Below are 45,894 nucleotides of genomic sequence, written 5' to 3' on the forward strand. Positions count from 1 at the left end.
AAAATAAATTTATTTGATTTGAGCTTGACAAATTCGCTTTTATTTAATGCAACGCTAGTGATTAATGAAAGAAAATGACATAATACTAGATTTTAATCAATATTAAATTTTTTTAGTTTATTTTACATAAAACTTCTATAAAACGAGATAAAATTTTATGTTGACATGGTAATTTTCTTGTCTTAGACTCAAGTTATGAAACATGTTTCACTATTTGGAAAATAAATAATAAAGCATGTTTTCATATAGAAAAATTTGAAGTCTGTTTCATCCTAGAGAAAATACATGCGAGCTTATGGATTCAAATGCATACTAAAAATTTTGAGTAAATTTTGTTATTTTATGTAAAACGCTTCCTTATGGTATGTATAAAACAGCTGATCATCGAAAGGGTGGGTGTTAATGGCTAATATGAGACAAATTGCAAAACAAGCTGGTGTGGGGATAGCAACTGTTTCCCGGTACATTAACAACACCGGATATGTAAGTGAAGAAGTAAAGGCAAAGATCGAAAAGGTTATAGAGGAAGTTCATTACAGACCAAATGAATTAGCCAGGGCCATTTTCAAGAGGAATTCCAAAATTATTGGACTCTTAGTCCCTAATATTTCAAATCCTTATTTTAACGAAATGGCATTGATCATCGAAGAGTATGCAAGTAATTTAGGATTTTCAATTTTCTTGTGTAACACAAACGATGATCCGAAAAAAGAAAGGGCTTACATAAACGTGTTACAGGGGCATCGGGTAGCGGGAATCATTACGGTACGCAGCCAATGTAAAGAAGAATATACCTCTCAGGATATTCCAGTTGTTTCTTTTGAAAGTCATATTTCTGAAAAAGTAATCACTGTGGCTACTGATAATTACACGGGGGGAAAGATCGCTTTTGAACATCTTTATGAAAGCGGATGCAGAAAGTTTGTTCATGTAAAGGGACCTGATTTTTCTGAAGCAATAAATGCTCGCTCTCTAGGTTTTATAGAAAGTGCTAGAGAAAAAAACCTAAGCATTGACATTATTAAATTTGAGACAGATTTTCAAAGAAAAATGCTCGAGGCCAATATCAAAATTCTCGAAGACATTGAAAAGTTTGATGGAATCTTCGTATTTAATGACATTGCAGCTGCTACAGTAATTCGGTATTTTCAACAAAAAAACATTCAAATCCCTGAACAAGTACAAGTAATTGGATTCGATAATAGCTATATTGGGGAATTCCTTTATCCTTCGTTAACCACAATTGAACAATCTGTTTCAGAAGTTGGAAAAACAATGGTTAAGGTCCTAATTAAAATGATTAAAGGGGAGGCCATTAAACAACGAAATATCATGATTCAACCAAAACTGATCAAAAGAGAGACCACTGTAGGCATAAACGTCTGACAAATTATAAACCCTTTTCCTTAGTAATGGAGGTGTGATCATGGAAATAAAAATGACTGAAATTTATAAAAGCTTTGGAAACGTTCAGGTATTGAAAAATGCTGGGATTCATGTAAAGGAAAAAGAAATACATGCACTTATGGGCGAAAATGGTGCGGGTAAATCCACATTGATGAAAATATTAACAGGCGTCTATATTAAAGATGCAGGTAATGTTGAAATTAATGGGGAAATCCAAGAGTTTAAAAATATTAAAGATAGCGAAAATATGAAAATAGCTTTTATTCACCAGGAACTTAATGTGCTTAACGAAATGAGCATTGTTGACAATATGTTTTTAGGAAAGGAAATAAAGAATAGATTGGGTCTTGTTGATAAAAAATCGATGGTTAAACTGGCTAAAGAAAAGCTTCTTCTACTTGGCTTGGATATTGATCCTAATACACTTATAAAAGATATTTCCATTGGTAAAAGACAGCTTGTTGAAATTGCCAAGGCGCTGTTAATGGATGCTGAACTCATCATAATGGATGAACCTACGGCTGCATTGACGGATAAAGAAATCGATTTGCTATTTAACATTATAAAAAGTCTGAAGGATAAAGGGGTTTCGTTTGTTTATATTTCACACAGGATGGAAGAAATTTTTGATTTATGCGATGAAATTACTGTAATGCGAGATGGGGCATTTGTTGCGCAGAAAAAAACGACCGATACATCCTTCGAGGAAATTGTTAGCTTGATGGTGGGCTACGACTTGGATGATCGTTTCCCTAGGGTAGAGGTGGAAGCTGGGGAAGTAATATTATCGGTCAAAGGGTTAACAAAAAAAGGAAAATTCGAAAATATAGATTTCGAGCTTAGAAAGGGAGAAATCCTTGGCTTTTCTGGATTAATGGGTTCCGGCAGAACGGACGTAATGCACGCAATCTTTGGAAGTACTCCTTTCGATTCTGGGTCAATTTATATTAATCAGAAAGAAGTGAAGATTAAATCCCCAATTGATGCTAAGAAACTAGGAATTGGCTTTATCACTGAGGACAGAAAGAATGAGGGACTAATTTTGAATTTTACGGTCGCTGAAAATGCAGTTTTACCGTCCTTGTCTTCTTTTACAGAAAACCGATTAGTTAAGGAAGGAAAGATTTCAGGAATAGTGGATGAATACATAAAAAAATTAAGGGTGAGAACGCCTGGCCAAACGATCGAAGTTGGTAAGTTAAGCGGCGGTAATCAGCAAAAAATTGTTCTAGCCAAATGGCTGATAACAAACCCGCAGATCTTAATCCTTGATGAGCCAACAAGGGGTGTTGACGTAGGTGCAAAGAAAGAAATTTACGATATTATTAACCAGTTGAAATTGGCTGGAGTTGCAATAATAGTAGTTTCTAGCGAACTCCCCGAAATAATAGGGGTTTGTGATCGTGTGGCAGTCATGCATGAAAAGAAGCTCAAAAAAATATTTGATATCAAAGAGGCAACCCAAGAAAAGATAATGGAATATTCCACAGGTGGAGGGATATGAGTTGGAGAAAATAGGATCGATTTATAAAAAATATGGAACATTTATTGTTTTACTTGCTTTAGTGTTCATTATATCCTTAACGAATGCTAAATTTTTAACAATGTATAACTTCTTAAATATATTCCGCCAGGTTTCTATCAATGGTCTTATTGCTTTTGGTATGACTTTTGTTATTCTGACAGGCGGTATTGATTTGTCGGTAGGCGCCATATTAGGACTCGCGGGTATGATAATGGGCATTATGATTTCAGGTGGAACTCCGGATGTAATTGCAATCCCAACTGTCCTCGCCATAGGCGCCCTACTTGGATTGTTTAATGGTGTTTTGATTTCCAAAGTAAACCTCCAAGCATTTATTGTGACTCTTGCAACAATGACGATGTATAGAGGTATTACGATGATCGTGTCAGATGGGATCCCTGCAATGGGCTTAACAGCAAACTCACCAGTCCTTGATTTCTTCAGCCAGGGAAGCGTGTTAGGCATTCCATTTCCAATGATTGTTTTCATCGTTATCTTTTTTATATTATTAGTCCTTCTTCAAAATACAGTTTTTGGCCGCGGAGTTTATGCCATTGGTGGCAACGAAGAGGTCGCACGATTATCTTCTTTGCCAACAACCCGAATAAAAACATGGGTTTATGTAATTAGTGGGGTCATGTCAGCTTTAGCTGGTGTAATTTTGACGTCGCGTTTAAGCTCATCGCAGCCTACTGCTGGGATGGGATTTGAATTAGATGCAATTGCTGCTGTCGTTATTGGTGGAACAAGCCTTGCTGGGGGGAGAGGAAGACTTTTTGGCACATTCATAGGGGTACTTATTATAGGTGTTTTAAATAATGGACTTAATATCATTGGTGTGTCGGCCTTCTATCAGCAATTCATAAAAGGGCTAGTTATACTTCTTGCGGTGCTTTTAGACCGGAAGAGTGCTAGATAAATTAAAATATCAGGAGGGGTACAAAATGAAAAGGCTTTCTTTAATTTTATTAGCGGTTCTTCTGCTGATTTTGGGTGGATGTAGCCAGGAATCAGGTGGAGACGGAAAAAATGACAAGGAAAAGAAGATTGCCCTACTTATGGCAGACTTAGGAAATCCATTTTTCCACGTACTTCGTGACGCTGTTGTTAACCAGGGTGAGGAATTAGGATATGAAGTGTTAGTATATGATGGTCAAAATGATGCATCCAAGCAGCCCTCACAAGTAGAAGATGCGCTTCAAAAAGGAGTTAATGCCATAATCATAAATCCTGGTGATGAGTCCTCAGCCGCAAATGCTTTAAAGGACGCAATTACACAAGATGTTCCAGTTGTTACAGTTGACAGATCTGTAGATGTAGATGGGGTTCTTTCTTATCTGGTAACAGATAACACAAAAGGTGGAAAACTTGTTGGTGAATGGCTTCAGAAGAAGATGCCTGAAGGCGGCAAAGTTATTCATATGGAAGGTGTTATTGGAACAGCGCCACAACGTGAACGTGGGGGCGGTTTCTTAAGTATGATTGATCCTTCGAAAAACAAGGATAGCAAATTTGAGATTATCGATACAACAGTAGGCGACTTTTCTATGGCGCCTGCTGAAGCGGCAATGTCCGATTTATTAGCAAAGCATGATGATATTGATGTTGTTTTTGCACAAAATGATACAATGGCAGTTGGTGTTGTACGCGCAATTGAAACAGCTGGAAGACAAGATGATGGAATTGTTGTTATTGGTTTTGATGGTGCTAAAGAGGCATATGATTTGATAGAAGAAGGTAAAATGTCTGTAACAGCTGTACAGGATTTCGAGTTCATTGGTTCAGAATCTGTAAAATATGTAGATGATTTCTTAAAAGATGGAAAAAAACCTGAGGAAAAAGTTCTTGTTGATGTCTATATGTCAGATGAAAAGAAATAAAACAATCTAACACGATATAAAAACGAATCGTTGTTCAAATGTCCCCCTTTATCTTCTATTAAATAAAGGGGAATTTTTCTTAAGTTCGCAGAATCGTAGGCTCTGTCAAAGTGCAGAGGGTACTTTATATATAGAGTAGTTGAGAATGTTACATAAGCGCTGTCTGCCTGCAGACAACTAAATATAAGGAGGGATACTTTTTGGCACGTATTGCTGTGATTGGCAGTATTAATATGGATTTGGTAGTTGAAACGGATAAGAGTCCCAAAAAGGGTGAAACTGTATTGGGCAATCAGTTTTTTACCTCCCATGGTGGAAAAGGGGCGAACCAAGCGGTGGCAGTTGCAAGGCTCGGCGGCTCTGTGACCATGTTTGGCTCATTAGGAAATGATCAGAATGGAAAAAGCCTAAAAGATAATTTAGTTTTAGAAAGCATTGAAACAACGTATATAAACATGTTGGATAATGTTTCATCTGGAGTCGCTGTTATAGAGATTTGTGAGAAAGATAATCGAATCATTGTAATACCAGGTGCAAATCAACATACAAACATTGAGTATTTGTCTACGGTAAAGGAAGTTCTCTTAAACTTTGATGTTATTATTATGCAGATGGAAATCCCGATAGAAGCTTTACAATTCATAATAAAATTTCTTTCAGAAAATAAGAAAGTCATTATCCTTAACCCGGCCCCCGCTCTACCTTTACCAGAAGATGTCTTGAGTCAAGTAACATATATAACGCCAAATGAACATGAGTATAAGATTGTGTTAAATACGTCTCACGATATAGAAGCAAGCTTGAGAAGGTATCCCAATAAATTGTTAATTACGTGCGGAGAAAAAGGGGTTAAGTACCACAATGGCAGCAATGTTGAGACCATCCCTTCCATCAAGGTTGATGTTGTTGATACTACAGGTGCAGGGGATACATTTACTGCAGCATTTGGAATTGCAATTTCTGAGGGAAGGCCGCTTCATGAAGCTATACGTTTTGCAAACATTGCTGCCGGGCTTTCAATTACGAAAATTGGTGCCCAGCAAGGGATGCCAACACGCAAGAGTGTCACCAAATTACTTGATTCATAATTTTTAAGATTGAAACGCTAACAACGCGAATGCTTAATCAGTTTGGAGTTGATAAAAGATGAAATATGTTATCGGCATTGACTTAGGAACTAGTGCGGTTAAAACTATCCTTGTTAATGATACTGGGGAAGTAATATGTGAAAATTCTAAGTCTTATCCTCTCATTCAAGAAAAATCGGGTTATAGTGAGCAGGATCCTGAGCAATGGATCGCACAGACCAAAAATTCAATAACTGAGTTAGTTGCACATTTTAAAGGAAATGTAAGGGACATAGAAGGGATCAGTTTTTCGGGTCAAATGCATGGATTAGTCCTCTTGGATCTGAATTATAAAGTTCTGCGTAATGCTATCCTTTGGAATGACACGAGAACTAGTCCTCAATGTAAATTGATAACCGAGCAGTTTGGAGAACAAATACTGAAGACAACAAGGAATAGGGTACTTGAGGGTTTCACATTGCCGAAGATTGTTTGGGTCAAGGAAAATGAACAAGAGATCTTTAACCAAACCTCCATCTTTCTTCTTCCAAAGGATTACATCAGATTTCGTTTGACAGGCGACTTAAGCAGTGAGTGTTCCGATGCAGCCGGGACTTTGCTACTGGATATAGCAAAGAAGGAATGGAATATAGAAATATGTAAGGCATTCGAAATCCCCATTGAAATATGTCCTCCACTTGTTGAATCACATTCATTTTCCGGGACTTTACTGGCAGATGTGGCTAGGGAGATCGGGCTATCAGATGAAACAAAAGTATTTGCCGGAGGAGCAGATAATGCCTGTGGTGCCCTGGGTGCCGGAATACTGTCATCAGACTTTACATTATGCAGCATCGGCACTTCGGGAGTTGTTCTTACCTACGAAGATGATAAAGACAGAGATTATGGGGGGCGACTCCACTTTTTTAACCATGTCAAGGATGATTCCTTTTATTCAATGGGTGTAACTCTATCTGCGGGCCAAAGCTTAACTTGGTTTAAGGAAAACTTTGCAAAAAATGATTCTTTTCAAAAATTACTTGAGGAAATTCAGCATGTTCCAATTGGTTGTGATGGACTTATGTTCACTCCATATTTATTCGGTGAAAGGACTCCTCATGCGGATGCTACTATACGTGGAACCTTTTTAGGGATAGATGGAAACCATAGAAGAGAACATTTTGTAAGAGCAATAATAGAAGGAATAACTTTTTCACTAAATGAGTCAATACAAATATTCCGTGATGAAGGCAAAGCTATTGAAAACATTATATCCATCGGCGGGGGAGCGAAAAGTGATATATGGCTACAAATACAAGCCGATATTTTTAATGCAAAAGTGCTTAAGATAAAAAGCGAACAGGGACCAGGTTTAGGTGCAGCCATGCTTGCTGCATATGGTTGTGGCTGGTTCAAATCGTTGGACGAATGTGCAAAAAGATTTATTAATATCTCTTCTGAATTTCATCCAAATCCCGACAATGTAAAGAAGTACAGCATACTGTTTAATATTTATAGAGAAATCTATTCTAATACGAAGGAATTAAATCAAAAATTGGTTGATTTCAGAATGAAGTAAGATTGAAGTACCATCTAGCTAAGCTAAGCAAAATGCTGGGGCAGGTGCCAATCCAGGTTACCTGTCTTTTGGTTTTTACAGTGTTTAAAGATCCACAATACTAAACAAATAAGGTGGATATAAGATATCATGTAATTTATAAAGAGATCACTACTCGAAGACAGGTGAATGACATGTATCATGGCCTTCTCAATGAACTATTGCATATAACCAATGAAGAGAAAGTCATCCTGGAGCGAAGGAAAAAAGTCAGCAAAGAACTGTATACAAGCAAGACCAATTTTATTATTGAGAGTGAGAAATTTCTTAGCAAAGATAAAATGATCATGGTCCGCAAGCATACAAGGTTTGTTGATTTCCCATTGCACAAACATGATTATATAGAGGCCAACTATGTCTTTAATGGGGAACTAAAGCAGACAGTAGGAGGAAAGCCAATTACCTTGAAAAAGGGCGAGCTCCTGTTATTGAAACAGCATATCGAACGCTGCGTATTCCCAATCGCTTTAATAATTTCGGACCAATGGTAAAGGAAACGAGACCTGAAAAAATCTCAAAGAATACCGTAGTTGAGGTATAACCTCCCAGCTCATTTGATAAGGTTAAAGCAATTGGAAGTGTGACAGATCGGGGGATTAAAGACGCCAGTAACTGTTGAGTTAAATGGAATATTTGCGCTAGCCCAATGACAGAGATGATCCCCGGCACCGTACCGCAAACAACTCCTGAACAGATTTTATTAAAGTTCTTTTTTAGGAACGACCACTGTTTGTATAGCGGAACAGCTAGAGAGACAACCGCAAGTTCCAAAAGCTTATTAAAAACGAGGCTTCCTTGCTGATAAGTGTCCTCATGGATTTGACAGGCAAGCAATAAAAAAACATATATTTTTCTATCTGCTCCAAATAGATTGTTGAATAGCGTCAAGGTGATTCGGGCGTATGGTAACAGCCCCTTTTCGTGCATTCATTTATGTTTATTTTGGAAAGAGGCCGGATATCGAGGGAGAGAATCAAACTGTTCTTTTTTTCAGTCATTTCGCTTTTGCTGAAGGCTTAGGATCAAGCTTTTTGGAAATAAATAGACAAAGCCATCCAGAACCTAACACGCAAGCAGCCAATGGAAGTGCATAGAACATAAAAATGGCCCAGACGAAAAAATATACGCCCCAAGCGATAGAGTTGCCTATCCGGTCATTAAAAGGAAACTAGAACAAAATTCACGCATCTTAGATCAGCCTTCTTTTTCATGTTTATAATCAATATCTTTTGTTGCTCGAATGCCACGCTTACAACTAATCATGATTCCAATGCTTATAATAAAGGAATCATAATTGTAAACAGGGTGCCCTCATTTAAATGACTTGACACTTTCCAATGTCCGCCCATCTCTCTGATGATTTGCAGCGTAACCATTAATCCAAGTCCGGTGCCTTTCTCTTTTGTAGAATAATAAGGCAATCCGAGGTTTTCGATCTGCTGTGCACTCATTCCTTCACCATCATCAGCTATCATGATTTCCACCTGTTGGTTGTACGTATGTATTTTCACATTTACATGTCCATTAGGACTTGCTGCTTCAATAGCATTCTTTATAAGATTCACGAACATCTGTTGCAGTTTGCCAGGGGAGCCGATCACAACAGCACGGTCACAAATATCCACAGATACATGAACACCGTGGAGAACCGAATAGGATGAGAGTGATTTAATCGACTGTATTGCTTCCGAGGAAACATCCACATGACAAAGCTTTTCAATATCCTGGATTTTTCCAAATGCAAGGTAGTCAGAGATGATTGCGTTTGCCCGGTCCAATTCGTTGAGGCAGACGTTTAGGTAGCCCCTCTCAGCAGTGCTCATGTTTTTGGATAATGATAGAAGTTGAATAAAACCCCGTACACTTGTCATAGGGTTCCTTATCTCATGAGCAACGCTTGCAGCCATTTGTCCTACTACATGTAGTTTTTCATTTTTTCTGATTTCTTTCAAAAGCTTCTTTTTCTCCCGATAAGATTCCATCAGGTGGATGGTGAGCCACACTGTTATGCCATTTGCAATGACAAAACAAACATAGCTGCTTAATCTAACGAAATTAATTGGCTGTTCAAGCAAGATCGTTCCAAGAAATGGAATTGACGCGGATGAAACAACAAGGAAAAGTACCGATAGCATGATTTTCTTTTTTCGTCCCCAATGATGAAAACGACTGCGGAATCTGCACATAACAAAACTTGATAAGAACATCACAATAAAGGCTGGTATCATTCCGGTTCCGCCTATAACAAAGCGGATGACAAAGAAAAATATAGTTACATGGATTCCTACGGCAGTGCCGCCGTAAATAAAAGATAGAAACCATGGAACCATCCTTAAATCAAGGAAAATTCCATCATCTAGTTTAACGGAGAATGCAATAGATAAACCCATTGTAATGGCACAAATGTATCCCCAGTACGAATGTTCATTTTTAATTGTTTGTCTATCATTTGTTAGTGCCAGATAAAGAATAATCGGGAACAGTACCATTAACATTTGGATAAGGATATTGTTATACTGGAAGCTCATCATGTCTACCCCTTTATGTTGCAACATTTGTTCACATTTCTGTCAAAAAATTTTCTCTACTCTTTTTTAATACATTATTTTTTCATTTAAGGCAATCATCTTTAAAAGTTTTGTTATAGCAATATCATATTTCTCTCTGCCAACAAGGGGAAGGATATGATTCTACTGTAGAATTTATCGTGAGAGAAAAATAGTGCAATGTGGCTTAGAAGTTGCTTAAAAAATACAAAGGTTGGACACGAAGCGATGAACAGCTTTTGGATTTAACTTCATTGATTCATAAAAAAACACTAAAGCAGTTTTTTTCTAAACCTGACTGCCTGCTATCATTGTCAATAATGCAAAATGAAAAAACAATGCGTTCACTAAATAAAGATAAAAAATGTAATTTATCAAGAAAGCTAAACCTTATGATGCTCTGCATTGGGGGTTTTTATTTTGTGTGCAAAGTGATTTTTCTCATTTAATGGAGGCAGGTTAGTTCAGCCACGCTACACATCCTTTTTTGATTAATAAATTATAAAAAGCATCATCAAGGTTACATTAAAAAAACAGGGAGGTGATGAATTATGGAACAAGGAAAAGATAAGGTTCAAAAAATCAGTGGGCGCAATCCCGATGCAGCTGCTCTTGGTAATCCGGAGGTCGCGGCACAGGTAGAGGTGACAACGAATGACGATGAAATACGAAAAGGTGACGGTCGGTACGTACCGGAAATAGGGGAAAGCACTAAACAATAATGATTGTATAAAGATCCTATTTCTATTCAAACCAACGGAGGCTTTGCTTGAATAAGTGAAAATAGTTCATTTCCCTAACTCCATTAAAATGCAGAAAATCCCTATTTGTCATGACATAAGGGATTTTCCTATGCCTAAAATCCAGCACTTTAACCGAGAACACATTTTTTTAAGCAATTAGTCAACATTTAACAGTCTCCATATCATGAAAAAAAGACGCTCTCTAAAAGAGCGTCTTTTATATTTCGAACAAATGTTCGTTTTGTGGGACATTCAAATTAAAAGTGCGTAACCTCAACTTCTATATTATTAGTATAAATTAAAAAAAATTATAAGTCTATATATAATTTTGCGAATATTTTATTATATGGATACCTGGCCGGGAAATTGTGGTAAGCGTTTCTTGAAGTATATGAACGTTTACGTTAGAAAAGAGGGGAATTTATTGAAGTTGCAATTATGGAATGCCAATTTAAAAATTCGATTAATTGGCGAGGGGCTGTTCAACCTATTATATTGGATGTACTTTCCTTTTATTGCGGTCTACTTTAGCGAAGCGTTAGGCAATCACATGGCAGGGATGTTGATGACGATTCCGCCACTAATAGGTATCCTTGGCAGCATGGTTGGAGGTGATCTAACAGACAGGTTGGGACGTCGCCCTGTCATGTTGCTAGGTTCTTCCCTGAAGATGGTTATGTTCGCATTGTTTGCCATGTCCAGTTCACATTGGGTTAATTATTTCGCATTTATCGGAGTTGGATTAGGAGGCGCCCTTTATGGACCTGCCAGCGATGCGATGGTAGCTGATCTAGTACCCGACAAGGATCGGAAGCAGGTTTTTGCCACTTTTATTACGGCTAATAATATTGGTGCTGTATTGGGGCCTGCATTGGGGGCATTTTTTTTCTTTCATTATCGAAGTGAACTATTGTGGACTTGTACAATCGTCATGCTGCTCTACTCTATTATTATATTTCTGAAAATTCATGAAACTATGCCAAATACCACAAAAAAGGTAGTTCAATTGAATGCCATTTCAACTTCTATTAAAGAACAATGGAAAGGCTATGGAATCATCTTTCGTGATAAAATATTTGTCCTTTATATTTTGGCAGGCGTCTTTTCGATTATCACAATTATGCAATTGGATCTGTATTTAGCAATATATGTAACCGATTATGTCCCGTCGCAACCACTGTTCACTTGGAATGATTGGTCGTTTATGCTTACTAGCACAGAAGTTTTGGGATGGATGTTGGGGTTGAATGGGCTATTGTTTGTTCTATTTGTCTTGCCTGTTACAAAATGGTTAAAACATTGGAGAGATCGAGACGTGTTCATTCTTTCATCGATCTTGGCTGGAGTGGGGATGTTTGCAGTTGGACTAACGACTAACATTTGGTTAATGTTTGTACTCACTATCGTTTTTACGTTTGGAGAAATCGTTCGTGCTCCGGTGATAAATAACTTTGTCAGTGATTACGCTCCTGAGCACGCCAGAGGGCAATACATGGGCGCCTCCAGATTACAATTCACTATTGGAAGATTTTTAGCTCCCTTGACAGTTTTTTTATCTGCATGGGTGGCTCCAATGGGCGTTTTCAGCGTCATACTCGTCTGTGCGTTAATTAGTTTAGCCCTCTATATTCAACTTTTTAAAATTTATGTGCAATGACATTTTTAATCACGCTCTTTAATAGAAATTTTTTTGAGAACAGGTTTCTGATCGAAGTAACGGGAGATATAATTGAAGAACAGTTGCCATTTCCAGGCGTTTTTTTATGTAAACAAAAGGGGCAGGTTAACAAGTAAATCCCATTTATCCCCAAAAACTGAAAGGAGTTTATTAGTCATTGGGGATAAAAATGCTACCGTGATGCTTTTCCGGATTCTACTTTCAAAAATTTTACCAGACATGAAATTGTAGATACAAAGCAAGCTACTGAATTATTGTTTTCCATTGATATATATCAAGATACTAAACACGGTATAATCTTATACAACGAGCAGAATAAACCAAGCTATTTGCTATTTGCTGCATTCATAGATGAAAGTCCAGCCGCTCATTGAAAAAACAAGGGGGATTTATTTTGGATTTAACTCAATTTACTTCAGGGAAGATCCATTTGAATCAATATGCTACTCATTTAAAACAAAATGGAGCATCTATTCACGTGCATTATTGGGGCGTTATGCCAAAGCATTATGATAACCTGCGGCATAAACATTCTTTTTTTGAAATATGTTATGTAGTTGAAGGTAAGGGAAAATATTTAGACGATGGCCAGACCCATTCACTGCAGGAAAACACAATGTTTCTTTCAAGGCCGGACGTTTTACACCAAATAAAAAGCGAACAAGGACTGTTTCTCCTCTATGTTGCATTTGAATTAATAGAATCAGAATCAAGCGAACAATGGATCAGGATCATGGAGGAAGCCAAGACTTGTTCCAGAGTGAGTATAGAGGTAAAAGATGATACGACCGCTGCATTGCTTTGGAAATCTATGCTTATTCAATCAACAAAGCTTGAGCATATTTTTTTTGAAGAAATTTTAAATAACTTGGCTTTCTCGCTGATTGCCTCGTTACTGCAAACTTTTGTACATTACTCACATAATGATCATCATCATAAGATATTGCCCGAAGCGTGTTCACCTCTGCTTAATCAAGCTACACTTTACATCAAAGATAATCTATCACAATCGTTAAAGCTTACTGATGCGGCTCGTCATTTCCATATTTCCGGTCGGCACTTGTCACGATTATTTGTATCGGAATTAGGTGTAAGTTACTCGGAGTATGTTCAAAATGAGAGGATTCAGAGAGCGGCTACATTACTGAAAACCACAGACTTGTCGATCAAAGATATTGCTGAAAAAACTGGTTTTACAACTGTTCATTATTTTACGCGCGTATTTACTTCTGCACTGAATTCGTCACCTGGACGTTTTCGTGCTCTCTATACAGACTTGAAAACAACCACATATAATGATGAAGCTAATTGAAATCTCCCACTTTTAGGTATGCATTTGAAGTGGGGGATTTCTTGTTAATGAAGGGATCACATAGAAGATGTCTTCATAGTGCAAATAGTTGTCTTTATAGTACAAAGACAGTGAATGCCTTATTGCCCTACAATCACTATTATAAATAATGAATTTTATTTTTTTGCATGAAAAGTAAGCGATTACATTAATGTTTATCTGGTGGGGGGAGGAATGATCATAGTGTTGTAAATGAAGTGCTTATTTTACATGATGTCTTAAAAATACAAAACGGTGTGGCATTTATAGTAAGTATGCCGTTCTGCCTTAGAACAGACTTGTAATAGTGGATGGGATGGAGAATCTCAAGGTTATACGGTTTAGCCAATATGATTGTTACAACATAACAAAGGGGGAATATATGTATGAAACTAAGTAAAAAAGCAGTGACAACTTTCTATCTGATTTTGGTATTTATTTTAGCTGCTTGCAGCGGTGGGGAACAAACGACTTCCAAAGTCGAAGGTAAATCAGGTGGGGCTGGTGATAAAAAGGTGATTGGGATCTCTCTGCAAAATTTCAGTGATGAATTCAGGACATACATGATCGATGCGATGAAGGAAGAAGAGAAAAATCATCCCGATTTCAAGTTTATGTACAGCGATGCGCAAAATGATAGTGCAAAGCAGATGAACCAGATTGAAAATTTTATTGCACAGAAGGTGGATGCTATCATATTTACTCCCGTAGATACAGTGGCAGCAGTAGATATACTGGCACGAGTCAATGAGGCTGGCATCCCAATTATTGTCTCAAACCAGACATTTGACGGTGTAGAAGATGCTACTGCTTACGTTGGTTCAGAATCTATTGAATCCGGTCTGCTGCAAATGGAAAAAGTGGCCAAATTGCTTGACGGTAAAGGTAATATCGCCATTATGCATGGACAAATGGGACATGAAGCGGAAATTATGAGAACAGATGGAAACAAGGAAATCATTGCAAAGAATCCGGGAATGAAAGTTGTTTTGGAAGATACTGCTGAGTGGAACCGTGAAAAAGGGTTAACGTTAATGGAAAACTGGTTGCATTCCGGTAAAAAAATAGATGCCGTTGTGGCTAACAACGATGAAATGGCGATCGGAGCGATCATGGCTCTTGAAGCAGATGGGAAACTTGATGAAGTGATAGTTGCGGGAGTCGATGCCACACCAGCTGCTTTAGAATTTATGCAATCCGGCAAACTCGAAGTGACCGTCTTCCAGGATGCGATTGGCCAAGGAGTGGGCAGTATACAAACAGCTGTAAAAGCAGCAAACGGTGAACCAGTCGAAGATGTGATCGTTCCTTATAAATTGGTAACGCCAGACAATGTAGAAGAGTACGCAGAGATTTATAAATAATCGTTGATTGCAAGAGTAATAATGGCTTCAATTTTACGGATACGCTGGAATCAAATCTTTAATGGTTTAGATAGATTGAATATTATTACTAGTTAATTAATACCGAACATCTTCAGGAAACTGTGCGGAATTTCAGATAAAAGCAAACCCATTGAACACATTTATAGATTTCAAAAAACGTAGAAAAGCGACATAGATGGAAGTGGATCATATGAGTACTCTGAATTCAAAAACAAACAGATTTGTATTTTTGCTAGTCTCATTTATTCTTTGGTTTTCGCATTTTATCTATGTTCCTATTTTGTCTCCTTATATTGAATCAATGGGAGGCAAATACACTTTTATTGGTATAGTTTTGAGCAGCTATGGGCTCATGCAATTTATATTTCGGCTTCCGATTGGGATTTGTTCTGATCTTATCAAATTAAGAAGGCCATTTATCATCTTTGGGATGTTAACAAGTGCATTTAGTTGTTTGCTATTTGCATTGACTGATAGCTTGGGGTTGGTACTTTTATCGCGCTCCCTCGCCGGAGTTGCCGCAGCAACCTGGGTTGCTTTCACTGTACTATACTCCAGTTATTTTGCTGATCGGGAAATTCATCGTGCTACGGGCAGCATTTCGTTTGTTATTGTGCTGGCGCAACTCCTGGGCATGAGTGTAAGTGGTTATATTGCAACTGAATGGGGATGGCACGTTCCATTCTGGGTAGGCGGGATCGTGAGTATCATCGGTGCCGCACTCTCCTTCTTCATTTATGAGCCAAAGGAAGGAATAGTGAGGGAGCCGGTTAAAATAAAAGATCTAATCTCCGTCATGAGAGAACCGCTGTTGCTTAAGATATCATTATTGTCGATTTTGGCGCACAGTATCATTTTTACTACCATGTTTGGTTTCATCCCTGCCTTTGCATTAAACATTGGTCTTCAGGCCAGTGATATTAGTCTAATCGTGTTTTCGTTTATGATTCCCCATGCAATCGCAACTCTTTTTATGGGGAAGGTAGTTGTACCGATTTTTGGTCAATGGAAATCCTTGAAGATCGCATTTTTGGCAACTTCATTTTTTACATTCGTCACACCATTTGTTGATTCAAAAATTTGGCTTTGCATGGTCCAAGCTTTTAATGGTTTCTCGCTCGGACTACTTTTCCCATTGCTGTTAGGAATGGCGATCGAATCTATCTCACATGAAAAAAGAGCAACAGCAATGGGGGCATACCAGGCATTGTATGCAATCGGCATGTTTACCGGTCCATTTCTTGCAGGTGTATTGAATTCAATGATGGGAATAGCGGCCGGGTTTTATTTTGCCGGCATATTGGGCCTGCTGGCCGCCTTATTGGTTGTGTTTTGGAATAACAGTGAAGAACATTACAAATCTATTAGCTTAAATAGCGGAAGTTAAAGTTATTGAATATGAGGGGGAGATTGTAGTGATGAAGGCCGGTCTCGTTACGGATATTTTGGGCTGTATGCCGTTGGAAGAAATGCTTGATACATGTGTTGATTTAGGGTTTGAAGCACTTGAGTTGGGGTGCGGAAACTGGTCCAAAGCGCCACATGTTGATTTGGAAGGGCTGATCGAGAGTGCAAATCAACGGGACAGATTTCTAAACGCTATAAAAAGCAGGGGTCTTGAAATAGTCGCTTTGAATTGTTCAGGCAATCAGCTTGACCCAACTGAAGCAGGAAGAGCACATAAGGAGGTAGTTGAAAAAACCTTTCAGCTTGCCGAGTTATTGGGAGTAAAAACAATTGTCATGATGTCCGGTTGCCCTGGCGGCGGCCCAAAAGACGCGACACCGAATTGGATCACGCATACTTTCCTGCCCAGGCATGATGAAATTTTAGAATGGCAATGGAATGAGGTTGCGTTCCCATACTGGGAAAAAGCTGCGAAGCTGGCAAAAGACCATGGCGTTCAAAAAATTGCGATTGAAAACTTGGGAAACAATTTAGTTTACAACCCGGAAACACTTTTTAAGTTAAGAAACCAGGTTGGCGAAATGGTTGGAATGAACTTTGACCCAAGTCATTTATTTTGGATGGGCAGCGATCCGATCCTCGCCGCAAGGGCATTGGGTAGTGCTATATACCATATCCACGCTAAAGATGTGCGAATAGAAAGAGGAATCAATGACGTCCATGGGCTTCTTGATGTTAAACCGATGGAGAGCTTTGCGACACGTTCATGGAATTACGTCGCACTGGGACATGGGCATGATGTGAGCTGGTGGAAGGAATTTTTCACCGTCGTGAAAATGACTGGCTATGATGGTCCGGTCGTTCTTGAAATGGAAGATTTAACGATGAATCCTCTTACCGGTGTAAAAAAATCAATGCATGTTCTCAAAGAAGCGTTACCAAGAGAATTTGAAATACGCATGGCACAGAAAACGTTCTAACCGGTTGTGGTCATGTGTTTATGATCAAATATATAAAGCTGAACATAGGAGGGAATTATGATGACATTGAGATTGGGAGTAATCGGAACAGGTGCAATCGGACAGGATCATATCCGGAGAATCACTGATTCGTTAACAGGAGCGGAGATTGTTGCCGTCACAGACATTAATGCAGCACAAGCTCGCGCAGTAGTTGAAAACGAAAAGATCAATGCGAAGGTTTATGAAAATGGGCATGATGTCATTAATGCTACTGACGTGGATGGAATTCTGGTCACTTCCTGGGGCCCTTCACATGAAGAATTTGTGCTCGCATCCATTACTGCAGGAAAACCTGTGTTTTGCGAAAAACCACTTGCCAGGACTGCTGAAGGCTGCAAAAGAATCGTTGATGCAGAGATAGCACATGGCAAACAGCTGGTTCAAGTAGGTTTTATGCGGCGGTACGATAAAGGTTACCGTGCATTGAAAAATGTCGTAGATAATGGAAAAGTCGGGGCGCCGCTGATGGTTCATTGTGCGCATCGTGCTCCATCTGTTTCAAACTTCAGTGGTGATATGGCAATTACCGATGCTTTTGTACATGAAATAGATGTTTTGCGATGGTTGCTCAATGACGATTATGTTTCTGCCCAGGTGATCCTGCCAAAAAACACTACCCTTGCAGATAAAGGACTTCAGGATCCGCATATTGTTTTATTGGAAACAAAGCAGGGAATCCGAATTGACACAGAAATCTTCGTCAATTGCCAATACGGATACGATATCCAATGCCAGGTCGTTGGTGAAACGGGCACGGCAAATTTACCTGAGCCATTGAGTGTTCTTTTGCGCAGTGAAGCAAAACTATCAACCGAAATTTTAGTAGATTGGAAGGATCGCTTTATCGATTCCTATGATACTGAGCTCCAGGAATGGATTAATTCAACTGTAAAAGGCGAAATGCATGGTCCATCAGCCTGGGATGGTTTTGTTGTCGCCGTGACGGCTGATGCTTGTGTAAAAGCAAAGCACACAGGTGAGATCGTGCCAATTACAATGCCGGAACGTCCTGTATTCTATGATAAATTTTTTGTTTTGCAATGATTGTAGCGTAGCATTGCGGTGCTTGGTGATGAAGAACCAAAGAAGCTGAATTGGAATCTTGAGCGTATTTTGAGTGATGTAAGTGCGTTGCTTCATTAAAATTAAATGACATGTATTTTCCTAGTGCCGAACATATCGAACCGGATTTGTTCGGCTTCGTTTGTTTTGATAGAGAATCAACCAGAAAAATTAACAAAATCATTAGAACTTGGATCATTTGTAGGAGATTCAGAAAGTTAAATAACAGGAATGTTAAGAGTATTGATAGAATGTTCGGAGTTAAATTTTCAAATTAAACATTATATAAATGAAATATATAGGAACATATCAGCTGTCTAACCTATCAGCTATGATAGTAAGGTTAGGCAGCTCAATTTATGTATGTTTTGTTGTATTACAATTAATACATCGTTTCGTCCAGAAAATATTTGGCTTGTATAATAATTCTTTTATTTATGTTGTTACCCGTGTAAATTTCGTAATGTAATGAGCTAACCAGAAAAACGGAAAAAGTTGCCAAATACACAGAATTATGCAGGAGGATATGAGAATAACTGTGCGTTTTCAGTCGAAAAATTGCTTTATAAAATTCATTAACCTAGAAGTGTATAAGCCCAATGTGAAATTTAATAACCTAATATGTTTGTTTAAAGACTGATTTAATTAATACTTTTTTCAAGCGCCCTAAATACCTCTGATAACCTCGTTGTATTGTCATCAATTTCATGTCTGTTATTACTTTCATATTCAAAGATCAGCGGATTTCCAATTATAATTTTTATTTTCTTATTAGTGAACAATTCTTTCAGATTGGTGGGTCCTGAATAGGCCGCTGGTACAATTGGCACTTTCCCCATTTTGGCAATCGTCACAGCTCCTCTTTTTAGTGGAGCTTCCTCCGATGTTCGGGTTCCAGAGGGAAATATCCCAACATTTTTCCCATTTTTTAATAATTGAATAGGAACTCTAATACTGCTTGTTCCCGGATTTTTTCGGTCTACCGGAAAGGCATTTATAGCTGTTAAGAACCGGGAAAACAATGCATTGCGAAATAATTCTTTTTTAGCCATGAAGTGAATTTGTTCAGGCAAGATGGCAGCACCAAGAGCGACAACATCGACCCATCCCCGATGTGTACAGGCAATTATATAACCTGGATTTTTCGGTAGATTTTCTTTGTTAACAATGATAAATGCTCCTCGCATTTTTAATATGACTTTTAGTATGTTCGTGATAATTCTATACATATTTTTCATCCACCTAACAATTCCAATTTAGTTAATGCTCCATTTTCAGTGAATCCTCTGCCAATACCATAAAGAACAATTTTGTCATGCTTGTTTATCTTCCCGGCTAAGTTAGACCCCCGGGCATAAAGCTTATACATATGAAACCGTAGTGATAATACTGCGTGAGATTGAACCATATCGTATACCTCCATTATTTATTTTATCACTAAGTATTAGTACTAGGTATTAAAAAAGAAAGTTTTTACGAATTGGAGCATTAATCCTCTTTTAATATAAAATAAAGAAAACATATACAATAGAAGGAGTTTGATGGATAGTGCAAAAATTTACTACCTTTTTAATGTTCGATGGCAAAGCTGAAGAAGCAATGAATTTTTACACGACTGTATTCAAAAATTCAGAAATTCTAGGTATTGCCCGCTATGGAGCAGCTGGCCCTGGTGCGGAAGGAACAGTGATGCATGCTACTTTCTCACTGAACGGACAGGAGTTTATGTGTATAGATAGCAATGTTAAGCATGACTTTACGTTTACTCCTGCTATCTCAATATACGTAGCATGTGATTCTGAGGATGAAATTGATGAAGTATATGAAAAGCTATCACTAGATGGCGGAGTGCTTATGCCGTTAGCTCAATATCCATTCAGTGAAAAATACGGTTGGGTCATTGATAAATTTGGTGTGACATGGCAGTTAAACCTGGGAAATAAATAAGGTTAACTTGGAGGTAGAATGACTGGATCCGAACAATCTCATTGAACATGCTGATCACTTAAATATCGAGGGCGCGGATGCGAGGGTTTAAATTTAAAAGCAGAGGTTCCAAACGCCGGGCATCTGTTATCAGGTAAATTTTAAGGATAGAAAGATTGGTTAAAAGCAACACAGGGATGGCGTAATGCTCGTCATCCCGTTGACTAATAAAGGGATAAATCAAAACCGGATAGGAGACTCGTATGATGAAAAAGTACAGAATCGCGGTAATCCCGGGAGATGGTATCGGGCCGGAGGTAGTGGCAGAAGGAATTAAGGTATTAAATAAAGTGGCAGAATTGGATGGCAGCTTTGAATTTGAATTTACTTATTTTCCTTGGGGATGTGAATATTATAGCCAATATGGAAAAATGATGGAGGATGATGGGCTGGAGCAGCTTAAGGACTATGATGCAATATACCTTGGTGCTGTTGGTTATCCGGGCGTTCCTGACCATATTTCCCTGTGGGAGCTTTTGCTGAAAATCCGCAAGGGTTTCGATCAGTATGTAAACCTTCGCCCGATCAAATTGCTGGAAGGAGCACCATGTCCTCTAAAGGATGTTTCCCGAGAGCAGATTGATATGCTGGTCATCAGAGAAAACAGTGAGGGTGAATATGCTGGTGCCGGGGATTGGCTTTTTAAAGATCAGCCTCATGAAGTGGTTTTGCAAACCGGTGTTTTTTCAAGAACTGGAGTGGAGAGAATCATTCGCTATGGATACGAAGAGGCCCGAAAGCAAGGAAAATCGCTGACCAGTATCAGCAAAGGCAATGCGTTGAATTATTCGATGGTATTCTGGGATCAGGTGTTTGAAGAGGTCGGTACAAAAGGAGAGCCAGCATGCGACTTGCTGATCGGCCGGGTTGTCCAGTATCATATCGAAAATAATTTATATGAACAGGGCAGAATCAACCAGAATATGCTTGCTGCTGTCAGCCGCCTGGCAGGCAACGACTATGCCATAATAGGAAAAGTTTTCTCGATCAAGAGGCCGAAGTAGCCTGATATAGCTAAACAAACGAGAAAACCGTACTGCCTCGGAAGTATACAAAGGAGTACATAGCGAATAATTTTTTGAGGGTGTTCCAAAAGCTTAGCTTTTGAAACATCCTCTTTTTCTAGTAAGTAAGAAAACATCCCTTCGTTCCATTATTATGCCACGACCCTACTAACCGCGCCCCGGGACACAATTGACAAACCACCTTCATGAGAAAGTGATAAGATCTTTTAATATCAACACAAGAGTAGCTCGGCATTCTATTTATAGTTGAGTAAAGTTTTATTAAAATATTGTGTTATCTACACAAACATCCAATCCTCTGACTTAGTACCCGATCGAAAAGTATTGCTCACACGAAATATAATTAGCACTATTTACATACGAAAGTTACAAGTTGTCGGAATATTAAGTAATCAACACTCATACACATTACTATCAACTGAAATCAACAACAATACACAAAACATCCAACAAAAATTTATAGATTCCCATGGCATGATGTGGTTTTTTAAAATAACCCAACATAAATGTAAAAAGGAGTTGTTCATATGTTTGATTCTGTAAAAGGAAAGACTGTTATCGTCACTGGCGGCAGTAAAGGGATTGGAAAAGGAATCGCACGGACTTTTGCGAATCATGGAGCGAATGTGGCGATTGTTGCAAGAAATCTTGCTGCTGCAGAAGCATGTGCAGTTGAACTTAATCGGGGGAATGGCAAAGTTTATGCACTTTGTGGGGATGTTACAGACCGTGGATCCATGGAGGCAGTGGCTAAACAGGTCAATGAAACATTTGGCAGCATCGATGTGTTATGTGCGAATGCCGGAATCTTTCCTTCAGTAACCCTTGAGCAAATGACAACCGAAGATTGGGATACTGTCATGAATACTAATGCGAAGGGAACTTTGCATGCTGTACAAGCGTGTATACCATACCTAAAACAAGCGACATATGGACGTATCGTGATTACCTCTTCGATTACTGGCCCTGTTACCGGTTACGCGGGTTGGTCGCACTATGCAGCGAGCAAGGCAGCACAACTGGGTTTTATGAGAACAGCGGCATTGGAGCTGGCTGGTGATAATATCACGGTAAATGCGGTGCTGCCAGGAAATGTACTTACGGAAGGATTAGAAGGTTTAGGGGATGATTATCTGCAAGAGATGGCATCAGCCATTCCAATGCAAAAATTAGGGAGTGTCGAAGATATCGGTTATGCTGCGCTATTTTTAGCATCAAAGGAAGCAGGCTTTATCACAGGGCAGACGATCATTGTTGATGGCGGTCAAATTTTACCTGAAAATTAAAAAAATAGTGATATTTTTAATAGCTGTTGAAATGTTTAGTGCTCCAATTCATTAACGTAATAGGTGGTACTAAAAATGTCATTATCCTTTAAGGAACGCAAAATAACGATATTGGAAGCTTTAGCAAGAGAAGAAAAGGTGCAGGTCCGGGAACTGGCCAATAAACTTCAGGTTTCCGATGAAACGATCCGGCGTGATTTGGATCGGCTTGAAAAAGAAGGCATACTGAAGAAGGTTTATGGAGGAGCTGTAAAAACGAAGATCAATAGTTGGGAATTACCCTTTGACCAAAAAACAACTATTAATATAAGAGAAAAACAAGCCATTTGCAGGACGGCGGCGCAATTGGTTGAAGATGGTGACATTATCATGATAGGTAATGGGACCACACCATTAGAAATTGTTCATCACTTAGCGGATAAAAATGATATTACACTGATTACCCATTCTATTCCTGTTATGTTGATAGCCATGGAAGTATTTAAAGGTCGTATGATTTTTACCGGCGGGGAATTTGAAGGAAATCAAAAATACACCAGCGGCCCCCTCTCTGAAAGGATGCTTGAGATGCTGAAGGCAAATAAAGCGTTCATATCTGCAGGGGGAATCTCAACCGTCAACGGAATTACAGACTATGATATCAGCGGATCAAGCATCTCCCGGAAAATGATTGAACGTGCTGACGATGTCTTTATACTGGCTGATCATTCCAAGTTCGGAAAAACGACCTTCGCCTATATGTGTTCCTTAACAGATGCGTCAATGATCATTACCGATAAGAGTTGCCCTGAGGAATGGAAAAAGATTTTAGCTGAAAAAGAAATTGAACTTTTGATAGCAGATGAAATGTAATTATAAAGGGATATTTATTGTAACCAACACACAAAACTGGTTTTAAAGAAGCGGGGAGAAGACCATGATCAAACAAAGAAATAAGGATTCTATTCTTGAACAATCTATTAATTGGTGGAATCCTGGGAAAACAAAGCAATGGCAGAACGATGGCATTGATTTGGTAATGGGAAAACGTGAAGGATATTATTTCTACGATATCGATGGAAAAAAGTTAATGGACGTCCATTTAAATGGCGGGACATATAATCTGGGCCATCGCAATCCAGAAATTATTGCCACTTTAAAAGAAGCCTTAAATGAATTCGATATTGGAAACCACCATTTCCCTGCTATAACCCGCGCCCAGCTTTCAGAAGATCTTTCTAAATGTACACCGGACGGCTTACAGTATTCGATTTTCTCAAGTGGTGGAAGTGAAGCGATAGATGTTGCCATAAAATGTGCCCGTTATGCGACAAAACGAAAAAAAATCGTGTCCATTCTATATGGTTACCATGGACATACTGGACTGGCAGTATCTTTGGGAAATGAACGGTATTCCCGTCCCTTCTTAAGCGAAGGGAATCCAGAGGATTTTATTCATGTGCCTTTTAATGATTTGGAGACAATGGAGATGGTCCTTTGTCATGAAGATGTTGCCTGTGTGGTAATCGAAACCATTCCGGCTACATACGGTTTTCCTCTTCCGGAAAATAGCTACCTCGCTTCCGTCAAAAGTATGTGTGAAAAATATGGCTCTTTTTATATCGCTGATGAAGTACAAACTGGCTTAATGCGTACTGGAAAACTATGGGGGATCGACCACTATGGGGTTGAGCCCGATATTTTAGTAACTTCGAAGGGATTAAGTGGCGGTATATATCCGATCGCAGCCACCGTGGTCAACAAAAAAGCAGGAAACTGGATGAATGAGGATGGCTTTGCCCATATCTCGACATTTGGAGGTTCGGAGCTGGGCTGTATTGTCGCAATGAAGGTTTTAGAGATATCACAACGCAAGGAAGTAAAACAAAACGTCGATTTTGTCGCGCGCTATTTACGAACAGGACTCGAAACAATCAAAGAGCAATATTCTGATTTTATGGTGGGAATTCGTCAATTAGGCGTTGTGATGGGACTGGAATTCAGTCATCCAAAAGGAGCAATTTATGTTATGCAGTGTCTATATAAAAATGGAGTGTGGGCGATTTATTCGATGCTTGATAATAAGGTTCTGCAATTTAAGCCTGGATTGCTTTGTGATAAAGATTATTGTGATGAACTGCTTTCACGCTGTGAACTAAGTATTAAACAGGCAGCACAAATGGCTTATAGCTATAACTAACGCATAGAAGGGAGAAGTAAAATGAGCGATTCATCCGTCGACCCTTTAAAAGAGTCGGTAGAAAAATTTAATCAAATTGCTAATAGCGCTATCCATTTATACCCCTTTTTGTCCCAAGCTAAGATTCAACTTCTCAATTACTCGGAAAATGCTACCTATCTAGTGGACAATTCCGTCACAGGTAAAAATTATGTATTGCGGGTGGGACGTCCCGGATACCATAGCAAATCTGAAGTTGAAAGTGAGCTCGCATGGTTGAGATCAATAGATGCACACTCTTCTATCACGGTTTCATTACCTATTGCCGGAAGTAACGGTGATGATGTTCAGGTAGTAGACCATGAACAAAACCCATACTACTGTACCTTGTTCACTTTTTTAGAAGGCAGTGCCCCGGATGAAGATAATGAAAATGAACTCATCAAACAATTTGAATTTCTGGGTGAAATTACAGCTCAATTACATGAACATAGTGTCAATAACAGGAAAAACCTCACACATCTTAGCCGACTGACTTGGGACTATGAAACAATTCTTGGGCCAAACCCGAAGTGGGGAAGATGGCAGGATGGTTTAGCAATTACACCTGAAAGAGCGAAATTGTTTTCCAAAGTATCAGAAAAAATTAAAGAAAGACTTGATCGCTTTGGAAAAGGGCCTGATCGATATGGATTAATTCATTCAGATTTACGGCTTGCGAATTTACTTGTTGAACGCGATCAAATAAAAGTGATTGATTTTGATGATTGCGGTTTTGGCTGGTATCTTTATGATTTGGCTACCTCGTTAAGTTTTATCGAACATAAATCATATGTGCATGCGCTAATTGATGCATGGTTAACAGGTTATCGAAAGCTTCGTTCTCTGACTGAAGAGGAGGAACTTGAAATCCCTACTTTTATTATGATGCGCAGATTACAGCTAATAGCCTGGATCGGCAGTCGGGATAATGAAACGACCAGGGAATTAGGGAGTGGTTTTACAGTTGACACTGACTCTTTGGCAGAAAAATATGTACAATATGCAGAAATATAATTTCTGCACTAAACGCTTTTCAACATCAATTTAAACAAAATGCAATCGGTATGCGCATTGGAGGCGAGAAAAATGAATACGGCCTTAGTAGAAAAGATTACGAGATTGGTACTTTTAGAGCTAAAGGAGAACTCTCATTCCTCTTTAGAATGTAGCTGGAACGATAGACATCCTTCCACGGATGTGCAGCCTAATTATCGTCCACTCACAGAAGAGGAGTTGAAGAAATGGAATGCTATTTCTTCTTCTATTGGTATAGCACAAACAACGAAATCTTCTATTGATGAAAACCCAAAACTGATTCCTCTAACAGAGGAAGAGTTGAAAGTTTGGGAGATTATTTCTTCTTCTATTGGAACAGGAAAAAATGCAAAACCTTCGGAACACGAACATGCTCCTTTTTCAGACGAGGACCCGCAACATTGCTCTCCTAAAAAGGAAACAAAAACCGGAATGTACATGGATGTAGACAAAGATTTGAGAAATGCTAAGGTGAAATTCTTTCGCCATCATTAACGATAGAGATTGTGAAAGGAGTGTTCCCCATTATTGAACTGGACTATGACTTGAAATCGATCCAGGAAATGAGAGAAGCGGTTCGCCGCGCGAACGAGGCAATATTGAAGTTTCAAGAGTTTTCACAGGAACAAGTCGATCGAATCGTTAAAAATATGGCGGAAGCTGCATATCAAGCATCCGAATCCTTAGCCCGGTTAGCAGTAGATGAAACGGGAATGGGTGTGGTCGAACATAAAAAGATCAAAAATGAATTAGGTTCCATGGGTGTCTATGAAGCGATTAAGGATCAGAAAACTGTTGGAGTGATTCGAACAGATCCAGTTAAGAAAATTACCGAAGTTGCTTATCCTTTCGGTGTGATAGCATGTATTATTCCAACTACGAACCCTACTTCAACAGCCATCTTCAAAACCCTTATTTCACTGAAAGCACAAAATGGGATTGTCGTAAGCCCTCATCCATCGGCCGTAAATTGTACAGTAGAAGCATTGAAAATTTGTAACGAAGCAGCTGTAGAAGCTGGTGCTCCAGAAGGACTAATCGGTTGGATCACAACACCAACCATGGCAGCGGCCACCCAACTAATGCAACATCACGATATCAATCTGATCCTGGCAACAGGAGGAGGTGGATTAGTTCGAGCTGCGTATAGTTCTGGAAAACCAGCCTACGGGGTGGGACCGGGGAATGTACCAGTATATATCGATAAAACAGCTAATGTAAATAAGGCAGTAAAGATGATTGTCGATAGTAAAACGTTTGATAATGGCACCATTTGTGCCACAGAACAATCAATTGTCGTTCACAGAAATATTAAAGAAATAACGATTAGAGAGTTAAAAAATAACGGCGCATACTTTCTTAATGAAGCTGAAAAAGCAAAGGTGGAAAATATTATTTCCCCCGTAAAAGGCAAGCTAAACCCGGCTATTGTGGGACGAACAGCTGAAACCATTGCTGAAATGGCCGGAATTGAGGTTCCGAACGGGACACGAATATTAATTTCTGAAGAAAACCGGATTGGGAAGGATATCCCTTTTTCGATTGAAAAACTGTCGCCAATTTTTGCTTTGTATACAGCAGATGATGTAGAAGAGGCGAAAACAATTTGTCTGGCATTATTGAATCTCGGAGGCAGAGGACATAGTTTGTCACTTCATTCAAACGATGAAACAGTAGTCAATATGTTTGGCATTGAAATGCCCGTTTCACGTATTTTGGTGAACACGCTTGCTTCCATCGGTGCCGCAGGAGCAACAACAGGATTAACAGCCTCAATGACATTGGGTTGCGGGTCATATGGCGGAAATATTACCTCCGACAATATCACAGCTCATCATTTGATCAATATAAAACGAATCGCCTATGGAATTAAAGATGTCTCGATACCAAAACCATCGAAATATACGAAAGAAGGGATTCAGCAAAACTTAACCACCGACAGCGTTGATCAAATTGTTAAACAAGTGATTAGAGAAGTGGATATGAAATCAACATCAGCTGATCCCGACTTAGTTTCGCAGTTGGTAAAGAGCGTTATCGAGAAGTATCAAAATCAATAATTAGGAGGAGTCCAGCATGGCTAAAGATATTAACGGTGCACTTGGAATGATCGAAACGAGAGGATTGGTTGCTTCATTGGAAGCGGCGGATGCGATGGTGAAGGCTGCCAATGTGAACATAGTAGGGAAGGTTCATGTAGGCGGAGGGATTGTTACTGTGCTTGTAACGGGTGATGTTGGGGCAGTTAAAGCGGCAACTGATGCAGGCAGCGCGGCTGCACAGCGTGTTGGGGAACTTATTTCCGTTCATGTCATTCCACGGCCTCATAATGAGCTGCAAATCATTCTGCCAAAAATAGAGTCTTGAAAACTAGCTAAGCAATAATAGAGTGAGGTTCATGAGATGATCAAACTTGACTCACAACAAATTGTAAAAGAAGTGTTACGAAAATTAGAGGAGAGAAGGCATGACACAATAGCTATTCCTGTTGCCGTTTCAGCGCGCCACTGTCATCTGAGTGGGATGGCTTTAGAAAAACTGTTTGGGAAAGGGTATCAGCTAACAAAGAAGTCGGATTTATCACAACCAGGCCAATTTGCTGCAAATGAAACGGTAACCATCGCAGGGCCCCGCGGGAGCATCGAGAAGGTTCGAGTCCTCGGACCGTTAAGAAGAGCGGCACAAGTTGAAATAAGTAGAACAGATTCGATCCGGCTCGGGGTGAATCCGCCGATCCGTGAGTCAGGAAACATTCAGGGCTCCTCCCCGGTAACAATTGTCGGACCAAAAGGAAGTATCTATTTGGACGAAGGATTGATCATCGCCCAGGCTCATATTCATATGCCACCAGCTGATGCGCATCACCTTGATTTGCACGACGGCGACTATGTAAAGGTAGAAATCTCTAATGAGGAGCGTCCGATCACGTTCGAACGGGTGCGTATTCGTGTATCGCCTAAATTCATATTAGAAATGCATATTGATACAGATGAAGCAAACGCTGGTGCGATAAAAAATGGCCAGAAAGGGAGATTAGTCAAAGCGGGGTTGACATATGACCAATCAATATGATGTTGAAGAAATTGTCATCGCAGTCCTCCGGAGAATGGAATCGGCTAAGCAGAAAAAGCAGCAGCTTCTTGTCATTGCTAAGGACCTGCAGCAACACAAGGAGCAGATAGAGGAGCTCAAATCGCATTGGGATGTCATCGAGAGGCAGCCTGATAGCAGTGATATTCCCTGTTCGACCTGCCAAGCGGTTTTTTTGGACGTGAATCAGGACTTACTTGTAAAGGGAGCATTAGGCATTATTGATACACCTGAGAGCTTGTTATTTTCCAAATTGATGTCTCAAGGATTCCATGTTGATTTTGTTCCGAACAACTCTTTATCGTGGATTCTAAAACCCCATGACAATCAAACGGTAAACAACAAATATATGACGCAGTTATTAGATTATCATCAACGATTACAAGATTTTGGGGTTCACTTTTATCCGTTGAAATCAATTATCCCAGAGGAAAAAGAGCAGTTGTCTCGTTCTTCCGACGGAAAGCAATTTATCAACTTTGATGAGAAATTACTAACGAAAGAGATAATTGATCGGTGGAAAGAGGACTGTATACATGTTCATCGTGATACGATCATCACTCCTTTGGCACGAGATACCGCAAAAGAGAAGGACATAAAAATTATCGATGGCAGAGGCTAAAAGGGGGAGTGACTCATGATCATTGGTACAGTGGTAGGCAACATCTGGGCAACACGAAAAGAGGAAGGATTAACAGGATTAAAGTTCTTGGTGATCCAGCCTGATCTGTTAGACCGTGATAATCCACGAGAGCCGGCATTGGTTGCAGTAGATCGGATCGGAGCCGGGTTAGGGGATAAAGTAATGGTTACGAAAGGTTCCCCTGCTTCGTACTCAGACGATAATAGGTTACCCATAGATGCATTAGTGATCGGAATTATTGATGCAATTGATACACGAAAGGGTGAGGACGGTGACTAAAGCGTTAGGAATGGTGGAAACCAGGGGATTGGCAGCTTCGATCGAAGTAGCGGATGCGATGTTAAAGAATGCAAATGTCAGCCTTGTCAAACAGTCAATGGTAGACGCGGCACTGGTAACTATATTGGTAGAAGGTGATGTAAGTGCTGTGCAGTCTGCTGTTGAATCGGGCAAAAAAGTGGCGGAAAGAACGAAAGCACTAGTCGCCTTTCATGTCATTCCTCATCCCGATATCGACACGAGTCAATTGATCGAAGACAAAAATGAAGTTAAACAGTTAAAAAACGAACGGGAACAGACTGACAAACAATCAGCTGATACGGAAAACGCTGAGCAATAGAAGAATCAAAATCAGCAATGATGGAACCAGTTATCATTTCAATAGGGTTCAATATTTTTGGGGAAAGGGGGGATCAAACGTGTCATTTAAACGGAAAAAGTTTGCAGTGATTGGATCGGGATATACAGGCACCACGATCGCGTTAATGATTGCACAAAAAGAGCTTGGCGATATTGTGCTTGTTGATATTCCCTCTTTGCAGAACCCTACAAAAGGAAAAGCGCTAGACCTGTTAGAAACAGGACCGATACAAAAGTTTGATTATGCTATTAAAGGAACCTGCAATTATGAAGATATTAGCGATGCAGATGTAGTTATTATCACTGCCGGGATTGCAAGAACACCGGGTATGACCAGGGACGATCTCGCTGCAACAAATGCACAAATAATGGCTGAAGTGTCAGCACAGATAGCTCACTATGCTCCTGAAAGCTATGTTTTAGTACTTAGCAACCCGGTAGATGCAATGACATATATTTGCTTTAAGTCGACCGGCTTTCCGAAAAACAGGGTGATCGGTCAATCCGGGGTGCTGGATACTGCCAGGTTTAATGCATTTGTCGCCGCAGAGTTAAATATTTCGGTTGAAGATGTTTCGGGTTTTGTTTTAGGAGGCCATGGAGATACAATGGTTCCTTTAATTCGTTATTCGTATGCAGGAGGAATCCCTTTAGAAAAAATTTTATCAGAAGAAAAAATTGCTGTGATTGTTGAACGAACCCGTAAAGGCGGAGAAGAAATTATTAAATTGCTTGGCCAGGGAAGTGCTTATTATGCCCCTGCCGCTTCAATTGTCCAAATGGCAGAAGCGATAGTGAAAGACAAAAAGCGAATTCTTCCTTCCGTAGCGTATTTGGAGGGAGAATACGGTTACGAAGATATATATCTTGGAGTTCCTGCGATTCTTGGCGGAAACGGCATAGAAAGTATTATTGAATTGCCGCTAACAGCTGAAGAAAAACTAGCCTTGGACATTTCAGCTGAATCGGTAAAAAACGTTTTGAACCTGCTTAGATGAAGAAGAATATTTTTTTTGAGATTAATTTTCAAAATATTTAAAAAATTATTTCTCTTATTTTAGCAAGGAGGTGATTGTAGCGAAACAATACTTGAGTGTCGCAACTTTTGGAACCCTGTTGCTGCAACAAGTCGTGATGGATGTGTCAGATATAGTCTCTTTGGGTGCCTGAAATGTATGAGAAAACCATATGGAGAGAAGGGGGAAAACATGTCTAATTCTGGTCTCGCGTTGTTTGAACAGAAATCAAGCGGTGGCATCGCACGGCAAATCAGTCCAATCGATACGATGATCTACTCAGCTGCAAACCCGGGGTTAATGTTCGCACTCGTATACATTATGTGGGCTCCATTTTTGTATCCGGGGGCACATATGGTTTGGGCTATTTTAGCTGTATCACAAATGTTTATTATTGCAGGGTTATATTGGTTATTTTCCGTATCCATGCCAAGGTCAGGCGGTGAATATATCTATATTAGCCGTATTCTGCATCCGTCACTGGGCTTAATGGCGAGTTTTATGATTACCTTTACTTCAATCTCGTGGACAGGAATTTTGTTGAATTGGATTATAAAATGGTCCATTGTAGAATTCTTCTATTCGATTGCGCTGATTAATGGCAATGATGCGACATGGCTTGGCTATGCTGAGTTTTTTAACAGTAATTACATGCATGCCCTCATCGGAACAGCCATGTTGCTGTTTATCTACTATATTTATTACAAAGGAACAAAGTGGATGGTGCGCTTGGCTTATATCACGTTAGGTGCCACACTTTTGGGAGCTGTAGTATTTATTATCGCAAACCTCGTAACCGGGCAAGGAACTTTTGCTGCAAATTTTACTCAACTAACAGGCTTAAACTATGACGATGTCATTACTATTGCTAAACAAGATGGTTTTACTACAGAATTTCTTTTTGGTGCCACCTTCATGGCTGGATCCACTTATATCATTCTAAATACATTAGGTTCAACCTTTGGAGCAAATCTGGCTGGAGAAGTTCGTAATGTCCAAAAATCTCAGTTGCTTGCATTGTTTGGTTCCCTAGCTATATTAATGGTGATATGGGCTGTTTTCTATGGCATGACTTATATTAACTTTGGTGACGTATGGTCAAACAGCTTATATTATCTTTATAATGCCGGGCATGAGGCTTATCCATTTGCAGGTTATGATCCTTTTATCACGATCATGATTGGTATTATGACAAAGAGTCCTATTTTCGTGCTTTTAATTGCGATATGCTTCGCGATTGCCACATTTGGTTCAGCGGCTGGATTAGGCTTCGGCCCGTCCCGTAACTTCGTTGCCTGGTCATTTGACCGATTAATCCCTAAAAAATTTATGGAACTCAATCCAAAGACAAATTCACCGACGTATGCGTTGAAAACGATTATCGCAGCCGCCTGGGTTTTTCTGATGCTCGATATTTTCGTTCCGTCATGGACTGCAAATATCGCTTACACCATTTTCACCTGGTTCTTGGCGTGGATTTTCTTAGGAATTGCCGGGATCGTTTTTTCAACCCGAAAGAAAGTATTGTTTAATTCCTCGCCGCCGATTGTTAAGACTAAATTTTTGGGAATGCATTTGGTGACCATTTTAGGTTGGTTAACATTGGCGATCAGCGTGTCTATTTGTTATTATCTCCTGATCCCATTCTTTAGAGGCGATTTGCCATTTACGATGATTGTTGTATCCCTCTTGTTAATGTTGATCCCGATTGTCATCTATTTCGTTATGAAACGTTCGCATGCTAAAAAAGGCATCGATATCGATATCCAATTCCAGGAGATACCTTCTGACTGAGAGTCTTTTAAAAATAATAAGAGCGATACGGGGTGAGGAGAAATTGAAGATATTTTATGCAGGCGACCTGCATGGCGCTGAAACCGCATTTCGGAAATTCACTAATGCCGGCAAGTTCTATAATGCTGATTTAGTCATGTATGGCGGGGACTTTACAGGAAAAATGGTTGTACCGATTGTGGAAAAGTCCGGGGTATATACGTGTACGTATTATGGTTCGACAGTGAAAGTGAAAAAGGCCAGTGAAATCCCGGATCTGGAAAGAAATTTACGGAATGCCGGATTTTATCCATTGGTAATCTCAGAAGCAGATTTAAATAGATTAAATGAGAACGATGCGGAAAGGATTATTAAAGAGAAGCAAATCGAAGTTCTGAAACAGTGGATTATGTTGGCTGATGAACGATATCAAGCCGCAGGGATTCCTTGTATTATCATTCCGGGAAGCGTAGACGATTTTTATCTGGATGAGTTTCTTAACTCTGGAAGTTATCTTCAAAATGGAGATGGCAACATCATCGAGATTAATGGATTTGAAATCCTTTCTATTGGTGGCGGTAAACCAAGTGTATTTAAGTATCCACGCGAGTTCAGTGAGGAAGAACTGGCTGGAAAAATCAATGAGTTAGCATCTCAAGTTAAAAACATGGCTAAATGTATTTTTAATATTCATATACCGCCTTACGACACAGATTTGGATCAAGGGACGTTGTATGATTCCGAATTAAAGCCAGTGCTTGATGGAGATGCGCTGGCAACTGCACCAGCAGGCAGCAAAGCCGTTCGCGAAGCAATTGAAATGTATCAACCATTGGTTGCCTTACATGGCCATGTTCATGAAAGCCGCGGGGTCACCACGATAGGAAGAACCGTTTGTATAAATGCCGGGACTGACTATGACCAAGGCCTGCTTAGAGGAGCGTTGATAGATGTTGGTGCAGATGGAAAAGTGGCTTATACTCTAACGGCTGGATAATGAAGCTGAGTGTTTACTATATTCATGTCGTGATAGATGAGGTGGAAGGCTTTTCTAAGTAATAGTTTCGTCTATAAAGCTATCTAAAAACAAAGTAAGGAGCATCAATCATGGAGATTATTGCTAAAGAGCAAGCTATCCTTAAGATGTCGCCAAAAAATGCACCTGTAAAAAAGGTGGAAGCAGGGACTACGGTCATTTTTGAAACTTATGACTGCTTCAGTAATCAAATTCAGCAGGAAGACCAGCCTTTTAGCTCAGTCGGATGGGATAAAATTAACCCCGCGACAGGCCCATTATTTGTCGAGGGGGCGGAGCCTGAGGATATTTTAAAAGTAACAATTATCGATATCAAGATTGATAGTAAAGGAGTCATGACGACTGCCCCTAAGCTTGGCGTTCTAGGGGATATCGTAACGGGCGAAACGACAAAAATTATTCCGATATATGATGGGAAAGCCATTTTCAATGACAAGATTCATATTCCCATTAAACCGATGATCGGAGTGATCGGCACTGCACCTGGAGACGAAGAAATTCCTACTGGAACCCCGGGTGCTCACGGCGGGAACATGGATTGCAAAAAAATTATTAAAGGCTCAACATTGTATTTACCAGTCAACGTGTCTGGCGCGCTGCTATCCATGGGTGATTTACATGCGGTTATGGCTGATGGTGAGATTGTGATATGCGGCCTGGAAGTTCCAGGGGAAGTAACAGTCAAAATGGATGTTATAAAAGGGGAATCCCTTCCGTTGCCAATGCTGGTTAGTGAAGACAGAGTAATAACAATTGCCTCTGCGCAAACATTGGATGACGCAGCAAAATTAGCAACCGTCAACATGCATCAGTTTTTAGTCAAGCAGCTTGGCCTTGAAATTGATGAAGCTGGAATGCTGTTATCATTGGTTGGTGATCTACGCATTTGCCAGGTTGTCGACCCTTTAATGACGGCTCGAATGGAACTGCCACAGTGGATATTGGATCAATATGAATACAAACTAAAATAGTGGGTGCTTCTCCAGGGTAAACAGACTGGTTAGGAACGTACCAGAATGGGTCAAGCTTGGCTTGCAAGGTATCGAAGTCAACCACCCATTGCATGACGGCAAGGCCCGTGCAAAAGCAAAAGAACTGGCAGAACGGTTTGACTTAATCCAAACAGGCGGCTCCGATTTCCATGGTTTTTATAGTGATACACAATCTATGATTGGTTCGCATACCACCGATCTAGCTGAATTTGAAAAACTTCAAGAACGAAAGATTTATATGGAGACAGTTTGATAGAAGAGCCCTTCTGCTTTTTGTGGAAGGAGATTGCGATTTTTAAAGATGGGGTGACGATGTAGAGACAAAGCTAAAGGAACAATGATTCGAGAAACCGTTTTCTAATTAGTTGATTATTGATTAATTTACGATATCATTAATATAGGACTTCCCATTATGTGGGTTTTTACAAAGAATTTAATGATACATAAATTATTTAATTGGAGGCTAATTGTGAGTACAAACAAGTCTATTACTACACGTGAAACGATATTGATAGAAGCATGCAAACTGGTGGGAAGAGAGGGGGTTTCACATTTAACCCTTGAAGGCGTTGCAAAAGAAGCGGGAATGAGTAAAGGAGGATTACTATACCATTTTCCTACTAAAGATACCTTAATTAAGGAAATGATTAACTATGTGATGGAATTATCGAATAATCATATTGAGGAGCACGCTGCACTTGAAGAAAATGACCCAGGTAAATGGCTTCGCGGCTTTGCTAACTCGTCCTTTGAACAGGGAGGCCTGCGCTTTCTGATGAGCTCCGGTTTACTTGCTACCATGTTATCTAATTCAGAATGGGTTGAATCCTGGCGCGAACGTTATGTGGAGTGGCATCAAAAAATAGAAAATGATCATAATGACTTGATTCTCGGCTATATCGTATTTTTGGCGGTAGACGGCTTATGGTATGCAGATTTGCTTGGGCTCAATCCTCCACAGGGAGAACTTCGACAAAAAATACTGGAAACTTTAATTAAACTTACTAAAATGGAAGGCCTGGGAGAAGAGCCAGACAGGCAGATGTAAAGTTATCAAATTTTTTTTTAAGCAGAACAGTTCTTAATATATAGAACACGCAGTCCATTGAAGATGGACTGTTTTTTTTGGTTTCCTGAAAATAAATGTTCAAAGGATGCAATGAAACAACAGGAATAATAAACTTTTAATCTTAATGAGTAACATCTAAAACAAACAAATAAAGCCAACCAAAAGGTTAAATTTTTTTCTTACTAAAAATTCGAAATATTTAAATTATATCGTTGACGTTTATACCGTCTGGACGGTATAATTAGTCCAAAAGTTAAAAACCAACCGTCCAGACGGTACAGAAAATAGTAATCGTTGAATTTCATTTAAAAAGCCAGAGTGAGGACAGTGAAAATAATTAAGCTTGGATAGTTATGGCTTCTTTATTTTCGAAATCGGGCGGACGGTATCTCAGTTTATTTAAGGGGGTGATCCATTATAGAAATCCGAAGTGGCCAATAAAAGACGTTTCCTTAAGCCAAAACGTATTCAAAAATAACGAGGTGAAATGATGGAAAAGACAAGAATCATGCCTAAAAATCACTGGGATTGGAGCATGCCTGTACCCTTCTCGCAAGGCTGGAAAGTCGGGAACTTGATCTTTGTAGGAGGTCAAATCTCGGCGGATGAGAATGGCAAGACGATAGGCGTCGGTGATATTGAAGTCCAGACACGAAACGTTTTCGAGAATATTCGAAAGGTGCTCAACGAGGCAGGGGCTGATATGAAAGATATTGTCAAATTAAACACCTACTATGTATTTGATGGAGACGAAAACGAAGCAACTGAATTCTGGGAAAAGATGACGAGAGTACGAATGGAGTACCTTGCTGACCCTGGTCCCGTAGGAACTGCCATACGGATTGCCGGTTTTGCCTTTGAGGATCTGTTGATAGAAGTGGAAGCAATTGCAGTAGTACCCGATGGAGAGTAGGAAGGAGGAAAATAAATGATTAAAAATCCTGTTCCATGGCCAAATGGAGCAAAATGTGCCATTGCTATTACCTTCGATATGGATACAGACAGTATCCTTCATCTGGCCCACCCGGACACAGCAAATACGAGGATCTCAACCATGTCATGGCTAAAATATGATGAAATTGCGATACCCCGAATTCTTGATATGTATAAAAAATATAACCTAAAACAGACATTTTTTATCCCGGCCTGGGTCATTGAAAGGTATCCAAAAACGGTAGAATTAATCCTTAATGATGGCCATGAAATTGCTCATCACGGCTACTTGCATGAACATCCAAATGAATTATCAGCTGAAGAAGAATTGTATTGGCTTCATCGCGGGATTGATGTAATCGAAAAATTTACAGGGAAACGACCAAGGGGATGGAGAGCCCCAATGTATAATTTCTCCAAACACTCACTGGAGTTTTTGGCGAAAGAGGGTTTTTTATATGATTCTTCGTTAATGGGTGACGATGTTCCCTATATTTTAAAAGGAAAATCAGGTGAAATCTTTGAATTGCCGACCCACTGGGCAATGGATGATTGGCCCCAATACACACATAATTCGGAATTGGGTTATGTCATGCCGATAAACTCGCCAAAGCGTGCCATGGAGGTATTTTTGTCAGAATTTGATGCTGCCTGGGAGCATGGCGGAATGTGGATATCTGTATGGCATCCCTTTGTATCAGGCAGGCTGGCACGATGTGTCGCCATCGATAAGATGATTCAATATATGCTGCAGAAAGGCAATGTTTGGTTTGCGACGTTGGAGGAGATTGCACTCCATGTAAAAAAATGTGTGGACGATGGAAGCTACATACCACGAGTGGATCAGCTTCCGTATTATGAAGGGCGGATTCCGGAGTTAAAATTAGATTCAGTGAGAGGGGTTTAAAGGAATGGCCGTTATTGCGACAACGAATAAATTAAAAGAAGTCTTAAGCAAGGGACAAGAACCACATTTGATGACAGGTGAACAGTATAAAGAAAGCCTGAGGGATGGCAGAAGAGTAATTGATGCAGAGGGGAATTTAATATCGGATGTAACGACCCACCCTGCCCTAAAACGCGGAATTGACAACCTGGCGAAGGTCTATGATTCACAATTCGACCCTGAAACCAGGGATATAACAACTTTTATTAACCCTGAGGATGGCAAAAGGTACAGCACTGGCTGGCTGGTGCCAACGACAAAAGAAGACCTCAAACATCGGCGTGAAATGCTTCGTTTAAGTACGTACCATACCTTTGGTGTTTTTGGACGTCCGAATGATTATGGTTCCATGATGGCGATGGGATTTCTATCCATCATTGATAAAATTGAAAAAGAAAATCCGGATTACGCCGAAAATGTGCGAAAGTTTGTAGAGTTTAGTCAAAAACATAATGTCATGAGCGCAGATTTGATTCCAGACGTCCAAACAGATAAAAATCTGCCGCCCAGCGAAAAAAAGGGAACGTTAAGAGTTGTTGAAGAACTCCCTGACGGTGTCATTTTATGCGGGGCAAAACCTTGTGGCTCGGTAGGAGTCCAGGGCCACTTTGCAACAGTGTCGACGGCCACATCCCCGAACCTGGACCCGGATGCAGCTCTTTGGTGTGCTGTTCCCATTAACTCGCCAGGCTTGACGTTGGTACTAAGGGAGCCAACGACTTCACCGGATTCAAATTTTGAGGATCATCCAATTGATTCATTCGGCGAAGAGCTGGATAATATGATGATTTTTGATCATGTATTCATTCCTCGCGAATATATCTTCAGCCTTAGAAACACCAAATTATTGGGATTATACAGAGAATCCTGTGCTCTATGTCACTGGCATATACTAGCACGTCTTATGTACCGTTCGGAAATTTTTGTAGGTGCTGCGCAAACAATCGTTGATATCCTTGGAACGGATTCCTTCCAGGGAGTGCGAGATTTAGTGTCGGAAGTAATCTCCTACTCCGCTTCGTTAAAGGCACACATTCTGGCTGCCGAGGAAGAAGCTGAATTGTGGAACGGGGTATTGGTGCCTTCGACCGAATTCATCACTGCCGGACGTTTGCAATCAATTATTCACTATCCACGTGTCATGCACATTCTCCGCGATTTAAGCGGCCAGGGATTAATTAGCCGTTTCACGAGCAAAGTTTGGGAAAATCCGGAAATTGGCCCGATTCTAGAAGATTACTTACCTGGAGCCGGTGTATCGGCACGCGAGAAAAACAAATTCTTTAACTTCCTTTGGGACCTTTCATGCGGCAGCCATGCTACAAGGGTCGCGTTATTTGAAAACACCAATTCTACAAATGCCCCTGTTGTTCAGTCAGAACTTTATAGATCGTATAGCCGTTCAGAAGCGGTAGACTATATCCGTCAATATCTCAACCTCCCTGATTCACGCCAGAAGATTAAGCGCCTGTATGCCCATGATTTAAAATAAACGCATCTCCGATATACTCGAATTTTGAATATGTGCAATGCATGGTTTTAGCGCCAGCAAACCAACTGTACCGCCAGTAATTACGAGTTAAGCCTCACAACTGACATCAGGATTCTTCCCTAGCAAACAATTACACTTCTATTGTCAAAAAAAATCTTCATAGATGTTGGCGCTACTATTATGCAGAGTTTAATCCATCAAATAAGCTGAACTGTTAAAAATAATCGGAAACTGGTTAAACTTAAACCGTCTGTTATTCCCCTCCCGGATTTTGACATCACAATTACGAAAAGAAATGTGAAAAAAAGTAAATGCTAGAACGATGTAGTTCATTAAAGTACAACTATTCTAGTTAAGACTAACTCTGAATATCAGGCCCGACGCTTTTGGTGTGAACGTAAATTAAACATGTGAAAGGCGGTGCAAGAATTTGGAATCGAATGCAAAAGCGATGCATGAAACGACGCTGGAAAACCGTGGAATCGATTATATAGCCGAAAGCGATCGAAACTCCAATCCTTTGAATGTATTTTTTGTGCTTGGCGGAGCTCAATTATGTTTTTCGGTTATGATTATCGGTGCACTGCCAATTGTATTTGGACTTGGATGGTGGGACGCATTTTTTGCCAATACCATCGGGCTTTTCATTGGCTCCTTGTTAATAGCGCCTTTGGCTTTACTAGGACAAAAAACTGGAACAAATGGACCTGTCAGCAGCGGGGCTCACTTCGGCACAAAAGGACGATTAGTAGGAGCTTGCCTAACCATTTTCGTTGCGCTCGGCTTCTACGGGTTAACCGTGTGGACCGGTGCCCAATCACTGGTTTACAGCGGACATAAGTTGTTTGGCTGGCCCGAAGGAAATACCGTTCTTGTCGCCTGTGCTTTAATTCTCAGCATTATAACAAGTATTGTCGCAATATATGGTCATTCGCTGGTTATTATAATTGAAAAAATTGGGGCTTGGATTTGTGCAGCCATTCTTGTCCTGGCAATCCTTGTTTTTCTCCCTGACTTTAATCCAACTTATCGGGGAGGGGACTATTTATTGGGCGGATTTTGGTCCACTTGGCTTTTGTCAGCAAGTGTGGCGTTATCAATCCCGGTATCCTGTGCCACTTTGATCAATGATTATACTCGCTATATCCCAAGCGCAACAAAAGCCCGATCTCTTATACTTGGAGCAGGCGGCGGTATGTTTTTCGGGTGTTGGCTCGGTATGAATACAGCAGCTTATTTAACGACTATGTTTGCCAATCTGGAAACCCCTCTGGTGCAAGGGATTATTGAACTTTCCCCGATATGGTTCGTCTTTCCTCTGTTATTGGTAGGATTGATTGGCAGCTTAACTCAGGGATGCTTTGCCCTTTATGGCGCAGGTCTCGGGCTGGAGACGATGGGTTGGGGGCTGAACCGGATCATTACTACCGTGATGGTAAGTATCGTGGGTCTTCTACTTGTTCTCCTGATTGTGTTTGTTTATGAAATTACCGACATCATTAACGCGTTTGTCACTCTGATTATCGTAGCCATATCTCCATGGCTAACTATCAATCTAGTTGGATACTATCTATTTAAAGGACAGTACTCGGCACAACAATTACACGAAACACGTGGAGGATTATATTGGTATTCGAATGGCTTTAATATCCCGGCCATGACTGCATGGGTCATAGCTGTTGTGATCGGATTATTATTTACAAACACCACCGTGTTCGTTGGACCTTTTGTCAATATGTTGGGCGGGGTCGATGTCAGCTTCGTTTCGTCTGCAATTGTCGGAGCTGTCATCTATTACATGATGAAAAAAAATTCATTGCCGCAAGGATTGGAAGTCGGAACAGTCCAACCCAATTCCGAAGAGTCGCTTCTCTGAAAATGGTGCTCATGGAACCTTCTAGACAAGTACATTTTAACCATGCCGTGATGCGTTTCAGTTATTGAATGGACCCGGATGTCCAGTGTAATAAGGAGGAACCTGGTATGCAAGAAGTTATGGAAAAATTCAAGGAATCAATGGGCCGTTTGGCAGCGGGCGTAACGGTTGTTACAACAGAGGTTGATGGACGCCCTTGGGGAACGACAGTAAGTGCTTGCTGTTCCATATCAATGGACCCTCCGATGCTGATGGTCAGTCTATTTACCAAAAATGCGAGTACGGAGGCAATTAAGGAACAGCAGCAGTTCGGGGTAAGTATTTTAAGCGATGAACAAACGAGCATAGCCAAAGCAGGAGCAAAACCGGGAGCACCCAAATTTTTTGAAGACTTTGTAGAGCGTGATTCTGCAGAAAAGACATATATCGTGAAAAACGCATTGGCACATGTTCATTGTAAAGTGGATAAAACCGTTGTGGCCGGAGATCATACCATTTTTATTGGGCTTGTCGAGAATGTAAATTTAGGTGAATTTAAACAGCCACTCCTATATTTTCACCGGGAATTTGGGAGTTTTACAACCGGGACAGAACGAAAAGAAACCGTTGTATAAAAAATGTTAAAGGTATGCCTGGCCTTGAGATATGCAAGACGTAGGCTTGCCGAATTTAGACGATGATTTTAAAAGAGTACCCTTGGAATGGAATTTAAGAACGACTATTCATGTCATCAACAACGTCAAACCTTACCATACGGAAGGCAATGAAGGGCACAAACTGATGGCTCACGGAAGCGATTCTAATGCAGAATCGCTTTTCTGCTTAATTGAAAAAACGAGGGGAGGTGGAGAAGAGATGAAATTTAAATCTATTACTTATATTCTCGTGGTTTTGTAAATATGATTTGCAGGGTTGTTCTTAATAATTTCTAATAACTGTTCCGCCATATAGTTCGAACTGTATTTAAACCCGTCATTTATCCATTCAATAATCATTCCAAAGACAGCATATGCTTGATAGCTGCCACGGAGTTCACGATTAATTTTAGAATTGGGCTGACAGTCTTCGAGATCTTGTAAAGCGAGGTTTCTTAACTCATTGCATATTCTATTTTGAAAACCTGATAATGTATTTGATTGCACAATGAGTGTGTAAAAACTGGAGTAATTTGCAACATGCTCAAATATTTTAATAGCAGAAGATGTCAGGTTTCTTACCTCAAAAGTTTCGCTATTTTGATAGGGTTCACGATAGGATGCGATCAAGTCCGTGATCACATCATCTATCACTTCCTCCAATAATTCTTCTTTGTATTGATAGTGCTTATAGAATGTACCCCGATTCAGGTCTGCCAGCTGAACGATATCAGTAATGGAAATATCCTCAAAGTCCTTCCGTTGCATCAATGTTATGATTGATACTTTTAATGCAGCCTTTGTTTTCTTAATTCTTCTATCAATATTGGCCGAGTTTTTAGACATTCTAACCATCCTATGTTCAATATCATTGGTTATTAAACACATGTAATCCATAGTGTTGATTAAACAACAAATGGATCTTCGTTTGCTGATTGAGTCTTGTAGTTTGGTTTCATTATACTATAAATAGATGTTGGTTCTTCTGCTTAATTTGTTAACAATTTGCACGGGAGGAATTAGGATGAGACTTGAAAATAAGGTTGCTGTGGTGACTGGGGCAGCGTCTGGTATGGGGAAAGCAATTGCTGTACTTTATGCAAGAGAAGGAGCTAAAGTTGTTGTTTCTGATATTAATCTAGACTTAGCAAATGCAACAGTAGCCGAAATTAAATCTAGTGGCGGAGAAGCAATAGCTGTATTAGCGAATGTTGCAAAAGAAGATGATATTCAAAATCTAATTGATACAGCTGTCAATACTTATGGCACACTAGACATTTTAGTTAATAATGCTGGAATTATGGATAATTTTGAACCAGCAGCGGATATTTCAGATAGTGAGTGGGAACGTGTCTTTGCTGTTAATACAACAAGCGTAATGCGCAGTACACGTAAGGTGTTACCGATCTTTTTAGAGAAACAAAAAGGTGTAATTATTAATGTTGCGTCTGTGGGCGGATTAAATGGAGCTCGTGCAGGTGCAGCCTATACTGCTTCTAAACATGCAGTGATTGGTTTCACAAAAAATACTGGTTTTATGTATGCTCAACAAGGCATACGTTGTAACGCAATCGCACCAGGTGGCGTTGAGACAAATATCAGTTCCTCGATGACAAATATCAATGAATACGGTGCGAGACGCGCACAACCAGGAATGGCGCTTAACCCGCGTATGGGCCAACCAGAAGAGATTGCTAACGTAGCATTATTCCTTGCTTCAGATGAATCAAGTTTTGTTAACGGTGCAGTAGTCACCGCAGATTCAGGTTGGACTGCATACTAAGCCATAAATCAATAATTTAGTAGACCACCAAATGTATTTGGTGGTTTTTTAAATGCCTATGTGCGCAGTAAACCAGGGCCGGCGTTATGAGTCTTTTATTACCTCCGTGGCATTATTTATCTACCAAGCAGATGTCTTTGCTTTATTTTTTATGAAGAGATTATTTTAGGAATATCGATCTATCTAGGTGAGCTCTTTTAGAGTAATTATCCACTAAAATCAGTACTAAAGTTGGTTCAGTGGTGAGGGTAATTTTGGTAATATCAATTTATGGAATTAAATGGTTTAATGCCATCGGAAGAATGACGTTAGGAGGTTGCCATGGATTTAAATCTTTTAGAAGAGCTTGAGAGAAAAGCGAAACGTCAGAAGTATCTCTGGATGATTGATATCTTGCAAGGTTACAAGTCCAATATCATAGAAGCCGCTGCTCATTTCGAAGACGGAGCCGCGGTTTATCGAAGTGCTTATGGCTGTTATGCGGCTAATTGGCAGGGCCAATCCCGTGAAGCCTATGAGTTGATTGCAGGTGAATTGAACCAGACAGCCAATCAGGTTTATAGTTTAGGGGACGATCTTGTCAGTGAAATTGGGGCAGAAATCCGTAAATTGCGCAGGAAAGTGGAGGCCCTGTCATGACCCAGATCCAGATCAAAGTAGATGAGCTGGAGAAGTTCGCGGATCAGATTGGCAAAGCGGAACGAGATTGCAGTCAAGCCCTTAACGCTGTAACCTGGCACTTCAATTCGCTGCTGGCAGACTTTCCTGGCGTTTTGCCTGGCGGAATTCAGGACCTTGAAGCAGAGTTCAAGGAAACGATCAGAAGATACAAGGATAAACTTGATGAAGCACAACATTTAATCAAAATGACGGCAGGCGAGATGAGAGACGCCGATCAAAAGCTTGCAGGTGAAATCGGGGAGTTTCTTCTTGAAGTGGTCGGCTGGTACGATGTCCAGCGAATTTTCGCCGAATATGACCCGGTCACAGGTAAAAAGCTGTCGGCTGGAGAACGAGCTCTTGCGACCGGGATGGTTTTAGCTACCCTCTTCCCGCCGGCAAAGGTGGTCGGGGTCGTTGGGAAATCTGCCATTAAGGGAGGAAAAGCTCTTACTGGCACAGCTGCCATCAGTGGACTATCATCCCTCGCTAAAAATTCGGAAGTCTTCATCAAAATGCGCAATGTGTTTAATCCGAAGAAGGTTTCCGATGCTTTTAAAGTAGTATACAATCATGTGGTCAGGGGACCGTTAACGGTAACAAAATTATGGTTTGACAAAGCTTTTAAAAAGATAGGCGACCTGCCTGTACCAACGTACTTGCAACCGCAGCTTGCCGGGTATGCCCGAGTGCAGAGTTCGATGAGAGAAGCATTTGCGGATGCTAAGGAATCTGTAATGCGGATGGTGAATGGTTCGAAGATTGAGAAATCGGTTGGGGTTGCGAAAAAGGATATTGATAAAGTTGAGTATGGCGAACAATATACAAAAGTTAATCGTAAAAAAGCGTTAAAGCCAAATGTAGAGTATACAACGAGTGAAGGCTATAAATATACTACTGATGGTAATGGGCGTATAACGGTTGCTGAAGCTAAACTAGAATTAGGGAAAGCCAACCGAAATCTTCATGCCCAAAGAACAGTTGGTGGAAACGATAGACTATCTAATGATGATGGGGGTCATTTAATAGCAAGTATTTTTAAAGGGTCTGTATGAGTAAAATGTTTGTAGGAGAATTATTTCCCTTCTCATCCAGATAATGGCGTAGCC

45 protein-coding genes and 1 pseudogene are annotated in these 45,894 nt (G+C 40.0%); 41 read left to right on the forward strand and 5 right to left on the reverse strand.

What is annotated here, in order from left to right:
- Positions 1–402 precede the first annotated feature (402 nt).
- From CU635_RS17725 to CU635_RS17755, 7 genes are all read left to right on the forward strand, one after another.
- Complete coding sequence (locus CU635_RS17725) at positions 403–1,386, forward strand: LacI family DNA-binding transcriptional regulator (RefSeq protein ID WP_101578718.1); 984 nt, start codon at positions 403–405, stop codon at positions 1,384–1,386.
- A 40-nt stretch (positions 1,387–1,426) separates the two neighbouring features.
- Positions 1,427–2,911 carry a sugar ABC transporter ATP-binding protein gene (locus tag CU635_RS17730; protein WP_101578719.1) on the forward strand — a complete coding sequence of 495 codons (1,485 nt, stop codon included), beginning with the start codon at positions 1,427–1,429 and terminating at the stop codon, positions 2,909–2,911.
- 1 nt (position 2,912) lies between these two features.
- Positions 2,913–3,851 (forward strand): ABC transporter permease, encoded by a 939-nt coding sequence (locus tag CU635_RS17735; RefSeq protein WP_245917520.1) that lies wholly within the window; start codon positions 2,913–2,915, stop codon positions 3,849–3,851.
- Positions 3,852–3,876: 25 nt separating this feature from the next.
- On the forward strand, positions 3,877–4,812 hold the full coding sequence (locus CU635_RS17740; protein WP_101578720.1) for a sugar ABC transporter substrate-binding protein: 936 nt from the start codon (positions 3,877–3,879) through the stop codon (positions 4,810–4,812).
- Positions 4,813–5,012: 200 nt separating this feature from the next.
- Positions 5,013–5,900: a ribokinase gene (gene rbsK, locus CU635_RS17745; RefSeq protein WP_101578721.1), complete on the forward strand. Its 888-nt coding sequence runs from the start codon at positions 5,013–5,015 to the stop codon at positions 5,898–5,900.
- A gap of 58 nt (positions 5,901–5,958) precedes the next feature.
- Complete coding sequence (xylB, locus tag CU635_RS17750) at positions 5,959–7,458, forward strand: xylulokinase (protein ID WP_101578722.1); 1,500 nt, start codon at positions 5,959–5,961, stop codon at positions 7,456–7,458.
- A 173-nt stretch (positions 7,459–7,631) separates the two neighbouring features.
- Positions 7,632–7,988, forward strand: a complete 357-nt coding sequence (locus tag CU635_RS17755; RefSeq protein ID WP_180956612.1) for a cupin domain-containing protein — start codon at positions 7,632–7,634, stop codon at positions 7,986–7,988.
- Here the strand turns inward: CU635_RS17755 and CU635_RS17760 are convergent.
- Positions 7,897–8,424, reverse strand: a complete 528-nt coding sequence (locus tag CU635_RS17760; RefSeq protein WP_101578723.1) for an LrgB family protein — start codon at positions 8,422–8,424, stop codon at positions 7,897–7,899. The genes CU635_RS17755 and CU635_RS17760 overlap by 92 nt on opposite strands.
- 347 nt (positions 8,425–8,771) lie before the next feature.
- Positions 8,772–10,025, reverse strand: a complete 1,254-nt coding sequence (locus CU635_RS17765; RefSeq protein ID WP_180956603.1) for a sensor histidine kinase — start codon at positions 10,023–10,025, stop codon at positions 8,772–8,774.
- A 569-nt stretch (positions 10,026–10,594) separates the two neighbouring features.
- On the opposite strand from CU635_RS17765, the gene CU635_RS23460 reads away from it, so the two are divergent.
- The 7 genes from CU635_RS23460 (at position 10,595) to iolG (ending at position 18,652) form a co-directional block, all read left to right on the forward strand.
- Positions 10,595–10,765 carry a hypothetical protein gene (locus tag CU635_RS23460; protein WP_180956604.1) on the forward strand — a complete coding sequence of 57 codons (171 nt, stop codon included), beginning with the start codon at positions 10,595–10,597 and terminating at the stop codon, positions 10,763–10,765.
- Positions 10,766–11,210: 445 nt separating this feature from the next.
- Positions 11,211–12,443: an MDR family MFS transporter gene (locus CU635_RS17775; RefSeq protein ID WP_180955470.1), complete on the forward strand. Its 1,233-nt coding sequence runs from the start codon at positions 11,211–11,213 to the stop codon at positions 12,441–12,443.
- Between the two features lie 415 nt (positions 12,444–12,858).
- Positions 12,859–13,776, forward strand: a complete 918-nt coding sequence (locus CU635_RS17785) for an AraC family transcriptional regulator (protein WP_101578727.1) — start codon at positions 12,859–12,861, stop codon at positions 13,774–13,776.
- A gap of 404 nt (positions 13,777–14,180) precedes the next feature.
- Positions 14,181–15,158 (forward strand): sugar ABC transporter substrate-binding protein, encoded by a 978-nt coding sequence (locus CU635_RS17790; protein ID WP_101578728.1) that lies wholly within the window; start codon positions 14,181–14,183, stop codon positions 15,156–15,158.
- Positions 15,159–15,369: 211 nt separating this feature from the next.
- Entirely contained in the window at positions 15,370–16,566 is a 1,197-nt protein-coding gene (locus CU635_RS17795; RefSeq protein WP_101578729.1) for an MFS transporter, read from the forward strand.
- Positions 16,567–16,597: 31 nt separating this feature from the next.
- Positions 16,598–17,566, forward strand: coding sequence for a sugar phosphate isomerase/epimerase family protein (locus tag CU635_RS17800; protein WP_101578759.1), 969 nt, complete (start codon positions 16,598–16,600; stop codon positions 17,564–17,566).
- Positions 17,567–17,626: 60 nt separating this feature from the next.
- Positions 17,627–18,652 carry a bifunctional inositol 2-dehydrogenase/D-chiro-inositol 1-dehydrogenase gene (iolG, locus tag CU635_RS17805; RefSeq protein WP_101578730.1) on the forward strand — a complete coding sequence of 342 codons (1,026 nt, stop codon included), beginning with the start codon at positions 17,627–17,629 and terminating at the stop codon, positions 18,650–18,652.
- 659 nt (positions 18,653–19,311) lie between these two features.
- Here iolG and CU635_RS17810 read toward each other — a convergent pair.
- Complete coding sequence (locus tag CU635_RS17810) at positions 19,312–19,899, reverse strand: lysophospholipid acyltransferase family protein (protein WP_101578731.1); 588 nt, start codon at positions 19,897–19,899, stop codon at positions 19,312–19,314.
- Between the two features lie 5 nt (positions 19,900–19,904).
- A complete protein-coding gene (locus CU635_RS23465) occupies positions 19,905–20,078 on the reverse strand; it encodes a hypothetical protein (RefSeq protein WP_180956605.1) in 174 nt (57 codons plus the stop codon).
- 137 nt (positions 20,079–20,215) lie between these two features.
- Here CU635_RS23465 and CU635_RS17815 point away from each other — a divergent pair, with 137 nt between their 5' ends.
- From CU635_RS17815 to CU635_RS17930, 24 genes and pseudogenes are all read left to right on the forward strand, one after another.
- A complete protein-coding gene (locus CU635_RS17815; RefSeq protein ID WP_308303535.1) occupies positions 20,216–20,617 on the forward strand; it encodes a VOC family protein in 402 nt (133 codons plus the stop codon).
- 245 nt (positions 20,618–20,862) lie between these two features.
- Positions 20,863–21,480: pseudogene (locus CU635_RS17820) on the forward strand (isocitrate/isopropylmalate family dehydrogenase); the annotation flags it as partial.
- 728 nt (positions 21,481–22,208) lie between these two features.
- On the forward strand, positions 22,209–22,967 hold the full coding sequence (fabG, locus tag CU635_RS17825) for a 3-oxoacyl-ACP reductase FabG (RefSeq protein WP_101578732.1): 759 nt from the start codon (positions 22,209–22,211) through the stop codon (positions 22,965–22,967).
- A 75-nt stretch (positions 22,968–23,042) separates the two neighbouring features.
- Complete coding sequence (locus tag CU635_RS17830) at positions 23,043–23,819, forward strand: DeoR/GlpR family DNA-binding transcription regulator (RefSeq protein WP_101578733.1); 777 nt, start codon at positions 23,043–23,045, stop codon at positions 23,817–23,819.
- A gap of 64 nt (positions 23,820–23,883) precedes the next feature.
- Entirely contained in the window at positions 23,884–25,146 is a 1,263-nt protein-coding gene (locus tag CU635_RS17835) for a class-III pyridoxal-phosphate-dependent aminotransferase (protein WP_101578734.1), read from the forward strand.
- A gap of 21 nt (positions 25,147–25,167) precedes the next feature.
- A complete protein-coding gene (locus CU635_RS17840) occupies positions 25,168–26,181 on the forward strand; it encodes a phosphotransferase enzyme family protein (RefSeq protein WP_101578735.1) in 1,014 nt (337 codons plus the stop codon).
- 72 nt (positions 26,182–26,253) lie between these two features.
- A complete protein-coding gene (locus CU635_RS23470) occupies positions 26,254–26,697 on the forward strand; it encodes a hypothetical protein (RefSeq protein WP_180956606.1) in 444 nt (147 codons plus the stop codon).
- A 68-nt stretch (positions 26,698–26,765) separates the two neighbouring features.
- A complete protein-coding gene (locus CU635_RS17850) occupies positions 26,766–28,262 on the forward strand; it encodes an aldehyde dehydrogenase family protein (protein WP_180956611.1) in 1,497 nt (498 codons plus the stop codon).
- Between the two features lie 16 nt (positions 28,263–28,278).
- The gene (locus CU635_RS17855) at positions 28,279–28,569 is read left to right on the forward strand and encodes a BMC domain-containing protein (RefSeq protein ID WP_101578736.1); all 291 of its coding nucleotides are present in this window, start codon (positions 28,279–28,281) and stop codon (positions 28,567–28,569) included.
- A gap of 36 nt (positions 28,570–28,605) precedes the next feature.
- Positions 28,606–29,274, forward strand: coding sequence for a phosphate propanoyltransferase (locus CU635_RS17860; RefSeq protein WP_101578737.1), 669 nt, complete (start codon positions 28,606–28,608; stop codon positions 29,272–29,274).
- The gene (locus CU635_RS17865; protein WP_101578738.1) at positions 29,258–29,914 is read left to right on the forward strand and encodes a hypothetical protein; all 657 of its coding nucleotides are present in this window, start codon (positions 29,258–29,260) and stop codon (positions 29,912–29,914) included. The genes CU635_RS17860 and CU635_RS17865 overlap by 17 nt, the downstream gene beginning before the upstream one ends.
- A 15-nt stretch (positions 29,915–29,929) precedes the next feature.
- Positions 29,930–30,214: a EutN/CcmL family microcompartment protein gene (locus CU635_RS17870; protein WP_101578739.1), complete on the forward strand. Its 285-nt coding sequence runs from the start codon at positions 29,930–29,932 to the stop codon at positions 30,212–30,214.
- Positions 30,207–30,554 (forward strand): BMC domain-containing protein, encoded by a 348-nt coding sequence (locus tag CU635_RS17875; RefSeq protein WP_101578740.1) that lies wholly within the window; start codon positions 30,207–30,209, stop codon positions 30,552–30,554. The genes CU635_RS17870 and CU635_RS17875 overlap by 8 nt, the downstream gene beginning before the upstream one ends.
- Before the next feature lie 79 nt (positions 30,555–30,633).
- Positions 30,634–31,572, forward strand: a complete 939-nt coding sequence (mdh, locus tag CU635_RS17880; RefSeq protein WP_101578741.1) for a malate dehydrogenase — start codon at positions 30,634–30,636, stop codon at positions 31,570–31,572.
- A 210-nt stretch (positions 31,573–31,782) separates the two neighbouring features.
- Positions 31,783–33,384: an APC family permease gene (locus tag CU635_RS17885; RefSeq protein ID WP_180956608.1), complete on the forward strand. Its 1,602-nt coding sequence runs from the start codon at positions 31,783–31,785 to the stop codon at positions 33,382–33,384.
- A 43-nt stretch (positions 33,385–33,427) separates the two neighbouring features.
- Entirely contained in the window at positions 33,428–34,360 is a 933-nt protein-coding gene (locus CU635_RS17890; RefSeq protein WP_101578743.1) for a metallophosphoesterase family protein, read from the forward strand.
- A 110-nt stretch (positions 34,361–34,470) separates the two neighbouring features.
- Entirely contained in the window at positions 34,471–35,370 is a 900-nt protein-coding gene (locus tag CU635_RS17895; RefSeq protein ID WP_101578744.1) for an acetamidase/formamidase family protein, read from the forward strand.
- A 61-nt stretch (positions 35,371–35,431) separates the two neighbouring features.
- Positions 35,432–35,644, forward strand: coding sequence for a PHP domain-containing protein (locus tag CU635_RS17900; protein ID WP_101578745.1), 213 nt, complete (start codon positions 35,432–35,434; stop codon positions 35,642–35,644).
- 216 nt (positions 35,645–35,860) lie between these two features.
- Complete coding sequence (locus tag CU635_RS17905) at positions 35,861–36,439, forward strand: TetR/AcrR family transcriptional regulator (RefSeq protein ID WP_180955460.1); 579 nt, start codon at positions 35,861–35,863, stop codon at positions 36,437–36,439.
- A 511-nt stretch (positions 36,440–36,950) separates the two neighbouring features.
- Complete coding sequence (locus tag CU635_RS17910; RefSeq protein WP_180956609.1) at positions 36,951–37,373, forward strand: RidA family protein; 423 nt, start codon at positions 36,951–36,953, stop codon at positions 37,371–37,373.
- Positions 37,374–37,388: 15 nt separating this feature from the next.
- Positions 37,389–38,300, forward strand: a complete 912-nt coding sequence (locus CU635_RS17915; protein ID WP_101578748.1) for a polysaccharide deacetylase family protein — start codon at positions 37,389–37,391, stop codon at positions 38,298–38,300.
- A 4-nt stretch (positions 38,301–38,304) separates the two neighbouring features.
- A complete protein-coding gene (locus tag CU635_RS17920; protein WP_101578749.1) occupies positions 38,305–39,831 on the forward strand; it encodes a 4-hydroxyphenylacetate 3-hydroxylase N-terminal domain-containing protein in 1,527 nt (508 codons plus the stop codon).
- Between the two features lie 430 nt (positions 39,832–40,261).
- On the forward strand, positions 40,262–41,707 hold the full coding sequence (locus CU635_RS17925; protein ID WP_101578750.1) for a purine-cytosine permease family protein: 1,446 nt from the start codon (positions 40,262–40,264) through the stop codon (positions 41,705–41,707).
- Positions 41,708–41,814: 107 nt separating this feature from the next.
- Positions 41,815–42,321 carry a flavin reductase family protein gene (locus CU635_RS17930; protein WP_180956610.1) on the forward strand — a complete coding sequence of 169 codons (507 nt, stop codon included), beginning with the start codon at positions 41,815–41,817 and terminating at the stop codon, positions 42,319–42,321.
- A 261-nt stretch (positions 42,322–42,582) separates the two neighbouring features.
- On the opposite strand, the gene CU635_RS17940 is transcribed toward CU635_RS17930, so the two are convergent.
- A complete protein-coding gene (locus CU635_RS17940) occupies positions 42,583–43,188 on the reverse strand; it encodes a TetR/AcrR family transcriptional regulator (RefSeq protein WP_101578753.1) in 606 nt (201 codons plus the stop codon).
- Between the two features lie 178 nt (positions 43,189–43,366).
- Here CU635_RS17940 and CU635_RS17945 point away from each other — a divergent pair, with 178 nt between their 5' ends.
- The 3 genes from CU635_RS17945 (at position 43,367) to CU635_RS17955 (ending at position 45,840) form a co-directional block, all read left to right on the forward strand.
- Positions 43,367–44,125 (forward strand): SDR family oxidoreductase, encoded by a 759-nt coding sequence (locus CU635_RS17945; RefSeq protein WP_101578754.1) that lies wholly within the window; start codon positions 43,367–43,369, stop codon positions 44,123–44,125.
- 321 nt (positions 44,126–44,446) lie between these two features.
- The gene (locus CU635_RS17950) at positions 44,447–44,764 is read left to right on the forward strand and encodes a DUF5082 domain-containing protein (RefSeq protein WP_101578755.1); all 318 of its coding nucleotides are present in this window, start codon (positions 44,447–44,449) and stop codon (positions 44,762–44,764) included.
- Positions 44,761–45,840: a pre-toxin TG domain-containing protein gene (locus tag CU635_RS17955; protein ID WP_101578756.1), complete on the forward strand. Its 1,080-nt coding sequence runs from the start codon at positions 44,761–44,763 to the stop codon at positions 45,838–45,840. The genes CU635_RS17950 and CU635_RS17955 overlap by 4 nt, the downstream gene beginning before the upstream one ends.
- Positions 45,841–45,894: the final 54 nt, after the last annotated feature.

This window comes from Bacillus canaveralius (assembly GCF_002860125.1).
GTDB lineage: Bacteria > Bacillota > Bacilli > Bacillales > Cytobacillaceae > Bacillus_BJ > Bacillus_BJ canaveralius.

What these genes read in the sequence shown, in the direction of transcription:
- CU635_RS17725 (WP_101578718.1), top strand. Translation starts at nt 403, where the DNA reads ATGGCTAATATGAGACAAATTGCAAAACAAGCTGGTGTGGGGATAGCA.
- CU635_RS17730 (WP_101578719.1), top strand. Translation starts at nt 1,427, where the DNA reads ATGGAAATAAAAATGACTGAAATTTATAAAAGCTTTGGAAACGTTCAG.
- CU635_RS17740 (WP_101578720.1), top strand. Translation starts at nt 3,877, where the DNA reads ATGAAAAGGCTTTCTTTAATTTTATTAGCGGTTCTTCTGCTGATTTTG.
- xylB (WP_101578722.1), top strand. Translation starts at nt 5,959, where the DNA reads ATGAAATATGTTATCGGCATTGACTTAGGAACTAGTGCGGTTAAAACT.
- CU635_RS17755 (WP_180956612.1), top strand. Translation starts at nt 7,632, where the DNA reads ATGTATCATGGCCTTCTCAATGAACTATTGCATATAACCAATGAAGAG.
- CU635_RS17760 (WP_101578723.1), bottom strand. Translation starts at nt 8,424, where the DNA reads ATGCACGAAAAGGGGCTGTTACCATACGCCCGAATCACCTTGACGCTA.
- CU635_RS17765 (WP_180956603.1), bottom strand. Translation starts at nt 10,025, where the DNA reads ATGAGCTTCCAGTATAACAATATCCTTATCCAAATGTTAATGGTACTG.
- CU635_RS23460 (WP_180956604.1), top strand. Translation starts at nt 10,595, where the DNA reads ATGGAACAAGGAAAAGATAAGGTTCAAAAAATCAGTGGGCGCAATCCC.
- CU635_RS17790 (WP_101578728.1), top strand. Translation starts at nt 14,181, where the DNA reads ATGAAACTAAGTAAAAAAGCAGTGACAACTTTCTATCTGATTTTGGTA.
- CU635_RS17795 (WP_101578729.1), top strand. Translation starts at nt 15,370, where the DNA reads ATGAGTACTCTGAATTCAAAAACAAACAGATTTGTATTTTTGCTAGTC.
- CU635_RS17800 (WP_101578759.1), top strand. Translation starts at nt 16,598, where the DNA reads ATGAAGGCCGGTCTCGTTACGGATATTTTGGGCTGTATGCCGTTGGAA.
- iolG (WP_101578730.1), top strand. Translation starts at nt 17,627, where the DNA reads ATGACATTGAGATTGGGAGTAATCGGAACAGGTGCAATCGGACAGGAT.
- CU635_RS17810 (WP_101578731.1), bottom strand. Translation starts at nt 19,899, where the DNA reads ATGTATAGAATTATCACGAACATACTAAAAGTCATATTAAAAATGCGA.
- CU635_RS23465 (WP_180956605.1), bottom strand. Translation starts at nt 20,078, where the DNA reads ATGGTTCAATCTCACGCAGTATTATCACTACGGTTTCATATGTATAAG.
- fabG (WP_101578732.1), top strand. Translation starts at nt 22,209, where the DNA reads ATGTTTGATTCTGTAAAAGGAAAGACTGTTATCGTCACTGGCGGCAGT.
- CU635_RS17830 (WP_101578733.1), top strand. Translation starts at nt 23,043, where the DNA reads ATGTCATTATCCTTTAAGGAACGCAAAATAACGATATTGGAAGCTTTA.
- CU635_RS17835 (WP_101578734.1), top strand. Translation starts at nt 23,884, where the DNA reads ATGATCAAACAAAGAAATAAGGATTCTATTCTTGAACAATCTATTAAT.
- CU635_RS17840 (WP_101578735.1), top strand. Translation starts at nt 25,168, where the DNA reads ATGAGCGATTCATCCGTCGACCCTTTAAAAGAGTCGGTAGAAAAATTT.
- CU635_RS23470 (WP_180956606.1), top strand. Translation starts at nt 26,254, where the DNA reads ATGAATACGGCCTTAGTAGAAAAGATTACGAGATTGGTACTTTTAGAG.
- CU635_RS17850 (WP_180956611.1), top strand. Translation starts at nt 26,766, where the DNA reads ATGAGAGAAGCGGTTCGCCGCGCGAACGAGGCAATATTGAAGTTTCAA.
- CU635_RS17855 (WP_101578736.1), top strand. Translation starts at nt 28,279, where the DNA reads ATGGCTAAAGATATTAACGGTGCACTTGGAATGATCGAAACGAGAGGA.
- CU635_RS17860 (WP_101578737.1), top strand. Translation starts at nt 28,606, where the DNA reads ATGATCAAACTTGACTCACAACAAATTGTAAAAGAAGTGTTACGAAAA.
- CU635_RS17865 (WP_101578738.1), top strand. Translation starts at nt 29,258, where the DNA reads ATGACCAATCAATATGATGTTGAAGAAATTGTCATCGCAGTCCTCCGG.
- CU635_RS17870 (WP_101578739.1), top strand. Translation starts at nt 29,930, where the DNA reads ATGATCATTGGTACAGTGGTAGGCAACATCTGGGCAACACGAAAAGAG.
- CU635_RS17885 (WP_180956608.1), top strand. Translation starts at nt 31,783, where the DNA reads ATGTCTAATTCTGGTCTCGCGTTGTTTGAACAGAAATCAAGCGGTGGC.
- CU635_RS17895 (WP_101578744.1), top strand. Translation starts at nt 34,471, where the DNA reads ATGGAGATTATTGCTAAAGAGCAAGCTATCCTTAAGATGTCGCCAAAA.
- CU635_RS17910 (WP_180956609.1), top strand. Translation starts at nt 36,951, where the DNA reads ATGGAAAAGACAAGAATCATGCCTAAAAATCACTGGGATTGGAGCATG.
- CU635_RS17915 (WP_101578748.1), top strand. Translation starts at nt 37,389, where the DNA reads ATGATTAAAAATCCTGTTCCATGGCCAAATGGAGCAAAATGTGCCATT.
- CU635_RS17920 (WP_101578749.1), top strand. Translation starts at nt 38,305, where the DNA reads ATGGCCGTTATTGCGACAACGAATAAATTAAAAGAAGTCTTAAGCAAG.
- CU635_RS17930 (WP_180956610.1), top strand. Translation starts at nt 41,815, where the DNA reads ATGCAAGAAGTTATGGAAAAATTCAAGGAATCAATGGGCCGTTTGGCA.
- CU635_RS17940 (WP_101578753.1), bottom strand. Translation starts at nt 43,188, where the DNA reads ATGTCTAAAAACTCGGCCAATATTGATAGAAGAATTAAGAAAACAAAG.
- CU635_RS17945 (WP_101578754.1), top strand. Translation starts at nt 43,367, where the DNA reads ATGAGACTTGAAAATAAGGTTGCTGTGGTGACTGGGGCAGCGTCTGGT.
- CU635_RS17950 (WP_101578755.1), top strand. Translation starts at nt 44,447, where the DNA reads ATGGATTTAAATCTTTTAGAAGAGCTTGAGAGAAAAGCGAAACGTCAG.
- CU635_RS17955 (WP_101578756.1), top strand. Translation starts at nt 44,761, where the DNA reads ATGACCCAGATCCAGATCAAAGTAGATGAGCTGGAGAAGTTCGCGGAT.